This is a genomic window from Streptomyces sp. SA15 (assembly GCF_002291145.1).
In the GTDB taxonomy this organism is placed as follows: Bacteria; Actinomycetota; Actinomycetes; order Streptomycetales; family Streptomycetaceae; genus Streptomyces.
In genome coordinates, this window is the sequence record NZ_NTGE01000039.1 from 1 (window position 1) to 49325 (window position 49325).

Sequence of the window (49325 nt, forward strand, 5' to 3'; positions counted from 1 at the left end):
GCCACGCGCTACGGCGCGGCCCTCGAACGCCGCCCCGCCGACGACGTGCGGGCCGAACTGAAGGCGATGGAGAAGGCGGCCGACGAGATCAGGAAGCAGGAGGCCAAGGACAAGCGCGACCGCAAGCGCGCCGAGCGCGAGCGCAAGGCCGACGAACGGGAGAGCAAGGACGGCGCCGACACGCCCGGGCCCAGCCTCGCCCCGGCCGGCCATGGACAAACGCAATAGTGGGCGGAGGCCTGGCGGCGTGGGTCTGGATCTGAACCTGTTGATGCCGTTGGACGCGCTGTTGCAGGAGCGCAGTGTGACGCGGGCGGCCCAGCGGCTGGGGCTGAGCCAGCCCACCGTGAGTGCCGCGCTGGCCCGGTTGCGCCGTCACTTCGGCGACGAACTGCTCACCCGCGTGGGCAACACCTACGAGCTCACCCCGCTGGCCGAGCGCCTGGCCGTGCACATGGTGCAGGCGCTCGGCTCGGCGGACCGGGTCTTCCAGACCCGCCCCGTCTTCGACCCTGCCTACGCGCGGCGCGAGTTCACCCTGGTGGTGACCGATATGCATCTGGCCACGTTCGGCCGGACGCTGGCCGGGCTGGTCCGCGACGCGGCACCGGGGGTGCGGCTGCGGTTCGAGCACAACACCCCGCACATCGTCCGCCACGCAGCCAAGCATCTGCGCACCGTCGACGGCATGCTGCTGGCGCAGGGCCTGTTGGCCAACGCCCCAGCCATCGACCTGTACGAGGACCGCTGGGTGTGCGTCGTCTCCTCCGACACCGTCACATCGGCGCCAGCGACCCCGGAAGCGCTCGCCGCACGTCCTTGGGTGCTGCCCTACCACTTCCCGGCGATGGGCTTCTCGCCTCTGCACGGGCTGCACGCCCAGGGCATCGAACCGCAGGTCGAGATCGCCATCGAGAACTTCCTCACCATGCCGTTCCTGATCGCCGGCACCGACCGGGTGGGAGTGGTCCCGGAACGCGCCGCCCGCATGTTCCCCGTCGACAGCGGCACGGCCGTCGTCGAGCTGCCGTTCGGCAGGGGGCGACTGGTGGAATCCCTGTGGTGGCACCCCCTGCACGATCGTGACCCCGCGCACATCTGGCTGAGGAAGACCGCGGTCGAGGCCGGCCGACTGGTCGCCGCCGATACGGCACAGACCGCATCGCACGACACACCCCAGAGCTGATCGGACATCAACCTGCATGCCTCTGCTCGGGGACGAGCGCAGCGGAAGCCTGCGGACCGGCAACGCGCCGTGCGCGATGGCGAGGGACGCACGACAGTTGTCGCCGTCGGCGCAAGAGGCCCTACGGCTGCGGGGCGGTGGTCCGCGTTGGTGGCGGGCCGCGGCCGTGAGGATGTCGCGGCGGTGTTCCAGGTCTCGCTCAAGGCGGTGGACAACTGGTGGGCAAAGTGGCTGGTCGGCGGGCGCGAAGCGCTCGCGGCCCAGCCGCGTGGGTGCCGGGTCGGTGAACACCAGGTTCTCGACGCGGTCGAGCAGCAGGCGGTCCGCCAGGCAGTGCTGGATCACCGGCCCTGTGGCCTGGGGCTGGCCGGGCAGCTGTGGACGCGTGCCGGTGTGGGGGATCTGATCGCGAAGTTGTACCGGGTGCGGCTGACGGAGCAGGGGGTGGGGAAGTACCTGCGCCCGTGAGGACTGTCGTTCCAACGCCCGGACAAGCGGGCCATCGAGCAGAACCCGGAGGCGGTGTGCGTCTGGCGGGAGGAGACGTGGCCGGCGAACCGCGCGATGGCGAAGGCCGAGGGCGGCGAGGTGCTCTTCGCCGACCAGGTCGGCATCCGGCAGGACACAATGGCGGGGCGACGGAGCTCCTTCGGGACAAGCTGTCTTGGTCGACTGCCTGTACCAACGAGCTCCGTTGCGATGCGACGAGAATCCGTCAGATCCCTTGCTGACCTGACCCGAAATCTCTGACTACTGAGCTCTTCGGAGTGTTGTTCGGGGGTGACGTGTGCTGATCCCTGCGGTAGGCCGGTGGTATGCGGTACGCGCAGGGTGGCGGACTGACCGCGGAGCGGCGGCGGTTGCGCGAGCGGATCCGATACGAGGCGGGCGGGCGGTTCGCCCGCGGGGAGAAGACCGCGGTGATCGCGAAGGATCTGCGGGTCAGCTGGCGGCGGGCCTGGCGTGAGGGCGGGATGGACGCCCTCGCCTCGGCGGGGCCGCCGAAACTGCCCAAGCTGTCGGAGGGCCAGTTCGCCGAGTTGGAGAAGGAGTTGGCGCTCGGTCCCGCCGAGCACGGCTGGGAAGACCAGCGGTGGACCCTGGCCCGGATCAGAGTGCTGATCGCCTTCAAGTTCCAGACGCGGTAGCCGGGCGGGGTCCGCAGCGTGGCCCGGTAGACACCGTCCGTGCCGGTGACGTCGGTGACCGTGCGGGTCACGGTCTGCTTGCCGGCGATGTCGCCCACCGAGATCGTCGGGGAGTTGAGGTCGCTCGGATCGAATTTCCTCACGTCGGCACAGGGGTCGCTGCCGTCGGTGGTCTGCGGCAGCTGACCGATGGCGCACGGATACGCCGCCCAGTCGGCGGGGGTGGACTCGTACACCAGGCCAGGGTCGTCGGCGCTGTTGGGGACGACGTGTCCGGCGCCGTAGTCGAGCGGGGTGGCCGCGCTGCCGTCCTGACGCTGGATCGGCTTGCCCTCGTTGTCCTTGGTGGTCGCGGTGGTCATCAGTGCCGACTTGATCTCCATGGGGGACCGGTCGGCCTTCGCCTCACCGGTGACGGCCTTCGGCACGCCACGCGTGGCCGCCGCTGCAGTGCCGGCCGCGGCCGAGGCCCCGGTCTCGGCCATCGGATGGCTCATCACGTTCCGTGTCATTGAGACGACGCCGGGCGTACCGGCCAGATCGTTCGCCTGGCTAGCCGTCAGTTTCGCAGCGAATCCGTTCAGCAGGACGTGCTAGTTGTAGACGGGCCGGACGCCGTTCACCGCGTCCAGCACCCTCTTGCGCGCCGCGTTCAGGTGGTCGACGTAGTCACGGACGGCTTCAGTCCGCGTGTTCAGCCGCTGGCCGGGCTTGACCGCGGTCCTGGAGTAGGTGGTGACGGGCTCGTCCGCGAGTTGGACGAGGTAGGTGCCGGCAGTGAGCCTCTGCCGGACGGCTTCGGCCGGCCGAGTCGGTGCCGGGGCGATGGACGCGGCCGACACGGCCGGGCCCGAGGTGAGGATCAGGCCGCCGACGAGTGCCGGAGCCATGAGTGAAGCAGCTCTACGGCTGGCGCGGTGGCGGAGGCCGAGGGGTTGCTGGGACACGTTGGTGCCTTCCCCCGCGCGCATGCCTTTCGGGCGTACGCGTATGACGGTCGCTGTGGAGTGGTCAAGTCCCCCGAGATCACTGTTACCCAACGGCTGGCGAGAGAAGATCAACGCGTTTCAAAACTGCATAACTACACATTAATTCCACGGACTTCGCCGCCTCAGCCCCGCTCCTCGGGTACCTGGCCAGCCAGGCCGGGGACAAACCAGCCGGACCGTGCAACGCGGGCCCCTGGGCCATCTCCATGGCGAAGTCGTCGGCGAGTTCCAGGATGGTCGGACGGCCCTTCAACTCGGGCAGCCAGGCCAGCGGGAGGGCCGTCTCGCCGTGCAGGTCGCCGAGCAGCCCGCCGCTCAGAAGCATCGGCGGTGGCGGAAGGCCCGTCGTGGTTCACAGCGAGAAGGTGTCCATCTGCTCCTGGACGGCGACGACCGCGAACGGCACAGCCAGGCACCGGACTTCTTCCGCATGCTCGGTGGCAAACTGCTGGAGGCTACGGACTATGCCGAGGCCCTCTACGGCCGCGCTCCACGGCTGCTCGCCGACATCCCAACCTGCGGAAGCATCCGGTTGCGTCCCTCGCTACTCAAGCCGCGACGTCGGCTGGGGTGCGAAGGCGGGCCGTAGAAGGGTTGATGTGGTGGCCGTTTCCTTTCAGGAGTGGGCGTAGCTGTTTTTTGCGCGGCTGATGGTCACGGCGGTGACGCCGAAGAGTTGGCCGAGGAGGTCCATGGTCGCGAGTTTGCGCAGGTGGAGCACGGTGACCAGGACCCGGTCGGCTGGGGTGATCTTGGCTTTGGCACCTGTGCCAGGGGCCACCAGGCGCTCGTGACCGAGACGTGTGCGGAGCAGTTGCTCCCGTTGAACCTCGAGAGCTGAGTCAGCGCGTCGCAAGAGATACGTCCGCCCAGTGCCGCGTTTCGTGCGGTATCGATCTCAGCTATGCGTGCCATCGGCTATCTCTCGTTCCCTCAGGTCTGATCAAACGGCGAGAATTGGATCAGTCGTGGAGACCCCGCCGAACGGCATGGCGCGCTGCTCCGACCTACCCCCGGCAATAACCGTCAAAAGGAGACCGCAGAGAAATGAAGGCTACGGCGAGGAAGACTCTCGTGGTGACGGCCCTTGCCGTTACCACGGCATTCGCGGCAAGCGGTGTCGCGTCTGCGGCCCAGGTCGGTGATTTGGTGGGCGCCACGAGGCAGGCCACGACGGAAGGCGCAGCAAGGACCTGACCCAGGGGCGGGCCAAGTCGATCAAGTTGGTGAGGTACGTCCGCATGGACAACCCGGCCACCACCACGGTCACTTGGGTATGCCGGGACACCCCCTGATCCGAGGCAGTGCCCCGAACCTCCCGGGAGATCGCACGGGATGCCGGCGCGTAGTTCACCGCGTGCGACGGCGGCGGCGAGTGCGTCGGTGATGTGCTCGTCGGCGCGGCCGAACATCTCGTCGCGCAGGCTTCGTACGGCCGGGTCCCGCTCCGCGCGTTCCATGACGGTAGCGATGACGAAAGCGGAGACCGGACGGTTGAGCCAGTCGGCCTGTTGCTGCAGGTGAGTCACCAGGTGTTGTCCCACCGACCAGTACGGCGCATCTGCCTGCGGCCGGCCCGGCAACAACTGAGCTTGCCCGCATCACCCCCCACTGTGCGGTTCCTTGGAGATGACTGTTATGCGCAGCGAACTGCTGGCGCTTCGGGCAGGGCACGTCTTCGACGGCGTGGACGTCAGACAATCGGGCATGGTGCTGGTAGAGGACGGCGTGATCCGCGACGTGGACTTCACGGGAGCGGCAGCGCCACAGCACGCGGCGGTGACGGACTTCGGGCCGGACGGGTGGCTGCTTCCCGGGCTGATCGACGCGCATGTGCATCTGTGCTGGGACGGCAGCAAGGACGCCGTGGAGCATGTGTCGTCCGACAGCCACGAGGCTGTACTGGAAACCGCACGTGCCTCGGCGGCGGCCACGCTGGCGACCGGTGTCACGACCGTCCGGGATCTCGGCGACCGCGACTACCTCACGCTCGCGCTGCGGGAGCAGGTGCCGCCCACGGAGCGCCCCGACATCGTCGCCGCGGGACCGTCGGACGTCGACAAGGACACCCGCATCGCTTACACCGACCAGCTCTACGCACAGCTCAAGCAGCGTCAGCCCGGCCTGAAGCACATCCGCCTCGGCTGCACCGGGGAGACCACCGCCTCGCTGCTCAAGGGCGATACATGCCATTACCCCAACGCCAAGTCCCAACTGGATGCCGCCGCCAAGGCCATGGCCAAGCACCGCGGCCACGTCAGCTACGTGACCATCGACATCGGCGCCAACGACATCCTGGAATGCGCCGACGACACGACCGGTGCCATCGACCAGACGTGCGTGAACCGTGCCGGTCAGGCCATCCCGACGAACCTGGCTCAGATCACGCGCGCACCGCCAGGCGGGTACCCAAGGCACCCAGTACGCGGGCGCGACGTACTACAACCCGTTCCTGGCGCAATGGCTCCGCGGCGCGGCCGGGCAGCAGACCGCCCAGCGCTCGGTATCCCTCTTCAAGTCCGAGAAGGGGCCATCTCGCAGGTGTACGCCGCCGCTGGATTCAAGGTGGCGGACGTGGCCGGAGCCTTCTCCTCTGGCGATGTCACCCCCGTCAGTGTGCCCAGCTACGGCGAGATACCCGCGAACGTGGCCAAGATCTGCCAACTGACCTGGGCCTGCACCATGCAAGACCCCCACCCGAATCCTCTCGGCCACAAGGTGATCGCAAGCACCTTCGCGGCCGTCCTGCCGCAGAGCGGCGTACCCCAGCAGAAGTTCGTCGTCCAGTACGCCCTTCCGAAGGGAGTCACGAGCCAGACGTACGCCCGCACACTCGGCTGATCGGCAAGGACACCAGAGCTGGACCGGTCGGCCACCATGGCCCCGGCCGAGCAGCGGGTGAGCGCGGGTGACTCCGTTGAAGCCGCTGTCTCCTGGCGCCGCCTCCCGGCCGGTCAGACCTACCTCGGTCTGCTCGAGTACGGCGGCGACACCGGGGCCGTAGGCACCACGCCACTGGTCCCCACCCCGTAGACCCCGGGTACGCAGAGCGGCGTACCCGGTCTGCACCGCCCGTGGGGACGCGGACGGTGCGCTGAACGACCCGGCCGCGGAGGCCACGCTCCCTCCCCTCGGGAGACCGCGGCCGGGTCTCTTCCCATCCGGCATCGAACTCACCCGCTGGATCGTGGCGTCCAGTAGGCCCTCGCGGGGCAGGTCACCGATGTTCCCCAAGGACCTGCTCGTCCTCGGCCTGCGCTCCGCTCCTGCCCGGAGGAGTTCATGGGCTCTGCGGGGCTTTCGTGGCCGGACAGCCGGGGCCGCCGGGGTGGGTGGCGGTGTCAGGTGGTGGTCTGGGGTTGTGCCGGGCTGAGGTAGTGCACGGCGGTCTGCGCGGTGTGCGGTGTGAGCAGGGCCTGCAGTTCCTCCGCTGCGACCTTGAGGAGGTCGCCGTCGCGGGTGGCGTGGAGGGTTTCGAGGACGAAGGCGACGTGGGTGGAGTCCTCGGTGACGCGGGGTGCGGTGGGCGTCGCGGTGGTTCCAGTGCCGGGTCAGGACGCCGGTGGTGTCCGCGTAGATGATCTCGCCGGGCTTGGGGGTTTCGACGGTGTCGGGTTCGCCGAGCGGGGTGAAGGCCTCGGTTCCGTCCGCGTATCGTGTCAACCAAACGACCGAGCAGTGCATTGAAGTGACCAGCGGCGAGGATGGAGCTCTGATGGCCGAGACAGCCGCAGCCCTGCGGACGGTCGCGCACAACGTCCGGGCGGCCCGCACCTGGGCGCGCCTCTCCTTGGAGGAACTCAGCCGACGCGCCCAGGTCAGTAAGGGAGCCCTGGTGGCCCTGGAGAAGGCCCAGGCAACCCCAATCTGGCGATCCTGGTCCGGCTGGCCGACACCCTCGGCATCTCGGTGTCCGCCCTGGTCGACAACGTACAGCCGCTCGATCCGGAAACACGGGTCTTCGAGGCAGTGCCGAAATCAGCGTCAGGATCGGCATCGTAGGCAGTCCGTCCAACTGGTTGGCTACGGAGGGACGCCTCAGCAGGTTGTGTGTCCACTGGCGCGCAGGGGCCACGCTCCATGAGGGGAGCGGTACCCCCGGTGATGCGGGAGTCGGCGAGGAGAGCACTGATCACAAGGCCGCAGCGATCGCCGAGAGCAGGCGCCATAGTCGGGTGTGAGGTGTGGGGTCGGGGATGGCCCGGTTGGTGAGGAAGGCGAACGCGATGCCGGACTCCGGGTGGGCGAAGGCCAGGTGTCCGCCGAGGCCGTCGTGGCCGAAGGAGCCGTGGCCGAGCATGGGCTGACGTGGGGACGACAGCCCGAAGACGGTGCCGAAGCGGGTGGGCTGGTCGACCAGGACCTCGTCGGGCCCGTGGGCCTGCTGGCGTCGGACCCGGTCCACCGTGGTGGGCGAGATGGTGCGCAGCGGGCCGTCGACCACGCTGGAGTAGAGCCCGGCCAGCGACCTGGCGTCGAAGACGCCGTTGGCGGCGGGGATCTCCGGCCGCCACATCGCGGGATCGTTGAAGAGATCCGCGCTGACGACGGGGTTGTTGAAGGTGGCATGGGTCAGCGTGCCCGGGATCTCGGCGGCCCTGGCCAGGAAGGCGCCGATTCCCGGTGTGGGAGCGGCGTCCTGGTACCGGACGACGCGGCCGTTGTGCTCGGTGGGCAGGCCTATCCATGCCTGGGGGTCTCCGTCCTGGGCGAAGCGCTCGCGCAACAGGGCGCCGACGCTCTTGCCGCTCGCGCGCCGAGTGACCTCGCCCACCAGGTAGCCGAGGGTCAGGGCGTGGTAGCCGTGCCGGATGCCCGGGTACCACGCCGGCTCCTGTCGGGCCAGGCGTCGCACGCACCCGTCCCAGTCGGCGAGGTCGGCCTTGGTCACCGGCTCGTCGAAGGCGGGCAAGCCGGCTCGGTGCGAGGCCAGTTCACGGACCACGACGCCGTCCTTGCCGGCCGCGCCGAACTCCGGCCAGTAGGCCGACACCGGCGCGTCGAGATCCACCTCGCCCGTATCGACCAGGCTCGCGAGCACCAGGCCCATGACGCCCTTGGTCACGGAGTACCCCACGTGCAGGGCGTCCTCGGGGTACGGCGTCCCGCTGGTGTCGCAGGCGCCGCCCCACAGGTCCACGACCAGCTCGCCGTGGTGGTAGACAGCGACGGAGGCGCCGAGGTCGTCGCCGTTGCGGAGGTTGCTCTCGAAGGCGTCGTGGACGCCTGAGAATCGGGGTGACGTGTAGCCGGATGCCGTCGCCACCGCCTTGTGCATCGTGCTCATGCCTGCTCACGCTCCAGTTCCTCCATCGCCGCGCCGCCCGCCATCAGATCCATGACCTCGGCGGCCTCCTTCTCGCCGCGCGCGAACGAGGCGACGAGCCGGCCGTGGGCGATGACGGCGAAGTGGTCGCCGACCCGCAGAGCTTGATGTGCCTGGTGGGTGATCAGGACGACGCCGATGCCCCGGTCCCGTGCCGTTTCGACGGCCCGCAGGACGATCTCGGCCTCGCGGACGCCGAGTGCCGAGGTCGGTTCGTCGAGGATCAGCACACGGGCGCCGAAGTGCAGGGCGCGGGCGATGACGAGGGCCTGCCGCTCGCCGCCGGACATGGTGCCCACCAGCTGGTCGGCGTCGCGGATCCGGCGGATGCCCAGTTGCTGGATCTCCCGCAGGGCGATCCGGGCCGCCGTCGCGGCGTCGAATCTGCGGAACAGTCCCCGGCCCTTGGTGGGTTCGGCTCCGAGGAAGAAGTTGCGGGCCACGCTCATCAGCGGGACGGTGCCCGCGCCCTGGTGGACGGTGGCGATGCCACGGTCCAGGGCGTCGCGCGGACCGCCGAGCGTCACGGGCTCGCCGTCGATGAGCATCGTGCCCTCCGTGGGCGCGTACACCCCGGAGAGGATCTTGATGAGGGTGGACTTGCCGGCCCCGTTGTGCCCGAGCAGGCAGAGCACCTGGCCGGGGCGGACGGTGAGCGAGACGTCCGAGCAGGCGCACACCCCGGTGAACTGCTTGGTGACGCCCTGGAGTTCGATCAGGCGAGGGTCGGTCACGGTGGTTGTCATGAGGGTCACCTGCCACTCAGTGCGAGCTTGCGGAAGTAGTTGTTCGCCATGACGGCGACCAGCAGGAGGGCGCCGAGGAACAGTTGGGCGTAGTCGGTGTTCCATCCGGTGTAGAAGATGCCGATGCTGACGATGCCGTAGGTCGCCGTGCCCAGGAGGACGCCGAGGGTGGTGCCGTAGCCGCCCTGGAGGAGCACTCCGCCGATCACGGCGGCGATCACGCCGTCGAAGATGAAGCTGGAGCCACGGGTGACGTCACCCCCGCTGTAGGTGATCGTCTGCAGGACACCAACCAGTGCGGCACCGGCGGAGGTGGCCATGAAGAGCCCGACCTTGACCCGGGCGGTCGGCACGCCGGCGTCCCGGGCCACTTCGGGGGCCCCTCCGGTGGCGTAGATCCAGCTTCCGGTGCGGGTGCGGGTCAGCACCCACCAGGCGAGCAGGGTGATCGCCAGCCACCACACGATGGAGACCTGGAACTGCCCCACCTTGGAGCCGAACACGGCCTGCACGCTCGGCTCCGGCGTCAGCGTCACCGCCGTACTCCCCGACAGGGCGCGGCTGAGGCCCAGGGCGCCACCGCCCACGACCAGCGAACTCCCCAGGGTGACGATGAAGGAAGGCAGCTTGGTGCGGGTGGCGACGAGGCCGTTGACCAGCCCGACCAGCAGGCCGAAGCCGATGGCCAGAGGGATCGATGCCCATTGGGGCATGGTGTAGGTGCCGCTGGCGATGGCCACGATCGCCGACGTGGCGCCGACGACGGAGCCGATCGACAGGTCGAACTCCCCGGCGATGAGGAGCAGCGCGACAGGGGTGGCGACCACTCCCAGTTCGGCGGCGGTGTCCAGCCAGCTCGCGGTGCCGTCCACGCTGGTGAAGCCCGCGCCGGACGCGGTCACCAGGAAGAAGACGTACACCGCGACAGCTCCGATCAGCGCGCCGAACTCCGGGCGCCTTGCCGTGCGTGCGATCAGTGAACGGCTGAGGGGTTCGCTCTGCGCGTCCGGCACAGCGGGCGCCGGAGCCGCTTGGTGAATGGTCATGAGTGCTCTCTCCTGAAACGGGTGGTCTGCGGCTGCGGCGTCTCAGGAGGCACCGCGGATGCCCTGGTACGTCTCGTTGATCTTCAGCGCGTCGCCCGCGCTGTCCTTGTCGATGACCAGCGGACCGGTGAGCACCGTGCCGGAGGGCGCGATCCCGTACTGCACGTACTGCTTGGCGATCAGGACGCCGTAGTACGTCTGGAGGTAGGGCTGCTGGTCCATGGCGTACTGGATCTTGCCTACCTCGACGTCCTTGAGGACCTTGGTGGACAGGTCACCGCTGCCGATGGTCAGCTTGCGGCCGACGTTGTTCGCCGCGGTCAGCGCGCTCTCGGCGACGATGGAACCCGTGGTGAACACACCGTCGACGCTCTTGTCGGCCTTGAGCGCGCCAGCGATGGCCTGGGTGACCTTCGTGGGGTTGGTCGAGTTCTGGTACGGGATACGCAGCGAACTCGCCGTGCCACCGGCCTTCTTGAGTGCGTCGGTGTAGCCCTGGCACAGCTGCTCCAGGGCGGGGTTGCCCGGGACCGTGTTGATGCACAGCCCCTTCTTCACTCCGAGCTTGGCCGACTCCTCGCCCGACTTGGTGCCGGCAACCGCCGGCTCGATGCCGACGAACGACAGGGCACCGAGCTGCTTCCAGTCCGACACGCCGGAGTTGATGACGACCAACGGGATTCCCGCCTTGATGGCCGCCTTGATCTCGGGGTTCTGGGCCTCGGGGAAGAAATTGCCGACCACGATGGCGTCCGGCTTCTTCGCCACGGCCGCCTGCATCAGCTTGGCCAGCGTCGGGCCGGAGGCGTCGGTCGAGGTCGGGCTGAGGTACTCGGTGGAGACGTTCAGCTCCTTGCCGGCGTTGTCGGCGCCGGTCTTCATCGCGCCGAAGAACGGGTCGCTCAGCGGGCCCGACACGACGACCACGGACAGCTTGCGGCCGGCGGAGCTGCCGGAGCTGTTCGAGTCGGCGGAGTCGGTGCGCTTGGAACAGGCGGCGGTGACGGCGGTGGCGGCGACGGCGGTCGCGATCAGGGCGATGCGTGATCTGCGGAAGGGGGACATGGCTGCTCCATGGGTTTGAGGTGCGGTCAGTGGTGACGGGGACGGAGTACGGCGATGGGGGCTGTGGTGAGGCGGGTGGTCGGAGTTCCGCCACGCCCGGTTACGTGGCGGAACCCTGTGGCAGCGCCCGCGTTGTCAGGGGAGACGGGCGCTGGTCCGGATCACTTGGTGGGGGCGGGTTCGGGCGAGTCCGCCCGATCGGGTGTGCCGTACCGGGCCCACACGGTGCGGACGAGTCTGTTGTCCCTGCCTCCGCGCAGCAGCGTCAGGCTGACCACGGTGGAGACGGCCGCCACGGCGATGGGGTAGGCCAGGCCGGCGAGTTGGTTGCCGGTTGACGTGGTGAGCGAGAGCGCGATGAGCGGCATGAACCCACCGAAGACACCGGCGCCCAGGTGGTACGACACCGACAGGCCGGTATAGCGGATCCGGGGCGGGAACAACTCGGTCAGACAGGCGGCCGTCGGCGCGTACACCATGGCGCTGAACACGATCTGCAGCGTCACCGCCACCACGACCTGCGCCCATGACCGGTCTGCGGCGGCTTCGCGGATCCAGGTGTACAGGGGCAGGAAGCTCACGGCCGAAAGGGCCAGGCCCGCCACGATGACAGGCTGCCTGCCGTACCGATCGGACAGCCGGCCGAACAGGATGTAGGAGGGCGTACCCAGCACCAGCGCGACCGCCATACAGATGTTCGTGGTGAGGAAGTCCACCTTCAGCACGCTCTGCAGGAAGTACAGGGCGTAGAACTGGCTGGTGTACCAGACCGCTCCCAGGCCGGCGGTCAGGCCGAACAAGGTGAGCAGGACGAGGCCGAGGGACTGGCGGTCGCCCAGCGTCTCCCGGATGGGCGCCTTGGAGAGGGTGCCCTGTGCCTGCATCCGGGCGAACACGGGCGACTCATGGAGCTTCAGCCGCAACCTCAGCGACAGGACGACGAGGACGGCGGAGAGCAGGAACGGAAGACGCCAGCCCCACGAGGTGAACGCCTCCTCTCCCAGCAGGAGCCGACAGGCGACGACGACGCCCAGGGACAGCAGCAGCCCCAGACTGGCCGTGGTCTGCAGGAAGCTGGTGAAGAAGCCCTTACGGTCCGCGGGGGAGTGCTCGGCGACGTAGGTGGCGGCGCCGCCGTACTCGCCGCCCACCGCGAAGCCCTGGAGGAGCCGCAGCAGTACCAGCAGTACGGGGGCCGCGATGCCGATGGTGTCGTACTTCGGGAGACAGCCGATGAGGGTGGTGGCGGCGCCCATGACGATGAGCGTGGCGAGGAAGGTCTTCTTGCGGCCGACCCGGTCGCCGAGCCTGCCGAAGAACAACGCCCCGAGGGGACGGACGACGAAACCGGTGCCGAACGCCGCCACGCTCACCAGCAGCGCGAGGCTCGATTCGCCGGAGGGAAAGAAGAAGCCGGAGAAGACGACGGCGAGGCTGCCGTAGATGAAGAAGTCGTACCACTCGATGAGCGTGCCGGTGCTGGATGCGGTGATGATGCGGCGCAGTTCTCTCGGAGAGGTCTGCGGGGGCAGGGGACTGGACAAGGTGATCCCTCCCGACGCCGGTGCGGCGGTGTCGCATGGATGCGGGAATGAGCGGATGCGCCGAAGCCGAATCGGTCCTGAGGGCCTCGCGGCCTGCAGTCGACGGTCGTCTTCAGCCGGGTGTGGAACCGAACACCTTCTGAGCCGTGCGGGGAGTGGTCGCCGATCAGCGACCGCTTCCGCTCGTTGATCGAGAGGAAGAACATGGGGTGGCAACGGGATGTCGACCCGCGACCGTGTCCGCGCGCTGCGGGACAGTGTCGGCTCAGCCGCTGACCGCGGCGGTCTGCGGCGCCCAACGGCCGAGGCGGGCGGCGGCGTCCTGCGCCATCCTGCGCACCACTTCACCGGCGGGCAGGGTCTCCTGGACCAGGCCCACGCACTCGCCGACGATCATGTTCGCGACGTCGAAGTCCTGCTGCGAGACAGCGGCCTTGAACTCCGCGGCGGCCTCGGCGAGATGTGCGCCGAGTTCCGACTCCCGCCCGTGCCACCGGTCGACGAAGTGGTTGCGCAGCAGGCGACCGTTGTACTCGGCGGGCCAGTCGTACTGGCGCACGATGTCGTAGACGCTGGTTCGGACGGTGTCGTCGCCGCCGGCGGCCACCGCGCGGGCGTGGGCGCGAGCGGAGACCACCGCCTCCTCCGTCGCCCAGAAGCGGGTTCCGACCAGGACACCGTCCGCGCCGAGGGCGAGCGCGGCGGCGAGTCCGCGACCGTCCGCCACCCCGCCGGCGCCCAGCAGGAGCGTGTGCGGAGAGCGGTCGGCGATCAGGTCCGCGACATCGGGTACGAGGGTGAACGTCGACCGCGTCCCGACTCCGTGCCCGCCGGCCTCCCCGCCCTGCGCGACGATGACGTCCGCTCCGGCGTCAAGGACCTGGCGGGCCTGGTCGAGCGTGTGGACCTGGCACAGCAGCGGTACGGCCGCGGCGCGGATCCGGTCGGCGAACGGGGCCGGGTCGCCGAAGGACAGCATGACCGCGGCGGGCTGGTGCTCCAGGGCGACGTCGAGCAGCTCGGGGTGGCGGGCCAGGCTCCAGGTGATGAAGCCGCACCCCACCCGGGTGCCGGCCGCGGCGGCGAACTCCCGCTTCAGCCACTCTGCGTCGCCGTAGCCTCCGCCGATCATGCCGAGTCCGCCCGCGGTGGTCACCGCGGTGGCGAGCCGGGCCCCGGAGACCAGGTCCATCGGGGCGAGCACGACGGGGTGCTCGATTCCGAAGGCGTGGGTAAGGCGCGTTGTCAGCAAGGCGAAGTCCCCTTCGTCCAGGCATCCGCCCGGCGGTGCGGCGGGCGGTGCGGCGTTAGGGGGACAGTAGGTTCACCGAGATTTCATATCCAACGATTGGTTGCGATGGGAGGCATCGCTGGAAGAGAACTTTCCGATGGCCAACGAGCGTCAGGCCGGTGACTTAACGGCCTCGGGAAGTGAGGCACGCCCCCCGCCGCCGCCCGGCACCTTGACGCACTGCCGCATCAACCCAGTACATCCAGTACGAGGCCGATGCGGCAGCACGCCGATGCACCGCACCGCGGTGACATCAGCTGCTCCGCAACGGGCGCGGAAACGCACCCCACTTCTCGGAGGCCGATCAGCCGTCGCTCAGCCGGTTGCCGTGGCAGAACGCCCGACCATCCGCAGGGCGGGTGGAGCCTGCTCCGCGGCCCGCGCGTGTGTGAGGAAGCGCGTCAGGGCGGGCGACGGCGGTGTGTCGACGCGCTGGACGAAGACAGTCTGAGCGCGTGCCTCCTCCTCCGGCAGCTCGTGTACGCGAAGTTGTTCCTGGGAGGCGTGCCGCTCGACCACAGCGGCAGGCAGCAGGGTGAGGCCCATGGCGGCCCCGACGCAGCCGAGGATGCCGTCCAGAGTTCCGAATTCCATGCAGCGAACACCGGCAGCGCCCCGCGCCTGCAGGATGCTTTCCAAGCGCCTGCGGTAGGAGCAGCCGGTACGGAAGACGAGGATCTTGGGGTCGCGCATGACGGAGTCCAGGTCGGTGACCCGGCGTGCCGTGACGAGGACGAGGCGTTCCTCGAAGACCGGGGTCTCCACCATGTCGGGCTGCCGCACGGGGCCACTGACCAGCGCGCCGTCGAGCCGGTACTCCAGGACGTCCCGTACCAGCTGTTCGGTCGGCCCTGTGATCAGCGAGAACTCGACGCGGGGACAGTCCTCCGCGAAGGCTGCCAGCACCGCGGGAAGCCGCAGGCCCGCCGTGGTCTCCATGGACCCGATCCGCAGCGGTCCGCACGGATCGGTCTCGTCGCCGATGACGTGTCGTGCGTCGTCGACGAGCCTGCTGATGCGCTCGGCATACGGCAGCAGCTGCTCGCCCGCATTGGTCAGCGCCACGCCCCGGGCGTGCCGACGGAACAGCGGGGCGCCGAGCTCCTTTTCCAGCGAGTGGATCCGCGCGCTGACATTCGACTGCACGGTGTGCAGTTCCTGAGCGGCCTTGGTGATGCCCTGAGTTCGAGCGACAGCCAGGAAGACCCGCAGGTCGGACAGTTCCATGGCGACCTCCACATGGGCCTTGGGTGACCAGGAGCATACCTGCGGTCGGCTATGGGGTGGATTTTCTCAGCGGCCGGGGACGGGCAGGACACCTTCGATGTACTGGGGGCGCCCGTGGCCGAAGGACCAGTCCTGAGGACCGTTCTCCATGATGCTGATGAAGACGTCTTCGCCGCTGATACCGAGGGCTTCCAGCTGCTTGGCGATGGTGTGGTAGACGCGTTGCTTGACCTCGGTGGTGCGTCCTGTCTGGGTGAAGATCTGGATCATCACTATGCGATCGGTGCGCTCGAAGCCCAGGTCGGCGTCGAGGGCGACGACGTGATCGGCGTCGTGCTCGGTGATGATCTGGAACCTGTCCCGCTCAGGGATGTTCAGCACGTCCACGAGTGCCCGGTGCGTCGCGTCGGCGACCGCCCGCACTTCGTCGATACGGCGTCCGCGGATGAGATCGATGCGTACGAGTGGCATGTGTCGCTTCTTGAGCATGTGTTGCTGACGTTGTGTCGGCGCGGGCCGCTCACCGGCCCAGCTGCACCCACGTTCCATGGACCGCGACCCGCAGCACGGAAGAGAGGCCGGCCTCGTGGAAGGCCGGCTCGGCGGGAGATCTCAGGCATAGATTCTGCTCACCGGGCCGCGATGGGCGATGGGTGCGGATTCAATGAGGGTGCTGTCGATCAGGCGGTGAGTACGAGCCGGTCATGTTTTCAGCACCGGCCAGGCCCCAGCGGGCGCCGGTGTGATGTCCAGGCGGGCTTCGTCAGGTGGCGGCATGCTCCTTCGATGATGCAGGCTGCGATGGGCCAGCCGCGTGTTCGGGGCGGTGTCGCAGCGCAGGTATTCGGCCTTGCTGGCCAGGGGGTTCACGGCCGCCTCGATGCCCTTGCGTTTGGCGCAGCGCAGTCATGCAGTGCGGGCGGCCGCTTTGAGCGCGGCGGTGATCCGCTGCGCGTCACCGGCCAGGAGGGTGCGGGCGCGGCGGACGACCCAGGTCTCGGCGGAGGCCTCGCCGGTGTCGTCCGGGCAACAGGCCGCTCGCCACAGATGTTCGTGCACGTGGATCAGGTCGATGATGATGTGGATGTCCGCACCGCGCTGCTCTGCTTCGGCCTCGATGAGGTCGATCTGATGGCGGGCACCGTCGACGAGGACGACCAGGGCCGGCGCTGCTTGCCTGGTCGAACACGGAGGCCACCACCTCGGCGGCGGTGTCGTTCACTGAGCCGTACAACCGCTTCGACCTGGCCTTCGGCCCGGAAGCGGCGCTCGGGGGATACGGGAGGGGCGGCGCCATGCCGACCGGGGTCGGCGATGACGTCGTCCACCGTGCGCGCCGCCGGCTCGGCGTCGTGGACGGCTCCCAGGGCGGCCGTCCGCTTCCTGCCGTGTTACTCCCCGGACGCCGGCCGGGTCTTCATCATGTTGCGGCCCTTACCGCACCCAAAGCACGTGTGGCGCGCTACGCCGACGTGGCCGCCACCTCCTCCGCCGAGAGGCGCGGGCGGGCCGTCGACGCCCTGAGCCGTGCGTGGCTCCCGGTCGGGTCCGCCGGGCGTCGGGTGTGCCAGTCCGTGACCGCCTGGTAGGCCGCGGCGACCTCCAGGAGGCGGTCCTCCTCGTACGGCTGGCCGCCGAGGATGACGCCCGTCGGGACACCGTCGCCGTCGAAGCCGATGGGGAAGGCGATCTCGGGCAGGCCGAGAAGGTCGAAGGGGACGGGGCCGGTCTGGAGGATCACGTCGCACTGGTTCAGCACGCCGTCGAGCACCTCTCTCAGCAGGTGGTTCTTGGCGCGCTGGGCTGTGATCCACTCGTCGCCCGAGAGCATCAGACCCTGCAGCCAACTCAGCAGCACCACACCGAGCTTGGCCGGATCGGCGCGCAGCCAGTGCCGGAACGGCTCCGTGCGCTCGCAGAGCCGTGCCGCGTTGAAGGTGCCGGTGAGGAGCGCCCAGTCGTCCGGGTACGTGACATCGACGAGCGTGACACCGGGGATCGCGCCGAGCCGGTCGAGGAAGGTGCTGCGCAGCTCTTTCCGGTCGGAGAGGAAGTCGGCCGGCACGCCGACCTTCGTGGCCCGGCGTACACGAACTCCCTTCGCTCCGAGGGGCGTTGCCGCCCTGATGAGGTCGGGTACGTCCGGCAGCCCCAGGGTGCGCGGGTCACGGGCGTCCGGACCGGCCATCACCTGGAGCATGATCGCCGCGTCCATGGCATCCCGAGCCAGCGGCCCCGCGTGGTCTCGGGTGAACGACAGCGGTATGACGCCGTGCAGGGAGACCCGCCCCATCGTGGGCTTCAGCCCGGTCAGGTTCTGCTGGTTGGACGGCAGCACGATCGAACCGCCGGTCTGGGTGCCGATGGAGGAGGACGCGAGCCGCGCGGCCACCGCGCAGGCGGGTCCCGTGGAGGAGCCGCCCGGGTCGACGGACGGATCGTCGGGCGTCCACGCGTTGACCGTGGTCACCGTGCCGTTCGGCGTCGTGGCCCGCGTGGTCGCCAGCGGACCCATCTGCCCCTTCCCGAGGAGGATCCCGCCCGCCTCCCGCAGACGGGCCACGGCGGTCGCGTCCTCGTCCGGTACGAAGTCCTCGAAGATGAAGGAGTTACAGCGCGTCGGCACGCCATCGGTGAAGTAGTTGTCCTTGACGCACAGAGGGATGCCGTGCAGGACATCCCGCGGGCCCTGGCCCCGGTCCGCCTTGCGCGCGGCGGCGAGCGCAGCCTCTCCGGTGACCTGCGCGTACGCCTGGTACACCGCGTCGTACCGCTCGATCCGCTCCAGGTACGCCTCGGTGAGCTCCGTCGCCGTGAGTTTCCCGCGCCGCATGAGCACGACGGCCTCGGCGAGGGTGGCCTCGGAGGGATCGTTCCGCGCGGCCTGCCGTACGTCGACGTCGGGGATGCGGGGCGGGGCGGTGCGGGCCTGGGCCGGCGCCGCCGAAAGCGCCACCCCGCTCGCCATCGCGGCCGAACTCGCCAGGAAGACTCGCCTGTTGAGTGCTCTGTCCGCCATCACTCGCCCACTTTCCCGGTCCATGCCTCCGCGATGGACGGGTAGAGGAGGGGAGGTGCCTCCTGCTGGGCGTACGCAGGGCTCTCGGCGGACGGGGTCCACGCGGATATGGCCCCGGGCACGGATGCCACGAATGACCGCAGGTTCTCCAGGACTTGGGCCCGGGTGGGTACGCCGGTCTCGGCGTCCCCTTGCTCCGGCAGCAGTGTCAGATCGAAACCGGCGAGCGCCAGACGGGTTCGTACGAACGCGTCCAGTTCCTCCTGGGTGGGGGGTGGCACCTCAGTCAAGGTGGATCTCCTTGATCAGCACAGTGGGCTTGGGGAAACCTACTATGCAATCTTGAAGCATCAACCAACCCATGGTTCACAGGAGTTACACGGCACGGGCCTCGCTCACCGTCCCCAAGATTGCCATGATCGCCTACGGACCGACCGGGCGGAGCCCGCCGGTCAGCCGTGCCCCGGCCCGCTCCCAGCCGGTCACCTGCTCGGCCGTGAAGCCGGAGCAGCCGGTCCGCGCGTGGGCCTCGGTGTCCCAGGCCTCACCGCTGTCCGGGTATACGACGACCGGCTTGCCGGTCACCCGGGCCGCCGTCGCGATGGCGCCGCCCATATCCTGTGGCGCGCAGCAGTGCGCGTCGACCGCGAATCACCTCGACCATGGCGGCGGCCAGGGCGAACGCCTCCTCCAGGGGCTGCTGGCCGGGTGCGGTCGCCGGCGACCGTGTACGACAGCCACGCGGGCACGCCCAGGACGCGTATCGCCCGGAGCAGCGCCTCGGCCTCCTCGGCGTCGGGACGGTCTCCAGGCGAAGGCATGGAGTTCACTCGCATCCACCAGGTCCGCTACCGCGACCGGCTCCTACTCAACCAGCTGATCGACAGCACCCTCATCCGATCTGCAGCTATGTGCGATCACCCAGGGGTGGCCACTTGTGTGGCTGCCTGTTGGGCGGCGTCCAGGAACCGGCGGATCAGCGTCTGCTGAGTGTCGGGAAAGTGGACGAGGCTGACCGGGCTCGGCGGTGCGCTGGTCAGGGGAACGAAGCGCAGGGCGGGGTGCTGGGTACGGTGCTGCGCGACCTCGGGGACGATGCCGATGCAGGTGCGCTCCTGCGGCTTCCGGGTTAGTGGTCGGCGTGCTGGTGTCTCCGGTGATCAGCGTGACGGCCTCACCGACCTTCGCGGCGATCTCCGCGCGACTGCGCACGTCCCGGCCCACCGTCAGGAAGTACACCCGTCCACGGAAGTGCCGCTGCACCTGTCGTTGCCCGCACACGTACTTGGCCAGCAGTGTCTTGCCGAACCCGCCCGATCCCCGCAGCGACGTGGTGATGCCCACCTGACCACCACCGGTGCACACGGCCGTCACGACCTCACGGCTCTGCTCGCGAGCCACGAAGTGATCGGGAACGAGCGGCGGGCCCGGTGGACGGGGATCGGTACGGGCCGCAGGTTCGGGGCGGCGCTCGATAACGACGGCCAGGACCGCGAGAACCACCAGGGCTCCGCCCAGGACGCCGGTTATGGGCCAGGCATGGGCACGCACCTGATCCAGTGGTCCAGGCCATTTCTCATACCCGGTGGCCGCGTTCGCGGCCAGCCCCAGCAGGGCGCCCAGCAGCCCGCAGGTCCCGGCCAGCACGGCCAGCGTTCCGGTACGCACCCCACGCCCCCGACCCTCGCGCCTGGTCGGCAGCGTACCCGCGATCGCGGAAACCGGCCCGGCCGTTCGCCATGCGCGCCTGGCATCCTGCGCCAGCGACAGGGCATCACTCCAAGTGCCAGTCTGTGCGGTCTCCACCGCCTCTCGCCACGGTTGGCTACGCGGCAGTACCTGAGGGCTGCGGCCACTTGATCAGCTAGTCAGGGCCGAGCACACGAGGTTTTCTTCCGCGTCGCTCTGAGCCGCCCCACGAGGCCGACCCCGGTCACTTTGCCCGGTCACCTTCTCTCCGCAGGGTGAGCCGGTGTCGTGCCCGTCCCAGAGAGGGGAGTTGGCCGACATGGCCGTCAGCGTCGGTAGCCACACCAAGATCCGGTTCAGGACCTGCCAGGGTGACCGTGGCGCAGCGAAGGCGTCCCGCAGGGTGCGATCCGGCAGCCGTGCGCTTCGGCCGCCGTTCCGACGGCTGCCGCAGCCGCAGCAGATGCGGGGGAACGACGAGCTTGCCAGCAGGTGGTGCCCGAAAGAGGCAACGAACGACTCGCCTGACTCACCTGCCCCGGACACCCCGGCACGCCCGGACCTCCCGGACCTCCCGGACCTCCCGGACGAGCCTCCCGCTGGTTCCCGATGTGGACTGCCCGGGGCGTTCAGGCCCCGACTGGGGCGGCTCCCGACGCCCCGGACCGCCTTGACCGGGACGGTGACGGCATCGGCTGCGAGGCCAAGTGATCCACCCTGTACTCCACCACTCCGCTAGCAGACGGCCAGCCCCGCCCTGCGGGCCTCGCTGCTCGGAGCCTGTGCCGATTGCGGCTGACGTCGCGTCGCTGCTGTGACATGCCTGTCGGGTGCCATACCTTGGCGGCGTTGCCCGGCGGCGGCCAGCCGGTTCTACCCGGGCTGCCGGATGGTCGATGCGAGGGACGCGAGGTTTTGCACCGGGCCCGTTCCTGCACGTTGGCGCGGAGGGCGGCCTGGTGGCCACCGGGTTGCGGGCCATGGTGGTCTCATGTCCCGCGTGCCGGGTCTGCGCCCGATGTCTGCCATGAGGAGGAATTCGGGTGAGCGGATCCGCGCTTGTGGGGGACGTGCTGTCCGCTGCCGAGGCCGGCGGCTTGGGGGCGGCACGGTCGCAGATGGCGTTGTCGCTGGGCTGGCACATCATCGTCGCCTGCCTGGGGGTGGGGATGCCCGCGATCACCGTGTTCGCCGAGTGGCGCGGTCACCGCACGGGGGATGTGCACTACCGGCTGTTGGCGCGGCGGTGGGCGAAGGCGATGGGGGTGCTGTTCGCGGTCGGAGCGGTGTCCGGAACCATCCTGTCGTTCGAGATGGGCCTGCTGTGGCCCGGGATGATGGGCACCTACGGACAGGTCATCGGCCTGCCGTTCTCACTGGAGGGCATCGCCTTCTTCATCGAGGCGATCTTCCTCGGCATCTACCTGTACGCCTGGGACCGGCTGCCGCCCCGCCAGCACATGCTCACCGCACTGCCGATCCTCGTCGCGGGCGTGGCCAGCGCCTTCTTCGTGGTCGCAGCCAACGCCTGGATGCAGCAACCCGTGGGCTTCCAGATGCGGGGCGACCGGGTCGTCGCCGTCGATCCCTGGGAGGCGATGTTCAATCCGGCGACCCCGCCGCAGACCGTTCACATGATCCTCGCCGCCTTCATGGTCGCCGGTTTCCTCATGGCCAGTGTGTACGCAGTCGCGATGCTGAGCGGCCGCCGCGACCGGTACCACCGGCTCGGCTTCCTGGTGCCGTTCACGATCGCCGCCCTGGTGACCCCGGTGCAGATCGGGGTGGGTGACTGGGCGGCGCACTTCGTGGCGGACAACCAGCCCGTCAAACTCGCCGCCATGGAGGGGGTCTTCGACACCGCGCGCGGTGTTCCCCTGCATGTGGGCGGTATCGCCGTCGACGGCGAGATGCGCTACGCCCTGGAAATCCCGCGCGGCCTGTCCCTGCTGGCGCACTTCGACCCTGATGCGCGCATCACGGGGCTGAACGAGGTTCCGGCGCGCGACCGCCCGCCCGTCAACATCACCCACTGGGCGTTCCAGATCATGGTGGGCTCCGGGTTCGCGCTGCTGGCCCTGTCCGCCTGGCTCGGCCTGGTGTGGCGGCGCCGCAAACGGCTGCCGGGCACCCGGTGGTTCCTGCGCGCCGCCGCGCTCTCCGGTCCGGCCGCGGTACTGGCGCTGGAGGCCGGGTGGGTCGTCACGGAGGTGGGGCGCCAGCCCTGGATCGTCTACCGCGTCATGCGCACCTCCGAGGCGGTCAACCCGGCACCCGGAGTGGTGTGGGGATTCGTGGTGGTCAGCGTCGTGTATCTCGTGCTGACCGTGGCCACGGTTTATGTGCTGCGCCTCTTGGCCCGTGCCCAGCCGGTGCCCATCGCCCCGCAGGAGCGCGATGTCGCCGAGTTCAAGGTCGTCTGAGACGCCGAGCGGAAGGTAGGACACCGGTCATGTCACTGCCCGAGACCACGCTGGCCGTGCTGTGGATCGGCCTGACCGCCTACGTGTTGTTCGGCGGCGCCGACTTCGGCGGCGGGGTATGGGACCTGCTCGCCGGAACCACCCGACGCGGCAGGCCCCAGCGCGACCTGGTGGAGCACTCCATCGGTCCCGTATGGGAGGCCAACCACGTCTGGCTGATCTTCGTCATCGTGCTGCTGTGGACCGGTATCCCGCCCGTCTTCGCAGCCATCGCCTCCACCCTCTACATTCCGCTGACCCTGGCCGCCCTGGGGATCATCGCCCGCGGTGCGGCGTTCGCCTTCCGCAAGGTCAGCGTGGAGATCTGGCAGCAACGCCTCTTCGGCGCCACCTTCGCCTTCTCCTCCCTCGCCACGCCCTTCTTCCTGGGCACCGTGGCGGGCGCGGTGGCCTCCGGCCGGGTCCCCGCGGGCGTCACCCAAGGCGACACCGTCTCCAGCTGGATCAACCCCACCTCCCTGATCAGCGGGGCTCTCGCGGTGGGAACCGCCGCCTATCTCGCCGCGGTCTATCTCACCCGAGACGCCCAGCGAGCCGGTGATACGCCGCTGACCGAGGCGTTCCGCCGCCGCGCACTCCTCACCGGCCTCGTCGTCGGTGCCCTGTCCGCGGCAGGGCTCGTCGTCCTGCACGCCGACGCACCCGATCTCTACTCCGAACTCACCTCCGGCAGCGCCCTGCCCCTGCTGATCCTCTCCGTGGCGTCGGGGCTGGTCTCCCTGGCCCTGCTGATGTGGGGCCGGCACTTTCTGGCCGTGCGGCTGACAGCCGCCCTGGCAGTCGCCGGCCTGCTGTGGGGCTGGGGAATCGCCCAGTACCCCCGGCTGCTGCCCGGCGTCACACTCCAGGACGCCGCCGCCACCGACACCGTCCTGTCGGCCAGCCTGATCTCCCTGGCCGTCGGAGCAGTCCTCCTGCTGCCGTCCCTGTGGTGGCTGTACGCCACCTTCCAACGCGACCATCCCCAGCCGGCCGAACAGGCTGACGGACCGACCCACGGAGACAACAGCACGTGACGGCGCGCATCGCCGGCTGCACCAACGGCAGCACGTGACAGCGCCCGTCACCGGCTGCACCGACACCGAGTCGGCTGGAAAGCCCCCGAGCGCAGGTACCAGCGCAGCCGAACGGGTCCTCGCCCAGGCCCGAGCCGGCGGCGTCGGCGCGCTGCCGGTCAGATGCGGCGTGTGATCAGCGCCCGCTTCACTTCCTGGATCGCCTTGGTGATGGCGATGCCACGCGGACACACGTCGGTGCAGTTGAAGATTGTGCGGCAGCGCCACACTCCGTCATTTCCGTTGAGGATCTCCAGCCGCTGCTCACCGCCGTCGTCCCGGCTGTCGAAGATGAAGCGGTGCGCGTTGACGATCGCCGCCGGCCCGAAGTACTGGCCGTCGGTCCAGAAGACCGGGCACGACGATGTGCACGCGGCGCACAGGATGCACTTGGTCGTGTCGTCGAAGCGCTCCCTGTCCTCCGCGGACTGGATGCGCTCCCGGGTGGGCTCGTTGCCAGTCGTGATGAGGAACGGCATCACGTCCCGGTAGCCCTGGAAGAACGGCTCCATGTCCACGACCAGGTCCTTGAGTACGGTCAGGCCCTTGATGGGCTCGACTGTGATGGGCTTGCCCGGGTTGATGTCTTTGATCAGTGTCTTGCACGCCAGCCGGTTGCGGCCGTTGATCCGCATGGCATCCGACCCGCAGATGCCGTGCGCGCAGGAACGGCGGAAGGTCAGCGAGCCGTCCTGCTCCCACTTGATCTTGTGCAGACCGTCGAGGACGCGCTCCTTCGGATCGATCTCGACCAGGAAGTCCTGCCAGGTCGCCTCCGCGGAGACCTCCGGGTTGAACCGGCGGATCCGGAAGGTGGCCGTGATGTACGGGGACGCGGCGGAAGTCTGCTCCGCCCTGTCCATAACCGGCGTGGCCATCGGAACCGGCCCTCCAGCGCTCGCTGTGGTGGCTGCCTGCCAGACCGGTCGACGGCCGAGGCAGGCGGTGGGTGAAACCTCCTCCCCGTAAAACGCTACGACGCCCCGCCGGTCCACCGTACGGCCGGTGCTGACCCGGCGCCGCGCGCTCACGCATGCGGTAGATCCGCGATCATCAGCCGCCGGGTATACGCGCGAGGGCCAGTGGGTGGCGACGCGCAGCTCTGGGTACCCGCGGCGGCAACCGCAACAGGGCAGCGAGCCGGTGCGACCCACACCGTCGGACCGATGCCGCCCGCACCAGGGCGGCCATGAGCAGGACAGCAGGCGGAACGCCCGGAGGCGGGGGAGGTGACGGCGATGAACCGGACGGCGCGCCGACGGCGGCCCCTGACCAGGGTCACCGCAGCCGCGACAGCCGGACACGTCTTCTTCGAACTGGCCGCAGGCGTCGGGATGCCCTTGGCGTCCCTTCTCGGACCATTCACCGCTGCGACCGCGTGGGCCGTCGGTACGGCAACGGCCTGGCGCGCGGGGGGCACCCGGCCCTCGCAGGACGATCCGGCCTTCGCCGTGCTCAACAGCGTGAGCCTGGCTGCGGTGATCGCCCACCTGACGGGCTGGCCGCGCAGGCGGACGCGGCTGGGTCTTCCGTGGCTCACGGACTGCGAAGGGCTTGGCCCGCGGCTTATGCCGTACTACAACCCGATCCTCTACGTCTCCGGTACCGCGGCCGTGGCAGCCCTGCTCCTGGAGAACGACTCCGCTACGCGACGCCTGCCGCTGACTCCTCCGCTGGTTCCCCTCCTCATCGCCGCCCAGCGTGCGGAACACCGCCGGCTGAAGGCGATCGCGGCGGCCCGCCCCGGCTGGTGGAACCGCCGTCTCGCTGAACCGGACGGTTCGCTCGACACTCCGGCTGATCAACGCCGTGTGGCGCCAATTCCTGGCTGATGAGGCGCTGGCTCGTTGACGACCTGCGCCGGGCCGTCGCCGCAGAGTTCCCCAGGCTCACGGCGAAGCCACCCCGTCATTGTGCTGCCAGGGCTGGAGCGAGTGCACCGTGCTCGCCTGCTCCAGCACCGCCTCGCACACGGTCGGCCGTGGCCTTTTTCATGGCCGGGTCCTTACAGTTTGCGTGGCTCAGCGTTTCTGGCCGGGTCAGCGATGTCGATGCCCGCCGGAATGAAGCCGCGCTGCCCCTTCGCGGCCAGTTCCTTGAGGTGCTGCTGATAGCGGTCAGGGGTGACGACTTTGACGTTGAACAGCATCCGGGCGTGGTCGACGCCGCAGAGTTCGGCGCACTTCCCCCGGAAGGTGCCCTCACGGTTGGGCGTCACCTCAAAGGCATTGACATTGTGGCCCGGGAAAACGTCCTGCTTCATCAGGAACGGCAACACCCAGAAAGAATGGATGACGTCACGCGAGGACAGGACGAACCGGACCTTCTCGCCCCTCGGTAGCCACAGTGTCGGGCCGGGATTACCGGTCTGCGGGTTGCGGGTGCTGGGGACGCCCACGTCGTAGACACCTTCGGCGCCCTCGGGGAAATCCCTGCTGTACCTGTCCGGAACAATCCTCAGGTCGGGATCGGCGTTCGCGTTGCCCGTATCTGCCTTGCCGTCCACGTTCTCGATGTAGTTGAAGCCCCAGCTCCACTGGAAGCCGACCACGCTGATCGTGTGGGCCGGCCGTTCGGAGAGCGCGAGGAGCTCGGACTCGTCGCGGGCGGTGAAGTAGAAGAGGACCGAGACGATGATCAGCGGAACCGTGGTGTACAGCGCCTCGATCGGCATGTTGTACCGGGTCTGCGGGGGAACCTCGACCTTCGTCCTGTTGCGCCGGTGGAAGATCGCCGCCCACAGGATCAGCCCCCAGACCACCACTCCCACCGCTAGCGCAGCCGCCCAGGAACCCTGCCACAGGGAAAGGATCCGCGGAGCCTCCTCCGTTACCGGGGTGGGCATCCCCAGGCGGGGGAAGTCCTTGTACGTACAACTGGTGGCGGTCGCCAGGACCAGGCCCGCAGTCAGTGCCTGCACGGGCTTCCGCCGCGTCGGCCGCCGCGGCGTGGGGGTACCGCCCGCGCCCCCCAGGGCGTGGGGGAGGTCAGAGCCGTTGGGACTCACGTAGCGCCTTCCCGAAAGTCTTGTCCGCCCCGCCGCTGCGGCCGCCTCACCGGTCGCTCGCCGCCCTGCGTCGGGCATCGGTTTTGGATGTGTATGCGGACAAAACCTACTGAGTCCCTTCGCTCGGGGGCACTCAACGCGCCGCCCACCCACGTGATGCCGCGTCGCTCTCGAGCCTGCATCTTCTCGGCTGCCCTCCAGGAGATCGTCAAAGCCGTCGCCGATGCAGCGGAGCTGTGGAGGGAGCTGCTGCGGCACCGCACCGACGACCGTTGTTACGCGGAGTTCTTCGTCGACAAGCACCTGGGCTGCGATGATCATCGACCACGACACCGGCTGTAGGCCCGTCAGGGTGGGCGCCCAGCGCGCGGCGGGTGCCCTGCTTCCGTTTCGCTGTCTCTCCAAAGGCGGCCAGCCGCCGTTGCGACGCCGACAGCGTCCCCGGCGTTCCCGGCGGCTACGGCACCACCGGCGGCGGTCAACCGAGCGCACGGGCAGCGACGCCGACGAAGCCGACTCGGGCCCGTCGGGGCAGTCGGCGACCCCCCTTCAACCCAACGTCCCGGGGCCCCCGCACGGTAGAGCAGCCCCACCGGGCCGTTCGTCGACGGGTTCCAGACCGAGCTGGTCAGCAGAAGCGTCGCGCCCAACCCAGGTCCTGGCCCGGCAGCCTGAGCGCCACAGACCCCGGGCCAGGAAGGTGCTGTCGTCTGCGTTCATGGTCCACCGTGCCGGGTTCGGTCGGCTATCCGTCCTTGCCCATGGCCTTACGTACGGCGTCCCGGGTGCGGTCGACGAGGGCGGCGAGGGGGCCCAGGGTCAGGTTCTTCGCCGCGGACTCGGTGCCGGGGTGCGGGTGGGTCGGGGCCATGGCCTCGGCGGCACGCAGTGCCGTGGCCATGGAGGCCAGGCGGGCCTTGTCCGAGTGGCGGCGGATGTGGTTGAACTCGTAACGCTCCTCGGCCCGGGCGTGCCGCATCACATCGAGGCGCAGCACCTGCAGCTCGGGAAGGAACTTCGGGTCGTCGGTGTCCATCCCGTCCAGGCGGGACAACAGCTCCTTGGCCTCGCGTTCCTCACGCAGCCGTTCCTCAACCACCTTCTCGCCGCCCGGCCCTGTCCGGCGGGTGAAGGGATGGATCACCTCCTCCTCGGCCGTCTCGTGCACGGCGAGCAGGCGGACGAGGCGACGGAAGGCGGCCCGCCGCTCGTCCCCGGTGGTCTTCTCCACCTCGTCGAACAGATTGCGGATGTCGCCGTGCTGGCGCATGAGCAGGGCCACGACGTCGGCGTCGGATGCGGCGATGCCGGCCATGTCAGCTCCTCTCCCGCGAAGCGACGTCGGGATGCGGTCCCTCGGTCTCCATCCGGTACTCGCGGCCGAACATCTTCCGGTGCTGGGCCATCACCCGCTCGCTGGGCGGCTCCTCCCCACCGTGGATCTGCTCCTGCATCCGCTCGAACCGTTCGTGCGCGTCCCGGACGTAGCCGGTGCCGAGCGTGGTCAGGTCCATCTGGGTGTCGAGGAGGCCGCGCACGAACTGCTTGTTCTCCTCGAAGGTGAGCACGTTCGGCAGCTCCGGCGCCAGGATCTCCTGCGGCTCCCGCCCGTCGTGGCGGCGCATCAGGTCGCAGGCGATCCGGAGGTGCTCCAGCTCCATGTTCAGGTGCAGCTCCCAGACGGCCTTCACCTTCGGGTCGGACTCCTGCTCCATGAAGGAGTGGTAGAGGTAGCACTCGTTGTACTCGTGGTTGACGAGCTGCTCCCACCACGTCTCGCCCGGGTCCACGAGCGACTCGTAGTGCGTGACGTGCTCCTCCTCGATCAGCCCGATCTCCTGGTAGAGCTGCCGGGCGATCGGCTCCATGTACTGGGGGCCGACGTTCATGTAGAAGTTCATGGTCTGCTGCTCCGCCGACATGATCGTCAGCGCGTGCAGCCGGGAGATCGGGTCGACCGTCGCGCGGTCGTAGGGCTCACGCACGTTGTCGGCGGGATGGCGGTGGTGGAACTTGGTGGGCCGGCCCGGCATCACCTCGGTGAGTCCGTCGACGATCGACTCCGCCTTGCGGTGCTCGATCATCTCGTAGAGGTTGGCGTACCGGTACAGATGGTCGAAGTCCTCCAGGACGCCGAACTCGTACGCCTGTCTCAGATACGGGTCGGGCTCGTGGCGGGCGACCCAGCCGGTGAGGTCGACCGCCACCTGCTCGTAGGCGATGGTCGTCTCCAGCACGGAGGCGAGGCCGGGCAGCAGCCAGTTGACCGCCTTCTGCTGCTGGTGCTCGACGTAGCGGACCTCCGCCAGCTGCTGTTTGATCTCCGGGTCGGGGCAGCGGCGGGCGAACTGGTGGCTGAAGAGGATCGCCTCGACCTCGATGCCGTTCATCGTGATGATCCGACAGCGGGTGTACGGGTCGCTCTTGTCGGGGTCGACGGGCTCGACGTCCAGCTCCCGCCAGTTGCGCAGCTGGCGGTCGAGGGGGATGCCTTGGTGTTCGAGAGGGTTGAAGCCCATGGGGGTCTCCTCGGCTGACGGCCGGAACGGGCTGGCGCCGGGTACCCCGCCGTCCCGGGGGCCAACCGCCAGGCCGGCCTTGTCAGGCGCCGAGCCGTGTGACAGCGGTGTCCAGACGAGCGGCGGTCTCCTCGAGGTCACGCCGGGACGGTGCGCTGGTGCCGAGCCGGGTGACGAGATCGTGCCGGGAGATGATCTCCAGGGCCCCTCGGTATCGTTCGCTGTCCAGCGCCGACGCCGGAACGACCACGACGGTGCCGGCGGTGACGATCAGTGTGGCGTCATCGGCGTCGGATCCGAGAAGCGCCTCCACGTGCTCAGGACGGATCATGAGGGTGTCTCCTTCCCGGTGGCGGTCACCGCTGTCGCTCCCCGCGATGGGGCGGGGGACAGCAGCCCTGCCGCGGCTCTGTCATGCAGGGAATCCAGCGTCTCGCTCTGCTGCCGGGCTCTGTGCAGCAGCTGCTCCAGCGGCCCCCAGTCCAGACGGGCGTCCTGCGGCGACGCGGCGAGCAGAGCACGCCAGAGCAGCGCCTTGCCCTGCGTTGCCAGCCGCAGCGCTTCCAGCTCGACCAACAAGGAGTGGCCGGAGCGGCGCAGCGCCGCCGCCAGCATCCTCAGTTCGTCGCCGTAGGGCGAATCTCCGTGCTCGTGAACCATGCGCCGGGCAAGCTCTGCACCGGCCGTCCCACCGGCCAGGTGATCATTGAGAAAAATGTCCAGCCTTCTCTGCCGCGTCCGACTGTCGCCGGTCCCTGGTGCTGTCCCGCTCATCATGTCCCTCGGGGTCTCGAAGCTGCCGACGGTCACCGAGTGCCCCGGCTGCGCCGGTCAACCTTTGGGGCACCGCGTACGGCGGCACTCCAGCGACGGCGCACCAGCGCGCAGACGGCCATGGACCTTGCGGGACGCGGAGCCGGTGCCCGGTGCGGTGTCGGACCGGACGGAGTCGCTCATGGCTCTTCCTTCCTGCCGTACCGGCCCTCAGGGGAGAGGAGAACACGCTTCAGGACAGGGAGGAGGGAACGCCGCCCATGCTCGACCGTCACTCAGCCGGCGGCACAGCGAGGACATGGGCGGATTCGGCAGCGGACGGCCAGTCGTCCGGCCGGAACGCCTGCTGGGCGATCACCGATGCCGGGCGGTGTCTTCGCTACGCCGATGTCGTGGTCTCGTCGCCCTCTCCGGTGTCCGTTTCGGCGCGCTTGTCGGCGCCCGTCTCCAGGTAGCCGGGGTCGTCGCCCGCGACCCGGCCCACGAAGACGTCGTTGGGCGTCGTCCCCGTCGTGCTGTGCCGGTCCGCCGCCTCGGTGTCCGGCTTACCGCCCGTGTCCTCCGACCGACCCGAACGGACCTCTGCGGAGGGCTCGGTCGTGCGACCCCCCAGGTGTTCGCGGACCCATGACCACACGGACATGATGCCTCCCGATCAAGATGCGTGCCGACGTCGACGGCCGGCCCGTGGTGCCCTCGGCACGAGCGCCGCACCTGGTTGGTTCAACGTCGTTTGCGGCGCATCGCGACGGCCGCGACCAGCACCAGGACCCCGGCGAGCCCGGTGAACACCTTCTTGGCCGCAGCCATGGACGTGCTCAGTCCGAAGGCGTCGCGCATCCGGTCGTAGAGACCGAGCGGCACACCCAGGACCGCGTTGCCGGGCGGGCGCCGCGGGATGACGGGGTGGGGGTGGGTGGGCGCGCTGCGTCGCACCGTGTCCCATGCCGTGCCGAGCCGGCGCAGCTGCGCGGCGGGCATCGCTTCCTGCAGCCGGGGCAGCACGAGATCCTCCTCGTCGCGGATGTCCTGCCGTATCAATGCGAAGACCCGCCGTACCTTCTCCTCACGCTCAGCAGAACCCGGACTCAGGCTTTCGATGTCGGCGACAAGATCGTTGATCTGCTGGTGTTCCTCCTCGACCCGCAAGGTCAACTCGTGCCCGTCCTCGACCGAGCGCCGGACGGCCGGCCACAGCACGGTCTCCTCGGCGAAGGCATGGCTGAAGACCAGCTGGACGGTCTCCTGCAGGACCCGTTCGCGGTCCTCGCCGTCCGCCAGGGTCTGATAGCGGTCCATCAACCTGTCCATCTCGGCATGATCACGGCGTTGCCGGGCCAGCACGCTGCTCGGGCCGCCCAGTTGCTCAACCGTCTGCTCTTTGATCGTCTCGGGCATGGATCTCTCCTCTGCGCAGACCGGCCGCAACGTCCGACCGCCCCAGCGGCGGCCGACAGTGTCCGATGGCGGGTACCCCGAGGCGGCGCGGCACACCGTTTGTGGTGTTTTCACCTGCTGCTAGGCCCGGTCACCGCCCGGCCCGGTCGCCGGGTGCATCAGGTGCCGGTGAGCAAGTCGCCCTCCTGTACCGCTGTCAGGGACAGCGTCTTGTAGCCGACCTGCTCGAACAGCACGACGAGGCGGTCCTCCTCCGTGCGCATCACCGTGCCCGCACCCCACTCCGCGTGGCGCACCCGGTCGTTCGTCTCATAGGGCCCGCCGTGCCCGGGCGGAGGAGCGGCGTGCCGGTGCCCGGCTCCGGTGGCGGGGTGCTCGTCGTCGCGGTCGCACACGTCGCACCGCCCGCACGGCTCGTCCAGCTGCTCGCCGAAGTAACCCAGAAGGTACTGGCGGCGGCAGGTGGGCGTCTCCGCGTAGCCGCGCATCATCTCGATGCGCGAGCGGTCGACGCGGCGCCGCCGCTCGAACACCCGTGTCGCCCCTTCGGCGGCCTCGTCCGCCATGCGGCCGGGCAGAGCCCGGACCGCGCGGCGCCTGCCCTCGACGGTCACCGCTCCCGCCTCTTCCAGCAGGTTCAGCAGATCGCTCATCTTCCGGCGCGACAGGCCGCACAGCTGCGCGGTCCGGCTACGGCTCTGCGGAGCGTCCTGGCCGAGCAGCGTGGTCATGATCCGGCGCAGTGCGTCGGCGTCCAGGGTTCGGGCCGTGAGGAACTTCTGCAGTCCCAGGTCCTCGGGGCGGTAGAACAGCACCGCGCGGGCCGGCTCCCCGTCCCGGCCGGCGCGTCCGATCTCCTGGTAGTAGGAGTCCAGCGACTCCGGGACGGACGCGTGGGCGACGAACCGTACGTCCGCCTTGTCGATGCCCATCCCGAACGCGGAGGTGGCCACCACCACGGCGGGAGCGCCGGCCATGAAGCCGTCGTGGATCCGGCGGCGGTCGGCTGCCTTCATGCCCGCGTGGTACGCCTCGGCGTCCACTCCGTCCTGCCGAAGTCGCCCCGCGTACGTCTCGGCGTCCTTGCGGGTGGCGGTGTAGAGGATGCCCGGGGCGCACGCCTGGGCCGTCCAGCGTGCGACGGTCTCGCGTTTGGCGGGGTCGTCGGTGAAGGTGCGCACCGCCAGATGGATGGTGGGCCGGTCGGTCCCGGTCGTCACGACGTGGGCCTCGCGCATGTGCAGGTGCTCGACGATGTCCGCCCTGACCGGGGCTGCGGCCGTCGCCGTCAGAGCGAGTACCGGCGGGCGGCCCAGCCGTTCGGCGGCCTCACCCAGGTTCAGGTAGTCGGGACGGAAGTCGTGTCCCCAGGCGGAGACGCAGTGGGCCTCGTCGACGACGAACAGCGAGGGGCCCAGTTCCCGCAGCTGTTCCACGACACTGTCTTTGGTCAGCTGCTCGGGGGACAAGAACAGGTATTCGGCATCACCGTCCCGGATCGCCCGCCAGCCGCTGTCGGTGGCCGACCGGGGCTGTGCGGAGTTCACGGCCACGGCGTCCGGTGCCGCGCTCTCCCGCAGGCGGGCGACCTGGTCGCGCTGCAGGGCGATCAGCGGCGATACCACGACGGCGGGGCCACCGAGCATGATGGTCGGCACCTGATAGATCGCCGACTTGCCGGAACCGGTGGGCATGACGACCAGCACGTCGCGGCCGTCGAGCAGTGCCTCCATCGCCTCCGTCTGCTCGGCGGCCAGGTCGCTCCACCCGAACCGCTCCCGGGCGACGCGGCGCAGCTCGGCGATCCGGTCGTGCACGCCCATCGCGACGCCCCCTTCACGGCCCGGCACTCCTTGGGACCCGGCCCGGGTACCCCCCGTGGCCAGCCGCGATGCGGAGTGGCGCGCGCCAGCCGTGCGAGGTCGAGATCCCGGCTGCTCGCCCTGGGTTATCGCCTGCGCCGTTTGGCCCCGCGCGGTCGCGGCCGCCCGTCACCAGGGAGAACCTGGACGAAGCCCAGGTGCCCGCTGTCTGCGGGCCGACGCCGCTTCGGGACCGCACCCCAAGGGAGAATCTCTTGACCGACGCCATGCCCCACCTCGACGACGCAGGCGAGAACGACGACGTCGTGGCACTGCTGATGCAGCAGCACAACCACATCCGTGATCTCTTCGCCGAGGTCGAGAACGCCACCGCCGACGACCGGGCGGAGGCATTCCGCAGGCTCGTCCGCCTGCTGGCCGTCCACGAGACCGCCGAGGAGGAAGTGGTCCACCCTGCAGCCCGCCGTCTCCTGCAGGACGGTGAGCACGTGGTCGACGACCGTCTCGATGAGGAGAGGGCCGCGAAGGAGAAGCTGAGCCGACTCGATGACATGAACCCCGACGACCCCGGGTTCATGCCCGCCTTGCGGGAACTGCGCGCGGACGTGCTCCAGCACGCGGCTTCGGAGGAACAGTACGAGTTCCCCGGGCTGCGCGAGAAGGCCGGAGCGCAGCAGCTTGCCATGATGGCCACGGCTGTCCGTGCTGCCGAGGCCATGGCGCCCACCCGCCCGCACCCGGGAGTCGAGACGGCGGCGGAGAATGTCGCCGTCGGACCCGTGGCAGCCGTGATCGACCGGACTCGTGACGCCGTCCGCAAGGCGATGGGCAAGGACAGCTGATCAGGTCGGAACAGAGTGGCCCACACCGGCCCGCGCCTGAGCAGTTCAGCGTCGCGCTCGTCCCGGACACGGACGACGGTCGGCGGATCGGCATGACGTGAGCATCGGACGCCGCGGAGATTGCACACCTGAGTCGGGGCACTCGCCGCGCACCGCGACGCGCTCCGAACCCGAATCCGACTCTGGCCGACCACAACGGACCGCGAGGGTCGACATCACGTTCAGCCTTCAGGATTCACCAACGGCGCCAGGAATCAGTGCGCTCCCACGGTCAGCGACCTGCTGCTTGGCAGACCCACGGTCAGACGGCCCCTTCCATGGGTGCGGCAGTTGATCTACTGCGAATCGGGGCGCAGGTCGTTCAGGGCTTCCCACGCTGTGGCCGAACTTGCCTTCCCGCGGGAGCATGGTCTCCTCCACGCCCAGCGTGCGGTGCGCAAAACGCCGAGAAGTACACCATCAAGGCCGCATCAGGCAGGATCGAACAAGGCCGCACGGGCCCGGTAATGCGTCACAACATCACCGACTCGTGCGGCCCGCCGCACGTCACGATTCGGCGGCCCGAGCGGCGTACGACTTCGCGAGCAGTTCCTCCAGCAGAGCGCTCTGCCTGGGCCGGGGAGCTTTGAGCGAAGGAAATGACCGGTACGTCCCCTGCCCCGCGTACCCGCCGGCGTCGGCCGGTGGGGGAAGGGGTCCTTGGAGTGGACACGCACCGGGACACTCATGTGGCTGCTGTGCTCTCCCTGGTCGGGGAAGTGATCGGCACCGAGGTGTTCCCGGCCACCGCTGCCGGATACCGCGAACTGCTGGAGTGGGCCAGGGAGCTGGGCACGCTGCGGCGGGCCGGAGTGGAGGGGACCGGCTCCTTCGGGGCGGCTCTGTCTCGCTACCTGCTGGCCCAGGGCGTGGAAGTGTTCGACGTGAACCGGCCCGACCGGACTGACCGCCGCCGGCGCGGCAAGTCGGACCCGCTGGATGCCCAGAACGCGGCCCGGGCTGGCTGTCCTGGTCAGTGCCGACCCAAACCTGCGGGAAGAACTGGCCGGGCTGCACAACGCAGAACTCTTCCGTACCTGCGCGTGGCTCGCCGAGGACAGCCAGAACGATGAGGACGGTGAAGAGGTGGTGCTGCAGGCCACCCGCATTACCCTGTATCCACTGGCCCAGCGAATCAGGCAACTCACCGAGCAGATCCAGGACTTGGAAGGCCGCCTGGCCCGGCTCGTGGAACGCCACGCCCCGCAGCTGCTCACTGCGGTGGGCATCGGTCCGGACACGGCCGTCACCTTGCTGATCACGATGGGGGACAACCCGGAGCGCCTGTGCCGCCCTGCTCGCCTGCCCTCGACCCGCGCACCCAGGACTACTATGAACGCCGCATCAAGGAGGGCAAGACCCGACGCGACATCGTCCGATGCCTCTCACGCTACGTCGCCCGAGAGGTCTTTCACCTCATCCAGCCCGTATCCTCACGGCCCCCGTCATAGGGGCAGTCCGTGATACGTGAGAGGGTCTGAGGCGTGAGTGAGACACCGTCGAACACCCTGCAATACCGCTTTGACGGGCCAGAAGAGGCTCCCGTCCTGATCCTGGGTCCCTCCCTGGGTACCACGTGGCACATGTGGGACCGGCAGGTCCCCGAGCTGGCCAAGCAGTGGCGCATCTTCCGGTTCGACCTGCCGGGGCACGGCGGCGCGCCCGCGTACCCGGCCGGCTCGGTCGGTGACCTCTCCGCACGGCTGCTCGCCACGCTCGACGGCCTCGGCGTGCAGCGCTTCGGCTACGCGGGCTGCGCCCTCGGCGGCGCGGTCGGCATCGAGCTGGCCCTGCGCCACCCGGAGCGCCTCGCCTCGCTCGCGCTGATCGCCGCCTCGCCGCGCTTCGGCACGGCCGACGAGTTCCGGCAGCGGGGCGTGATAGTGCGTACGAACGGGCTCGACCCCATCGCCCGCACCTCCCCCGACCGCTGGTTCACGAGCGGGTTCGCCGCCGCGCAGCCGGCGATCACCGAGTGGGCCGTGCAGATGGTGCGCACCACGGACCCCGGCTGCTACATCGCGGCCTGCGAGGCGCTCGCCGCGTTCGACGTACGGCCCGAACTCGGCCGCGTCGGTGTCCCGACCCTCGTCCTCGTCGGCTCGGACGACCAGGTCACCGGCCCCGCCGAGGCCCGTACCCTGGTCGCGGGCATCCCGGACGCCCGGCTCGCCGTCGTCCCCGGCGCCTCCCACCTGGTCCCGGTCGAGCAGCCGGCCGCCGTCACCGACCTGCTGGTGAGACATTTCTCCACCGCGTGGCAGCCCGCCTTCGACTCCACCACCGGCCAGATGGCGGCCATCGGGGCGGCCCCGGTCAAACCGGTCCTGTCCGCCGCACCGCCGCAGCCCGCGCCCCGCCCGGAGATCGCCCCGGCCGTGGAGCCGCAGGTCATGAGCCGCCCCGACCCGTACGACGCCGGGATCAAGGTCCGCCGCGAGGTGCTCGGCGACGCCCATGTCGACCGGGCGCTGGCGGAGGCCGAAGGGTTCTCGGGGGACTTCCAGGAGTTCATCACCCGCTATGCGTGGGGCGAGATCTGGGACCGGCCCGGTCTCGACCGCCGCTCGCGCAGCTGTGTCACCCTCACGGCCCTGGTCGCGGGCGGCCACCTGGACGAACTCGCCTTCCACGTCCGTGCCGCCCTGCGCAACGGCCTCACCCCCGCCGAGATCAAGGAGGTGCTGCTGCAGGCGGCGGTCTACTGCGGCGTACCGGCGGCCAACAGCGCGTTCAAGGTGGCCCAGCAGGTCATCCGCGAGGAGACCACCCCCACCGAGTGAGCCCCATCCCGGCCCCGGGGGCACGATGGACTCATGAAGCTCACGAAGAAGTCGCACGCCTGCGTCCGCCTCGAAAAGGACGGGCAGACGCTCGTCCTCGACCCCGGCGGATTCAGCGAGGAGGACGCCGCGCTCGGCGCGGATGCGATCCTCGTCACCCACGAGCACCCCGACCACTTCGACGAACTGCGACTGCGTGCCGCCATGGAGAACAACCCGGCCGCGCAGATCTGGACCCTGAAGTCGGTGGCGGAGAAGATCTCGTCGGCCTTCCCCGGCCGCGTGCACACCGTCGGCCACGGCGACACCTTCACCGCCGCCGGCTTCGACGTCCAGGTGCACGGCGAACTGCACGCCGTCATCCACCCGGACATCCCGCGCATCACCAACGTCGGTTACCTCATCGACGACGGCAAGGTCTTCCACCCCGGCGACGCCCTCACCGTCCCCGACCACGCCGTCGAGACGCTGATGCTCCCGGTCATGGCCCCCTGGAACAAGATCTCCGAGGTCATCGACTACGTCCGCGAGGTCAAGCCGCAGCGCGCGTACGACATCCACGACGCCCTGCTCACCGACCTCGCCCGCCCGATCTACGACCGTCAGATCGGCGCCCTGGGCGGCTCGGAGCACCTCCGGCTGACGCCCGGTGACTCGGCCGAGGTGTGACCGCACCCGGCCGGGCGGAGTTGTCAGACCCGCCCGGTAGGTTGTGAGGCATGCGCATCGCGACCTGGAACGTGAACTCGATCACCGCCCGCCTGCCGAGGCTCCTGGCCTGGCTGGAGAGCAGTGGCACGGACGTGCTGTGCCTCCAGGAGGCCAAGGTCGCCGAGGAGCAGTTCCCCCTCGACGAACTGCGCGACCTGGGCTACGAGGCGGCGGTCCACGCCACCGGCCGGTGGAACGGCGTGGCGGTGCTCTCCCGCGTAGGCCTGAAGGAGGTCGTCAGGGGCCTGCCCGGCGACCCCGGCTACGACGGCCTCCAGGAGCCCCGCGCCATCTCCGCGACCTGCGGCCCGGTCCGCGTCTGGTCGGTGTACGTGCCGAACGGCCGCGAGGTGGACCACCCCCACTACGCCTACAAACTCCAGTGGTTCGAGGCCCTGAAGGCAGCCGTCGCGGGCGACGCGGCCGGCAGCCGCCCGTTCGCGGTGATGGGCGACTACAACGTGGCCCCGACGGACGACGACGTGTACGACAGGTCCGCTTTCGAGGGCTCCACCCACGTCACCCCCGCCGAGCGAGCCGCCCTGGCGTCCCTGCGCGAGGCCGGCCTGTCCGACGTGGTCCCGCGGCCCCTGAAGTACGAGCACGCGTTCACTTACTGGGACTACCGCCAGCTCTGCTTCCCCAAGAACCGAGGCATGCGCATCGACCTGGTGTACGCCAACGAGCCGTTCACCAAGGCGGTCACCGACGCCTACGTCGACCGCGAGGAGCGCAAGGGCAAGGGCGCCTCGGACCACGCACCGGTCGTGGTGGACCTCGAGGTCTAGGGCCTGTCCGGCGGATCAGGTCGCAGGAAAGCGGCGGCGCCCAATCAACGCAGGTGAGCGGGGCCTGGTGCGTCGAGCTGCAAGGCGGAGGAGGGCGTCGACGCGGAGCGTCGGCAACCGACGACAACGCCGCAGATCGGCGTGCCAGGCCCCGCGTCTGCGGCATGATCCGCCGGACAGGCCCTAGCCTTGCCACAACCTCAAGTCGACCGGAATCGAGGGCCCGCGCGCCTGTGGTGCGCATGGCAGGGTGGATGACACGCTGGGGGTATGAAGATCCCTTTTCTGGGCGGCCGGCGGGAGAAGCCCGGCACCCCCGACCCCGAGGGCATCGCCGAACTCCTCTCCGAGTGCGAACTGCTGCGCTCGCAGGCCGCCCAGGAGGGTGTCCGACTCGACGACACGGCGGCTTCGCTGGAGGCCCTGGACCAGTTGGTGCCGCGCTGGCGGGACGACGAGGAGATCCTGCCGTGGCTCGGCAATGACGCCGGGCTCTACCTCGGCACGGTCATCGTGCGGACCGTCCCCGGCGCCACCTGGGCCCTGTGGCCGGACGGCCAGCCCGTCATCCGGCTGGCCTCCGGCCGGGAGTTCGACGTCGTGGCCTCCGGGCACGAGTGGGCTGCCAGCGGAGTGCCCGAGCTCTCCCAGCTGTACGCCGAAGTCGCCGAAGAGTGAGTCCCTGGCCCGTAGGGCGAGGTAAATACGGCTAATGCCCGAAAGGTTAGTGTCGCGCCTTATCTAGGATTTTGCCCGGATAAGTTGCGGCCATCACGAGACAGCTGAGAGTGGGGGGAGTGCAGCAGCCGGAGATCACTGCTCGCGCACCGGAATCGACACGTACGACGGGTCGTTCGGCGGCGAGGAGAAGGTCAGCTGCGCGCCGGTCGGGTTGTGCTCGACGTAGAGCGGGTCGACCGTGTCGACCACCAGGGCCAGCCGGTGCCCTGCCGGGACGTCGTAGGCCGTGGAGAACAGTTCCAGGTCGACGTCGAACGGCTTCCCGGGCGTCTGCCCGTGGAAGGTGTACGGCGCGTTGCTGACCAGCTTGCCGAGGCCGAGCGGCCCCACGTCGTAGAGGTAGGCGACGAGGGTGCCGCTCTCCTTGGTCGGAGTGAGCGTGGTGTGCATCTTCGCGGTGCCGCGCACCCGTTGGGCGGCCGTGTACTTCTCCGACTGCCATACGGCGGCCCAGCGGCGGGGGAGCAGGGGGATCGAGGCGACCGGGGGCAGCTGGGCCACCTGGTCGAGGACGCTGGAGAGGAAGACCACCCCGCCGTCGGCGCCCGTGTTCACGTTCGCGCGGATCGTGATGGTGCCCGCGAGCGCGATCTTCTTCCGTGTCGCGCCGACCGATTTCCAGTCTGTGTAGCCCTCGTAGCTGCCCGAGGAGCCGCCCGAGGAGCGGGACTTGAGCCGGACGGGCTGCTCGCGGTCGATGCCGTTGTCCTCGCCCTTGAGGTAGTGGTCGAACCAGCGCTCGGTGTCGGTCCACACGTCGTTGGGCAGGCCGAACAGTCCGGTGACCTCGGCGGTCGCGTGGTCGCCGGGGCGCAGCTCCAGCCGCTTCGGGCCCGTCAGCTTCTCGTAGAAGTCCGTGTACTGGTTGGGCGGGAAGATCGTGTCGCCCCAGGCGTTGGCGAGCATGACGGCGGTGTCGTTCTTGTTCAGCTGGTCGACGTACCTCGCAGCGGAACGTTTCTTCCCCCAGGCGACGATCTCCGGTTCCTTGGCCAGGTTCGAGGCGTAGAAGTCGTCGAAGATCTGCCGGAGTTCGGCGCTCTGGCGGCCGGTGACCAGGCTGGCGCCGTCCAGGAGCCCAGCGGCCTGGAGGTGCTGGGTGCGGCCGGAGTAGATCGAGTCGATCAGGTCGGCCCAGCCGCTGAGGGACGCGACTGCCTTCACCCGCTTGTCGTGCGCTGCGGCGAGCAGGCTGATGCCGGCGCCGTACGAGACGCCCGCCATGCCGATGTGCTGGGCGTCGGCGGGGGTGTTGGCGAGCGCCCAGTCGATGACCCTGGACGCGTCGGCTATGTCGGGCGGGCCCGCGACTTCTATCTCGCCGCCCGATTGCCAGAAGCCCCGCACGTTGTAACTGACCACGATGTAGCCGGAGTTCGCGAGTTTCTGGGCCTGGGCGAGGTACTCGACCTGGGGCAGGCCCCAGCTCGTGGGCAGCACGAGCAGCGGGTGGCGGCGGGTGCCGTCGGCGCCGGCGGGCGTGATGACGTTCGCCTTGAGAACCGTGCCGCCGTCGCCGGTGATGTCGACGAAGCGGATGCCGGTCGCCGCCTGGGCGGTGGGGGCGAGGCCGAGGGCGCCACCGGCGATCAGGGTCGCGGAGACGGCGCCCATGGCGGTCGTACGCAGAGCCTTGCGACGGTGTCCCACTTGTCACTCCTCACTCGTGTCAGTGCAAAGTGACCAGACGGTAACCGCGGCTGCTTACCGCAGGTAACCCGTCGGTAAGTTACGTGGGAGTAACGATTGTTGACATGTGTTGAAACTCAGGAGGCGCGGTGGGAGTTGCGCGGAGCCGCCGGTGCCGGCAGCGGTGTTTGGGCCGCCCGGGTCACGTCCGCGACCAGCTCGACCACATCGGGGCCGTACGCCTGTGAGTTGACCACCTTCAGCAGCAGGACGAAGGTGTTGTTGCCGTGCTTGCGGGTGAGCCGTTCGTGGTTGCGGGCGAGGTAGCGGGTCGTGGCCTGGTTGGTGATCGAGGTCTGGCCGCAGAAGAGGAAGACGGGGCGGCTGCCGTTGCTCTGATCGACGGTGAGACGGGCGAGGAGCGCGTACTCGGCCTTGCCGACCTCGACGCGGTAGCGCTCGGAACCGACCTGGAAGGCGCCGCGGTCCGGACCGGGTTCGGGGTCGACGTTCACGCGCACACCCGGGAGCAGGGAGGACAGGTGGGCTGCCATACGGCGATTCGAGGCCGGGCCGCCCACGCAGAACTCGGTGCGCTCGCCGAACCCCTGTCGTGCCGTGTCGTGCGGGACGACCTGGGCGTGGGCGTTGCAGTCCTTGATCAGTGCGGCGAGCTCGAGCAGCGCGAACACATCGTGGCGCATCACCATCAGGTCGGGACCGCCGGCGCCGCGGTTCACCACCAGCAGTGACTCGGCGTTGTCCGGCAGCCCGAAGAAGGCCTGCTTGCGGCGGAGTTTCCGCTTCCACAGGTAGGTCCGGGCGAGCCAGCCGACCGCGGCGCTGATGCCGGCGGCCACCACACCCAGGACGATGTTGCGCACGTCGTCATTCATGGGCGCGCATGGTAGCGGGCGAACGCAAACCCGTGTTCGACACGGGGCACGCCGGGCCCTCGTGCGGTCCTGACGAGGGCATGGCGATGGGATTAGGCTGCGCGCACGGTCTCTTCTGGAGGTGCGGATGCGTCGCCCTGTCGCGCGCAAGCTGTCGGTCCTGGCGGTTTCGGTCGCCGTGGTGTCGGTGGGAGCGGCCGCGCCGCCCACCCCTCGAACTACCGCTGTTGAGAAGGCGCCCCTCGCCGTCGGCTACGGCGGTGCCGTCGCCAGCGTCGACGCGGACGCCTCCGCCGCCGGCATCGAGGTGTTGAAGAAGGGCGGCAACGCCGTGGACGCGGCCGTCGCCACGGCCGCCGCGCTCGGCGTCACCGAGCCCTACTCCTCCGGCATCGGCGGAGGCGGCTACTTCGTCTACTACGACGCCAAGTCCCGCAAGGTGCACACGATCGACGGCCGCGAAACCGCGCCGCTGAGCGCCGACGAGAACCTGTTCGTGGAGAACGGCAAGCCGCTCGCCTTCGCCGACGCCGTCAGCAGCGGCCTCGGCGTCGGCACTCCGGGCACCCCGGCCACCTGGCAGACGGCGCTCGACAAGTGGGGTAGCAAGGAGCTGGGCAGCGTGCTGAAGCCGGCCGAGCGGATCGCTCGGGACGGTTTCGTCGTCGACGACACGTTCCGCTCGCAGACGGCCGCCAACGAGAGGCGGTTCCGGTACTTCCCGGACACCGCCGAGCTGTTCCTGCCGGACGGCCAACTGCCCGTCGTCGGCTCCACCTTCAAGAACCCCGACCTCGCCCGCACCTACCGGGAGCTGGCCGACAAGGGCGTCGGCGCGATCTACCACGGCGACTTGGGCGACGACATCGTCGACACCGTCAACGATCCGCCCGTGGACCCGGGTTCGGGCTGGAACGCCCGCCCGGGCGAGCTGTCGGAGAAGGACCTCGCGGCCTACCGCGCCAAGCCGCAGGCGCCCACCAGGACGTCGTACCGCGGCCTCGGCGTCTACTCCATCGCGCCCTCCTCCTCCGGCGGCACCTCCGTCGGCGAGGCCCTCAACATCCTGGAGAACACGGACCTTTCGAAGGCGAGCGAGGTCCAGTACCTGCACCGCTACATCGAGGCCAGCCGGATCGCGTTCGCGGACCGGGGGCGCTGGGTCGGCGACCCCGCCTTCGAGGACGTACCGACGAAACAGCTGCTGTCGCAGCAGTACGCCGACTCGCGGGCGTGCCTCATCAAGGACGACGCCGTGCTCACCAGCCCCCTCGCACCGGGCGACCCGCGCAACCCGGCGGCCTGCGCCACCGGCGGAACGGCGGCCGAGACGACGTACGAGGGCGAGAACACCACGCACCTGACGGCGGCCGACAAGTGGGGCAACGTCGTCGCCTACACGCTGACCATCGAGCAGACCGGCGGCAGCGGCATCACCGTCCCCGGCCGCGGGTTCATCCTCAACAACGAGCTGACGGACTTCTCCTTCGCCCCGGCCAACCCGGCCGTGCACGACCCGAACCTGCCGGGTCCGGGCAAGCGGCCGCGCTCGTCGATCTCGCCGACGATCGTGCTCGACCAGCACGACAAGCCGGTGGTGGCGCTGGGTTCGCCCGGTGGCGCGACCATCATCACGACCGTGCTGCAGACACTGACCGGGTTCCTCGACCGGCGGCTGCCGCTGGTCGACGCCATCGCCGCGCCACGCGCCAGCCAGCGCAACGCGGCCCAGACCGAACTCGAACCCGCGCTCTACAACGACAACACCACCACCGGCCTCAAGGCCCAGCTGGAAGCCATCGGGCACTCCTTCAGGCAGAACCCGGAGATCGGCGCGACCACGGGCGTGCAGCGGCTGCCGAACGGCAAGTGGCTGGCCGCAGCCGAGAAGGTACGGCGGGGCGGCGGCTCGGCGATGGTGGTGTACCCGGCCCCGTAATGATCACAGCTACAGCTCGGGGGCGGGCGGCAGGTCTTCCGTACGGAACGTGAGCTGCCCGCCCTCGACGTCCACCGTCACCCGGCCGCCTTCCTCGATCCGGCCGTCCAGGAGCAGCCGGGACAGCTGGTTGTCGACCTCGCGCTGGATGGTGCGGCGCAGCGGCCGGGCGCCGTACTCGGGCTGGTAGCCGCGCTCGGCCAGCCAGTCGACGGCCGGGTCGGTGAAGTCGACCGAGATGCCCTGCGCGTGCAGCAGCCGGCGGGTCTTCTCCAGCAACAGGTTGGTGATCCGCCGCAACTGCTCGGTGGTGAGCTGGCGGAAGACGACGACCTCGTCGATGCGGTTGAGGAACTCGGGCCGGAAGTGCTCGCGCAGCGGCCGCAGGATCTGCTCGCGCCGCGCCTCCTCGTCCGCCTCGACGCCGCCCGCCCCGAAGCCGATGCCGGCGCCGCGCCGGGTGATCGCCTCGGAGCCCAGGTTGCTGGTCATCACGATGACCGTGTTGGTGAAGTCCACGGTCCGGCCCTGCGCGTCGGTCAGCCGGCCGTCGTCGAGGACCTGGAGGAGGATGTTGAAGACGTCCGGGTGCGCCTTCTCCACCTCGTCGAGCAGGAGCAGCGAGTAGGGGTGCCGGCGCACGACCTCGGTGAGCTGCCCGGCCTCCTCGTGGCCGACGTATCCGGGCGGGGCGCCGACCAGGCGGCTGACGGTGTGCCGCTCCTGGTACTCGCTCATGTCCAGGCGGACCATCCGCTCCTCGCTGCTGAACAGGGCCTCCGCGAGGGCCCGGGCCAGCTCGGTCTTGCCGACGCCGGTCGGGCCGAGGAACATGAAGCTGCCGATCGGCCGGTCGGGGCTCGCGAGCCCGGCCCGGGAGCGCAGCACCGCGTCGGCGACGACCCGGACCGCCTCGTCCTGGCCGATGACCCGCTCGTGCAGATGCTCCTCCAGGCCGAGCAGGCGGTCCTTCTCCTCCTCGGTGAGGCTGCTGACCGGGATGCCGGTCTGCCGGGACACGACCTCCGCGATCGCCTCGGCGGTGACCTCCAGGTCCAGGCCCTCGTCGACCTCGTCGTCGCCGGTGGCCTCGGCGACCCGCCGCTTCAACTCGACGATGCGGTCGCGCAGTTGCGTGGCCTGCTCGTACTGCTCGTCCGCGACCGCCTGGTCCTTGTCCCGGGTCAGCTGCTCGACCTCACGCTCCATGGCCCGTACGTCCGTGCCCTTGGTGCGCGCACGCAGCCGGACCCGGGCGCCGGCCTGGTCGATCAGGTCGATGGCCTTGTCCGGCAGACGGCGGTCGGTGAGATAGCGGTCGGACATCTCGACGGCGGCCACCAGCGCCTCGTCGGCGTAACGGACCTGGTGATGGGCCTCGTAGCGGTCGCTCAGCCCGCGCAGGATCTCGATCGTGTCCGCGACGGACGGCTCGGGCACCAGGATCGGCTGGAAGCGGCGGGCCAGCGCCGCGTCCTTCTCGATCCGGCGGAACTCCTCCAGCGTCGTCGCGCCCACGATGTGCAACTCGCCGCGCGCCAGGGCCGGCTTGAGGATGTTGCTCGCGTCCATGGACCCGCTCTCGCCGCCGCCTCCGGCGCCCACGACGGTGTGCAACTCGTCGATGAAGACGATCAGTTGGTCGGAGTGGGCGCGGATCTCGCCCACGATGTTGTTCAGCCGCTCCTCGAAGTCCCCCCGGTAGCGGGTGCCCGCGACCACGCCGGTGAGGTCCAGGGCGACCACCCGCCGCCCGTTGAGCACGTCCGGCACGTCACCGTCGGCGATGCGCTGCGCGAGCCCCTCGACGATCGCCGTCTTGCCGACGCCCGCGTCACCGATGAGGACCGGGTTGTTCTTGCCGCGCCGGGAGAGCACCTCGATGGTCTGCTCGATCTCCTCGTCCCGCCCGATCACCGGGTCGATACGGCCCTGGCGGGCCAGGTCGGTGAGATCACGGCCGTACTTGTCCAGGGTGGGCGTCTCGGCGGGGCGCGGCCGTTCGCCGCGTGCCTGCGTGGTGTCCTGTGCCGCCTCGGGCGGCAGGCCGGAGGGCGCGAAGCGGGCCGAGTTGAGGATGTGCCCGGCCGCCGAGTCGGGGTTCGAGGCGAGCGCGCTGAGCACGTGCTCCGGGCCGATGTACCCGGCACCGCGCGCCCGGGCCAGATCGTGCGCGTCCAGCAGGGCGCGCTTGGCGGCCGGGGTCAGGGACAGCGAGGTCGGCGGCGGGGCCTCGCCCGGCGGGTGCTGGGCCGGGCCGGAGCGCTCGTCGATCTCCGTGGCCAGCGAGTCGGGATCCGCACCGGCACGGCTGAGCAGGCTCCGGGTCGGCTCGGCGGCCAGCGCGGCCCGCAACAGGTGCTGGGTGTCCAGATCGCGGCTGCCGTGCTCGGCGGCGTACTGGGCGGCGCCCCGCACCAGCTCCCGGGCGGGCTGGCTCAGCAGCCGTCCGATGTCGATCTGGCGGGGACCGGGGCGCGGTCCGCCGAAGAAGCGTGCGAGGAATTCTCCGAAGGGGTCGTAGCCCTCCGGTCCGGTGAAGCCGCTGGTCATGGCGTTCCCATCCGGCGTCCCTGCGCGGGCAGGGTCGCCCTCGCTGATCGACGTGCCGGAGTCGGGTAACCCGGGCGGAACCTGGTTACACCTGGGGTGCGGTTTCGTAGAACACCTTCGCACGATCGGGGGCCGGGGGCACCTCCAGAGAGCCGCCCGCGGCCCCGACAGCGGTTTTCGGGTCAGTGGTCTTCCATCAGTGGTCCTCGAGGAGGGTCGGCTCCGCTCGTGCGGTTCGGCAGGCCGTACCTCAGCGTGCCGTCAGGATCCGCGGCCCGGACTCCGTGATCGCCACGGTGTGCTCCGCGTGCGCCGCCCGGGAGCCGTCGTTCGTACGCAGGGTCCAGCCGTCCGGCGCCGCGTGGTAGCCGTCCGTGCCGCCGCCGATGACCATCGGTTCGATGGCGAGGACCATGCCGTGCCTCAGGGGAAGGCCACGCCCCGGTCGGCCCTCGTTCGGGACCGGCGGGTCCTCGTGCATACGGCGGCCGATGCCGTGGCCGCCGAAGCCGTCCGGGATGCCGTACCCCGCCGCGCGGCACACCGAGCCGATCGCGTGCGCGATGTCGCCGATGCGGTTGCCCACCACCGCCGCCTCGATGCCCGCCGCGAGCGCCCGCTCGGCCGTCTCGATCAGCCGCAGGTCGGCCGCGCGCGGCCTGCCCACCACGAAGCTGATCGCCGAGTCGCCGGCCCAGCCGCCCAGCTCCGCGCCGCAGTCGATGGAGACCAGGTCGCCGTCGCGCAGCCGGTAGCGGGTCGGGATGCCGTGCACGATCGCGTCGTTCACGGACGCGCAGACGACGGCCGGGAAGGCCGTGGGCGCGAACGAGGGCCGGTAGCCGAGGAAGGGCGAGCCCGCCCCCGCCTCACGCAGCACGTCGTGCGCCACCTCGTTCAGCTCCAGCAGGGAGACGCCCACGTCAGCGGCCTTTCGTACGGCCGTCAGGGCGCGGCCGACGACCTGGCCCGCCTCGTACATGGCGTCGATCGATGTATCTGTCTTCAGCTCCACCATGCCAATTACTATACCGGTATTACAATGACGGTATGGTGCGTACCCCTCTCACCCCCGAAGAACGCGAACGCGGCGAGCGGCTCGGCCGGTTGCTGCGCGAGGCCCGCGGCGGCCGCAGCATGACGGACGTCGCGGCGAGCGCCGGTATCTCGGCGGAGACCCTCCGGAAGATCGAGACGGGGCGTGCGCCGACGCCGGCGTTCTTCACGGTCGCGGCGCTGGCGCAGGCCCTCGGACTGTCGATGGACGACTTGGCGGGGCGGTGCGTGCTGGTCGGATTGTGAAGCAAGTGCGCAGGCCGCCGCACTGTGCGTTCCAGCAGGCCGGGCGTAGTCTGCGTCCGGTCGGAAAACTTCCTGTAGCGCTCCCGTAACACGGCTGGTGTTGCCTTACGGACCGGAGTGCTCCGGTCTGGCAGGAGTTGGGCGATGACTCTGGATCAACTCCCCAGTCAAGTGCGGGAGTTCGCGAACTACCTGGACGGTCTGCTGGCGCGCCTGGACCAGAACGGCGGTTGGTGCGGGGTGTTCTGGCAGCGCGACCCGGACGGCATGCAGGCCTGTCTCGACGGGCGTGAGATGCCGCCCTGGGACGTCGTGGAGTCGCTGCTGCAGGACCTTGCCGCACAGTACGGCCCCGGTGGCGCCGCTCCGGAGGTCGAACGCGCCCGCGCCCTGCACGCCGCCGCGCTCGTCGCGTACGACGCCCGGCCCGGCGGGCGCGACGCCCTCGGGGACCGGTTCGACGTGATGATCCGCGAGCAGCGGTACGCCGCCGAACGACAGGCGGAACTGGGCCGGCTGCTCGCCTCCGCCACCACCCAGGAGGAGGCCGACGCCATCCGCCTCGACCTCGCCTGGGCCCGCGACGACCACGAACGAGCGACCCGCCGCTGCGCCGAACTCCGCTCACGCATGGCGGAACTGGACCGACGCTCGACCGACAACCAGGTCCAGGCGATCCGACGCGGGCAGGCGGGGGACGGGGGCGTGTTCCGCGTCGGGGACAGGGCGGGCGAAGCGGGGAGGGGCGGCGGCGGGGCGCGTGGGGGCGGCTCTTATGGCGGGGGGTCGGACGGGCGTGAGTCGTACGGCGGGCAGACCGGCACGCGGGAGTCGCGTGGCGTCGGGTCGGATGGGCGCGAGTCGTACGGCGGGCGGCCGGGGCGTGAGTCGTACGGCGGGCAGACCGGCACGCGGGAGTCGCGTGGCGCGGGGTCGGATGGGCGCGATGCGTACGGCGGGCGGCCGGGGCGTGAGTCGTACGGCGGCCAAACGGGCACGCGGGAGTCGCGTGGCGCGGGGTCGGATGGGCGTGAGTCGTACGGCGGGGAACCGGGCTCGCGTGAGTCGTACGGCGACACGCACGATACGTACGGCGCGGGGCCGGACACGCTCGAGTCGTACGGCGGGCAACCGGACACGCGCCGTGCCTACGGCGCGGGGCCGGACATCCACGAGTCGTACGCCGAGCAACCGGAGACGCGCGAGTCGTACGGCGAGCGAGCGGGCGGGCACGGCGGGTATGGACCCTCCGGCGCGCGATCGGGCGCGGGCCCCGCAGGTCCCTCGTACGACTCCGGGTTCCCCGACATACCGCAGCAGCGCGACGCGCGGTCCGCCGCCGAGACGATCGCCCGGCGTGAGAGGGAGCGGGCCAAGGGCTGGGCGGCGGACACGTATGACACCCGTGCGGGTCTGGGCGACCCCCGTCACCAGGACTCCGCCCGCCTGTCCGGGCCTGGCAAAGCCGCCGCCGACGGGATGACCGGTATGCCGGCCGGACCTGGTACATCCGGTCCCGCCCAGGCCACGAACCCCGAGCACGATCCCCGCTTCCCCGCTACGACGGAGCAGGCCCCCGCCCCACCAGAGCCGACCCCCACCCCCAAGCAGCGCAAGCGGCGCCGCGGCGGTGCCCGCTTCGCCGGGATGGTCGAGGAGGAGGCCGCCCCCGTCGTCGTACCGCCGACCGCCGTACCGGATGTACCCGCCGCGCCCGCCGCCACCGGCCGCACCCCGCGCGGGGCCCGGTTCGCCGGGGCCGCCAAG

General features: G+C 69.9%; 48 protein-coding genes and 8 pseudogenes. 21 read left to right on the plus strand and 35 right to left on the minus strand.

Annotation, left to right across the window (positions count from 1 at the left end):
- The 3 genes and pseudogenes from CLM62_RS49775 to CLM62_RS52635 all read left to right on the plus strand — a co-directional run.
- A pseudogene (locus CLM62_RS49775) lies at positions 1-228 on the plus strand (hypothetical protein); the annotation flags it as partial.
- Between the two features lie 19 nt (positions 229-247).
- Complete coding sequence (locus CLM62_RS06070; RefSeq protein WP_095748827.1) at positions 248-1186, plus strand: LysR family transcriptional regulator; 939 nt, start codon at positions 248-250, stop codon at positions 1184-1186.
- A 183-nt stretch (positions 1187-1369) separates the two neighbouring features.
- Entirely contained in the window at positions 1370-1654 is a 285-nt protein-coding gene (locus CLM62_RS52635) for a winged helix-turn-helix domain-containing protein (RefSeq protein ID WP_306457885.1), read from the plus strand.
- A 247-nt stretch (positions 1655-1901) separates the two neighbouring features.
- On the opposite strand, the gene CLM62_RS51070 is transcribed toward CLM62_RS52635, so the two are convergent.
- The 6 genes and pseudogenes from CLM62_RS51070 to CLM62_RS51080 form a co-directional block, all read right to left on the minus strand.
- Positions 1902-2819 (minus strand): hypothetical protein, encoded by a 918-nt coding sequence (locus tag CLM62_RS51070; protein ID WP_257003686.1) that lies wholly within the window; start codon positions 2817-2819, stop codon positions 1902-1904.
- Between the two features lie 21 nt (positions 2820-2840).
- Positions 2841-2921, minus strand: a pseudogene (locus tag CLM62_RS52925) (protease inhibitor I9 family protein); the annotation flags it as partial.
- Between the two features lie 6 nt (positions 2922-2927).
- Positions 2928-3224, minus strand: a complete 297-nt coding sequence (locus CLM62_RS06090; RefSeq protein ID WP_095748828.1) for a hypothetical protein — start codon at positions 3222-3224, stop codon at positions 2928-2930.
- A gap of 229 nt (positions 3225-3453) precedes the next feature.
- Positions 3454-3694: pseudogene (locus CLM62_RS51075) on the minus strand (ADP-ribosylglycohydrolase family protein); the annotation flags it as partial.
- Positions 3695-3939: 245 nt separating this feature from the next.
- A complete protein-coding gene (locus tag CLM62_RS48550) occupies positions 3940-4104 on the minus strand; it encodes a transposase family protein (protein ID WP_179381963.1) in 165 nt (54 codons plus the stop codon).
- A gap of 226 nt (positions 4105-4330) precedes the next feature.
- A complete protein-coding gene (locus CLM62_RS51080) occupies positions 4331-4867 on the minus strand; it encodes a TetR-like C-terminal domain-containing protein (RefSeq protein WP_306457886.1) in 537 nt (178 codons plus the stop codon).
- A 94-nt stretch (positions 4868-4961) separates the two neighbouring features.
- On the opposite strand from CLM62_RS51080, the gene CLM62_RS49785 reads away from it, so the two are divergent.
- Both CLM62_RS49785 and CLM62_RS49790 read left to right on the plus strand, forming a co-directional pair.
- A complete protein-coding gene (locus tag CLM62_RS49785) occupies positions 4962-6164 on the plus strand; it encodes an amidohydrolase family protein (RefSeq protein ID WP_179381964.1) in 1203 nt (400 codons plus the stop codon).
- A 36-nt stretch (positions 6165-6200) separates the two neighbouring features.
- Entirely contained in the window at positions 6201-6356 is a 156-nt protein-coding gene (locus tag CLM62_RS49790; protein WP_179381965.1) for a hypothetical protein, read from the plus strand.
- Positions 6357-6664: 308 nt separating this feature from the next.
- Here CLM62_RS49790 and CLM62_RS51085 read toward each other — a convergent pair.
- Positions 6665-6980 (minus strand): annotated as a pseudogene (locus CLM62_RS51085) (phenylalanine--tRNA ligase beta subunit-related protein); the annotation flags it as partial.
- A gap of 58 nt (positions 6981-7038) precedes the next feature.
- On the opposite strand from CLM62_RS51085, the pseudogene CLM62_RS51090 reads away from it, so the two are divergent.
- Positions 7039-7283: pseudogene (locus CLM62_RS51090) on the plus strand (helix-turn-helix domain-containing protein); the annotation flags it as partial.
- A 172-nt stretch (positions 7284-7455) separates the two neighbouring features.
- Here the strand turns inward: CLM62_RS51090 and CLM62_RS06120 are convergent.
- From CLM62_RS06120 to CLM62_RS52930, 14 genes and pseudogenes are all read right to left on the minus strand, one after another.
- A complete protein-coding gene (locus tag CLM62_RS06120; protein ID WP_095748829.1) occupies positions 7456-8610 on the minus strand; it encodes a serine hydrolase in 1155 nt (384 codons plus the stop codon).
- On the minus strand, positions 8607-9395 hold the full coding sequence (locus tag CLM62_RS06125) for an ATP-binding cassette domain-containing protein (protein WP_179381966.1): 789 nt from the start codon (positions 9393-9395) through the stop codon (positions 8607-8609). The genes CLM62_RS06120 and CLM62_RS06125 overlap by 4 nt, the downstream gene beginning before the upstream one ends.
- A 5-nt stretch (positions 9396-9400) precedes the next feature.
- Complete coding sequence (locus tag CLM62_RS06130) at positions 9401-10441, minus strand: ABC transporter permease (protein WP_095748831.1); 1041 nt, start codon at positions 10439-10441, stop codon at positions 9401-9403.
- A 42-nt stretch (positions 10442-10483) separates the two neighbouring features.
- The gene (locus CLM62_RS06135; RefSeq protein WP_095748832.1) at positions 10484-11506 is read right to left on the minus strand and encodes a sugar ABC transporter substrate-binding protein; all 1023 of its coding nucleotides are present in this window, start codon (positions 11504-11506) and stop codon (positions 10484-10486) included.
- A gap of 161 nt (positions 11507-11667) precedes the next feature.
- Positions 11668-13050, minus strand: a complete 1383-nt coding sequence (locus tag CLM62_RS06140) for an MFS transporter (RefSeq protein WP_218835564.1) — start codon at positions 13048-13050, stop codon at positions 11668-11670.
- A gap of 265 nt (positions 13051-13315) precedes the next feature.
- Positions 13316-14302, minus strand: coding sequence for a nitronate monooxygenase family protein (locus CLM62_RS06145; RefSeq protein WP_095748833.1), 987 nt, complete (start codon positions 14300-14302; stop codon positions 13316-13318).
- Between the two features lie 354 nt (positions 14303-14656).
- On the minus strand, positions 14657-15568 hold the full coding sequence (locus tag CLM62_RS06150; RefSeq protein WP_095748834.1) for a LysR family transcriptional regulator: 912 nt from the start codon (positions 15566-15568) through the stop codon (positions 14657-14659).
- 66 nt (positions 15569-15634) lie between these two features.
- Entirely contained in the window at positions 15635-16039 is a 405-nt protein-coding gene (locus CLM62_RS06155; RefSeq protein ID WP_095748861.1) for a tautomerase family protein, read from the minus strand.
- A 435-nt stretch (positions 16040-16474) separates the two neighbouring features.
- Entirely contained in the window at positions 16475-16627 is a 153-nt protein-coding gene (locus tag CLM62_RS49795) for a hypothetical protein (RefSeq protein ID WP_179381967.1), read from the minus strand.
- A 403-nt stretch (positions 16628-17030) separates the two neighbouring features.
- Positions 17031-18587, minus strand: coding sequence for an amidase (locus tag CLM62_RS06160; RefSeq protein ID WP_218835565.1), 1557 nt, complete (start codon positions 18585-18587; stop codon positions 17031-17033).
- The gene (locus CLM62_RS06165; protein WP_143658950.1) at positions 18587-18877 is read right to left on the minus strand and encodes a hypothetical protein; all 291 of its coding nucleotides are present in this window, start codon (positions 18875-18877) and stop codon (positions 18587-18589) included. Before CLM62_RS06165 ends, CLM62_RS06160 begins: the two co-directional genes overlap by 1 nt.
- 133 nt (positions 18878-19010) lie before the next feature.
- Positions 19011-19387, minus strand: a pseudogene (locus tag CLM62_RS06170) (homocysteine S-methyltransferase family protein); the annotation flags it as partial.
- Between the two features lie 64 nt (positions 19388-19451).
- Positions 19452-20393 (minus strand): hypothetical protein, encoded by a 942-nt coding sequence (locus tag CLM62_RS49800; protein WP_179381968.1) that lies wholly within the window; start codon positions 20391-20393, stop codon positions 19452-19454.
- Between the two features lie 162 nt (positions 20394-20555).
- Positions 20556-20742, minus strand: a pseudogene (locus CLM62_RS52930) (glutamate-cysteine ligase family protein); the annotation flags it as partial.
- A 143-nt stretch (positions 20743-20885) separates the two neighbouring features.
- On the opposite strand from CLM62_RS52930, the gene CLM62_RS52935 reads away from it, so the two are divergent.
- From CLM62_RS52935 to CLM62_RS06195, 3 genes are all read left to right on the plus strand, one after another.
- A complete protein-coding gene (locus CLM62_RS52935) occupies positions 20886-20987 on the plus strand; it encodes an excalibur calcium-binding domain-containing protein (protein ID WP_095748837.1) in 102 nt (33 codons plus the stop codon).
- Between the two features lie 332 nt (positions 20988-21319).
- A complete protein-coding gene (locus CLM62_RS06190; protein ID WP_257003688.1) occupies positions 21320-22699 on the plus strand; it encodes a cytochrome ubiquinol oxidase subunit I in 1380 nt (459 codons plus the stop codon).
- A 29-nt stretch (positions 22700-22728) separates the two neighbouring features.
- On the plus strand, positions 22729-23775 hold the full coding sequence (locus CLM62_RS06195) for a cytochrome d ubiquinol oxidase subunit II (RefSeq protein WP_095748838.1): 1047 nt from the start codon (positions 22729-22731) through the stop codon (positions 23773-23775).
- 158 nt (positions 23776-23933) lie between these two features.
- On the opposite strand, the gene CLM62_RS06200 is transcribed toward CLM62_RS06195, so the two are convergent.
- Complete coding sequence (locus tag CLM62_RS06200; protein ID WP_095748839.1) at positions 23934-24692, minus strand: succinate dehydrogenase iron-sulfur subunit; 759 nt, start codon at positions 24690-24692, stop codon at positions 23934-23936.
- A 360-nt stretch (positions 24693-25052) separates the two neighbouring features.
- On the opposite strand from CLM62_RS06200, the gene CLM62_RS06205 reads away from it, so the two are divergent.
- Entirely contained in the window at positions 25053-25646 is a 594-nt protein-coding gene (locus CLM62_RS06205; RefSeq protein WP_095748840.1) for a hypothetical protein, read from the plus strand.
- A 173-nt stretch (positions 25647-25819) separates the two neighbouring features.
- Here the strand turns inward: CLM62_RS06205 and CLM62_RS06210 are convergent, their stop codons facing one another.
- Entirely contained in the window at positions 25820-26821 is a 1002-nt protein-coding gene (locus CLM62_RS06210; protein WP_257003689.1) for a cytochrome c oxidase subunit II, read from the minus strand.
- A gap of 156 nt (positions 26822-26977) precedes the next feature.
- On the opposite strand from CLM62_RS06210, the gene CLM62_RS49805 reads away from it, so the two are divergent.
- A complete protein-coding gene (locus tag CLM62_RS49805) occupies positions 26978-27163 on the plus strand; it encodes a hypothetical protein (RefSeq protein WP_179381961.1) in 186 nt (61 codons plus the stop codon).
- A 403-nt stretch (positions 27164-27566) separates the two neighbouring features.
- Here the strand turns inward: CLM62_RS49805 and CLM62_RS06215 are convergent, their stop codons facing one another.
- The 8 genes from CLM62_RS06215 to CLM62_RS06245 all read right to left on the minus strand — a co-directional run bounded on the left by CLM62_RS06215 (position 27567) and on the right by CLM62_RS06245 (position 33335).
- Positions 27567-28136, minus strand: coding sequence for a hemerythrin domain-containing protein (locus tag CLM62_RS06215; RefSeq protein WP_095748842.1), 570 nt, complete (start codon positions 28134-28136; stop codon positions 27567-27569).
- Position 28137: 1 nt separating this feature from the next.
- Positions 28138-29340 (minus strand): hypothetical protein, encoded by a 1203-nt coding sequence (locus CLM62_RS06220; protein ID WP_095748843.1) that lies wholly within the window; start codon positions 29338-29340, stop codon positions 28138-28140.
- Between the two features lie 82 nt (positions 29341-29422).
- Positions 29423-29671 (minus strand): hypothetical protein, encoded by a 249-nt coding sequence (locus CLM62_RS06225; protein ID WP_095748844.1) that lies wholly within the window; start codon positions 29669-29671, stop codon positions 29423-29425.
- Entirely contained in the window at positions 29668-30000 is a 333-nt protein-coding gene (locus CLM62_RS06230) for a hypothetical protein (RefSeq protein ID WP_306457888.1), read from the minus strand. Before CLM62_RS06230 ends, CLM62_RS06225 begins: the two co-directional genes overlap by 4 nt.
- A 171-nt stretch (positions 30001-30171) precedes the next feature.
- The gene (locus tag CLM62_RS51105) at positions 30172-30297 is read right to left on the minus strand and encodes a hypothetical protein (protein WP_257003690.1); all 126 of its coding nucleotides are present in this window, start codon (positions 30295-30297) and stop codon (positions 30172-30174) included.
- A gap of 196 nt (positions 30298-30493) precedes the next feature.
- Positions 30494-30757 (minus strand): hypothetical protein, encoded by a 264-nt coding sequence (locus tag CLM62_RS06235; protein ID WP_095748845.1) that lies wholly within the window; start codon positions 30755-30757, stop codon positions 30494-30496.
- Between the two features lie 80 nt (positions 30758-30837).
- Positions 30838-31512, minus strand: a complete 675-nt coding sequence (locus CLM62_RS06240) for a hemerythrin domain-containing protein (protein ID WP_095748846.1) — start codon at positions 31510-31512, stop codon at positions 30838-30840.
- 158 nt (positions 31513-31670) lie between these two features.
- On the minus strand, positions 31671-33335 hold the full coding sequence (locus CLM62_RS06245) for a RecQ family ATP-dependent DNA helicase (RefSeq protein WP_095748847.1): 1665 nt from the start codon (positions 33333-33335) through the stop codon (positions 31671-31673).
- A gap of 266 nt (positions 33336-33601) precedes the next feature.
- Between CLM62_RS06245 and CLM62_RS06250 the strand changes: the two genes are divergently transcribed.
- From CLM62_RS06250 to CLM62_RS06275, 7 genes and pseudogenes are all read left to right on the plus strand, one after another.
- Positions 33602-34177, plus strand: coding sequence for a hemerythrin domain-containing protein (locus CLM62_RS06250; protein ID WP_095748864.1), 576 nt, complete (start codon positions 33602-33604; stop codon positions 34175-34177).
- 638 nt (positions 34178-34815) lie between these two features.
- Positions 34816-35142: pseudogene (locus tag CLM62_RS51110) on the plus strand (transposase); the annotation flags it as partial.
- Positions 35143-35155: 13 nt separating this feature from the next.
- Positions 35156-35680 (plus strand): transposase, encoded by a 525-nt coding sequence (locus CLM62_RS51115; protein WP_257003692.1) that lies wholly within the window; start codon positions 35156-35158, stop codon positions 35678-35680.
- 20 nt (positions 35681-35700) lie between these two features.
- Entirely contained in the window at positions 35701-36999 is a 1299-nt protein-coding gene (pcaC, locus tag CLM62_RS06260) for a 4-carboxymuconolactone decarboxylase (protein WP_095748848.1), read from the plus strand.
- A gap of 33 nt (positions 37000-37032) precedes the next feature.
- The gene (locus tag CLM62_RS06265) at positions 37033-37668 is read left to right on the plus strand and encodes an MBL fold metallo-hydrolase (protein ID WP_095748849.1); all 636 of its coding nucleotides are present in this window, start codon (positions 37033-37035) and stop codon (positions 37666-37668) included.
- Between the two features lie 50 nt (positions 37669-37718).
- Positions 37719-38498 carry an exodeoxyribonuclease III gene (locus CLM62_RS06270; protein ID WP_095748850.1) on the plus strand — a complete coding sequence of 260 codons (780 nt, stop codon included), beginning with the start codon at positions 37719-37721 and terminating at the stop codon, positions 38496-38498.
- 270 nt (positions 38499-38768) lie between these two features.
- Positions 38769-39176 (plus strand): DUF6278 family protein, encoded by a 408-nt coding sequence (locus CLM62_RS06275; protein WP_095748851.1) that lies wholly within the window; start codon positions 38769-38771, stop codon positions 39174-39176.
- A 135-nt stretch (positions 39177-39311) separates the two neighbouring features.
- Here CLM62_RS06275 and CLM62_RS06280 read toward each other — a convergent pair whose 3' ends face one another.
- Positions 39312-40889: a CocE/NonD family hydrolase gene (locus CLM62_RS06280; RefSeq protein WP_095748852.1), complete on the minus strand. Its 1578-nt coding sequence runs from the start codon at positions 40887-40889 to the stop codon at positions 39312-39314.
- A 116-nt stretch (positions 40890-41005) separates the two neighbouring features.
- Positions 41006-41764, minus strand: coding sequence for a hypothetical protein (locus CLM62_RS06285; protein WP_179381969.1), 759 nt, complete (start codon positions 41762-41764; stop codon positions 41006-41008).
- Between the two features lie 127 nt (positions 41765-41891).
- Here CLM62_RS06285 and ggt point away from each other — a divergent pair, with 127 nt between their 5' ends.
- Positions 41892-43703 carry a gamma-glutamyltransferase gene (gene ggt, locus CLM62_RS06290; RefSeq protein ID WP_095748854.1) on the plus strand — a complete coding sequence of 604 codons (1812 nt, stop codon included), beginning with the start codon at positions 41892-41894 and terminating at the stop codon, positions 43701-43703.
- A gap of 9 nt (positions 43704-43712) precedes the next feature.
- Here ggt and CLM62_RS06295 read toward each other — a convergent pair whose 3' ends face one another.
- Both CLM62_RS06295 and map read right to left on the minus strand, forming a co-directional pair.
- A complete protein-coding gene (locus tag CLM62_RS06295; RefSeq protein ID WP_095748855.1) occupies positions 43713-46256 on the minus strand; it encodes an ATP-dependent Clp protease ATP-binding subunit in 2544 nt (847 codons plus the stop codon).
- Positions 46257-46506: 250 nt separating this feature from the next.
- The gene (map, locus tag CLM62_RS06300) at positions 46507-47274 is read right to left on the minus strand and encodes a type I methionyl aminopeptidase (protein ID WP_095748856.1); all 768 of its coding nucleotides are present in this window, start codon (positions 47272-47274) and stop codon (positions 46507-46509) included.
- Positions 47275-47306: 32 nt separating this feature from the next.
- On the opposite strand from map, the gene CLM62_RS06305 reads away from it, so the two are divergent.
- A complete protein-coding gene (locus CLM62_RS06305; protein WP_095748857.1) occupies positions 47307-47558 on the plus strand; it encodes a helix-turn-helix domain-containing protein in 252 nt (83 codons plus the stop codon).
- A 144-nt stretch (positions 47559-47702) separates the two neighbouring features.
- Positions 47703-49325 (plus strand): hypothetical protein (locus CLM62_RS51120; RefSeq protein WP_257003691.1); only part of this gene is annotated, 1623 nt, incomplete at its 3' end.

What these genes read in the sequence shown, in the direction of transcription:
- CLM62_RS51070 (WP_257003686.1), bottom strand. Translation starts at nt 2,819, where the DNA reads ATGGCCGAGACCGGGGCCTCGGCCGCGGCCGGCACTGCAGCGGCGGCC.
- CLM62_RS06090 (WP_095748828.1), bottom strand. Translation starts at nt 3,224, where the DNA reads ATGGCTCCGGCACTCGTCGGCGGCCTGATCCTCACCTCGGGCCCGGCC.
- CLM62_RS49785 (WP_179381964.1), top strand. Translation starts at nt 4,962, where the DNA reads ATGCGCAGCGAACTGCTGGCGCTTCGGGCAGGGCACGTCTTCGACGGC.
- CLM62_RS49790 (WP_179381965.1), top strand. Translation starts at nt 6,201, where the DNA reads ATGGCCCCGGCCGAGCAGCGGGTGAGCGCGGGTGACTCCGTTGAAGCC.
- CLM62_RS06120 (WP_095748829.1), bottom strand. Translation starts at nt 8,610, where the DNA reads ATGAGCACGATGCACAAGGCGGTGGCGACGGCATCCGGCTACACGTCA.
- CLM62_RS06125 (WP_179381966.1), bottom strand. Translation starts at nt 9,395, where the DNA reads ATGACAACCACCGTGACCGACCCTCGCCTGATCGAACTCCAGGGCGTC.
- CLM62_RS06130 (WP_095748831.1), bottom strand. Translation starts at nt 10,441, where the DNA reads ATGACCATTCACCAAGCGGCTCCGGCGCCCGCTGTGCCGGACGCGCAG.
- CLM62_RS06135 (WP_095748832.1), bottom strand. Translation starts at nt 11,506, where the DNA reads ATGTCCCCCTTCCGCAGATCACGCATCGCCCTGATCGCGACCGCCGTC.
- CLM62_RS06150 (WP_095748834.1), bottom strand. Translation starts at nt 15,568, where the DNA reads ATGGAACTGTCCGACCTGCGGGTCTTCCTGGCTGTCGCTCGAACTCAG.
- CLM62_RS06155 (WP_095748861.1), bottom strand. Translation starts at nt 16,039, where the DNA reads ATGCCACTCGTACGCATCGATCTCATCCGCGGACGCCGTATCGACGAA.
- CLM62_RS06160 (WP_218835565.1), bottom strand. Translation starts at nt 18,587, where the DNA reads ATGGCGGACAGAGCACTCAACAGGCGAGTCTTCCTGGCGAGTTCGGCC.
- CLM62_RS52935 (WP_095748837.1), top strand. Translation starts at nt 20,886, where the DNA reads ATGTGGACTGCCCGGGGCGTTCAGGCCCCGACTGGGGCGGCTCCCGAC.
- CLM62_RS06195 (WP_095748838.1), top strand. Translation starts at nt 22,729, where the DNA reads ATGTCACTGCCCGAGACCACGCTGGCCGTGCTGTGGATCGGCCTGACC.
- CLM62_RS06200 (WP_095748839.1), bottom strand. Translation starts at nt 24,692, where the DNA reads ATGGCCACGCCGGTTATGGACAGGGCGGAGCAGACTTCCGCCGCGTCC.
- CLM62_RS06205 (WP_095748840.1), top strand. Translation starts at nt 25,053, where the DNA reads ATGAACCGGACGGCGCGCCGACGGCGGCCCCTGACCAGGGTCACCGCA.
- CLM62_RS49805 (WP_179381961.1), top strand. Translation starts at nt 26,978, where the DNA reads ATGCCGCGTCGCTCTCGAGCCTGCATCTTCTCGGCTGCCCTCCAGGAG.
- CLM62_RS06215 (WP_095748842.1), bottom strand. Translation starts at nt 28,136, where the DNA reads ATGGCCGGCATCGCCGCATCCGACGCCGACGTCGTGGCCCTGCTCATG.
- CLM62_RS06220 (WP_095748843.1), bottom strand. Translation starts at nt 29,340, where the DNA reads ATGGGCTTCAACCCTCTCGAACACCAAGGCATCCCCCTCGACCGCCAG.
- CLM62_RS06225 (WP_095748844.1), bottom strand. Translation starts at nt 29,671, where the DNA reads ATGATCCGTCCTGAGCACGTGGAGGCGCTTCTCGGATCCGACGCCGAT.
- CLM62_RS06230 (WP_306457888.1), bottom strand. Translation starts at nt 30,000, where the DNA reads ATGGTTCACGAGCACGGAGATTCGCCCTACGGCGACGAACTGAGGATG.
- CLM62_RS51105 (WP_257003690.1), bottom strand. Translation starts at nt 30,297, where the DNA reads ATGAGCGACTCCGTCCGGTCCGACACCGCACCGGGCACCGGCTCCGCG.
- CLM62_RS06235 (WP_095748845.1), bottom strand. Translation starts at nt 30,757, where the DNA reads ATGTCCGTGTGGTCATGGGTCCGCGAACACCTGGGGGGTCGCACGACC.
- CLM62_RS06240 (WP_095748846.1), bottom strand. Translation starts at nt 31,512, where the DNA reads ATGCCCGAGACGATCAAAGAGCAGACGGTTGAGCAACTGGGCGGCCCG.
- CLM62_RS06245 (WP_095748847.1), bottom strand. Translation starts at nt 33,335, where the DNA reads ATGGGCGTGCACGACCGGATCGCCGAGCTGCGCCGCGTCGCCCGGGAG.
- CLM62_RS06250 (WP_095748864.1), top strand. Translation starts at nt 33,602, where the DNA reads ATGCCCCACCTCGACGACGCAGGCGAGAACGACGACGTCGTGGCACTG.
- CLM62_RS51115 (WP_257003692.1), top strand. Translation starts at nt 35,156, where the DNA reads ATGCCCAGAACGCGGCCCGGGCTGGCTGTCCTGGTCAGTGCCGACCCA.
- CLM62_RS06265 (WP_095748849.1), top strand. Translation starts at nt 37,033, where the DNA reads ATGAAGCTCACGAAGAAGTCGCACGCCTGCGTCCGCCTCGAAAAGGAC.
- CLM62_RS06270 (WP_095748850.1), top strand. Translation starts at nt 37,719, where the DNA reads ATGCGCATCGCGACCTGGAACGTGAACTCGATCACCGCCCGCCTGCCG.
- CLM62_RS06275 (WP_095748851.1), top strand. Translation starts at nt 38,769, where the DNA reads ATGAAGATCCCTTTTCTGGGCGGCCGGCGGGAGAAGCCCGGCACCCCC.
- CLM62_RS06285 (WP_179381969.1), bottom strand. Translation starts at nt 41,764, where the DNA reads ATGAATGACGACGTGCGCAACATCGTCCTGGGTGTGGTGGCCGCCGGC.
- ggt (WP_095748854.1), top strand. Translation starts at nt 41,892, where the DNA reads ATGCGTCGCCCTGTCGCGCGCAAGCTGTCGGTCCTGGCGGTTTCGGTC.
- CLM62_RS06295 (WP_095748855.1), bottom strand. Translation starts at nt 46,256, where the DNA reads ATGACCAGCGGCTTCACCGGACCGGAGGGCTACGACCCCTTCGGAGAA.
- map (WP_095748856.1), bottom strand. Translation starts at nt 47,274, where the DNA reads ATGGTGGAGCTGAAGACAGATACATCGATCGACGCCATGTACGAGGCG.
- CLM62_RS06305 (WP_095748857.1), top strand. Translation starts at nt 47,307, where the DNA reads ATGGTGCGTACCCCTCTCACCCCCGAAGAACGCGAACGCGGCGAGCGG.